Annotated in this window: 51 protein-coding genes and 1 tRNA gene; 17 read left to right on the forward strand and 35 right to left on the reverse strand. The window is 66.7% G+C overall.

Translation table 11 applies throughout. The features are described from left to right. Positions 1-319 precede the first annotated feature (319 nt). The 25 genes from GGR89_RS20715 to GGR89_RS20835 form a co-directional block, all read right to left on the reverse strand. Positions 320-631, reverse strand: a complete 312-nt coding sequence (locus GGR89_RS20715; protein ID WP_167713073.1) for a hypothetical protein — start codon at positions 629-631, stop codon at positions 320-322. Position 632: 1 nt separating this feature from the next. Beyond that, positions 633-983 carry a hypothetical protein gene (locus tag GGR89_RS20720; protein ID WP_167713075.1) on the reverse strand — a complete coding sequence of 117 codons (351 nt, stop codon included), beginning with the start codon at positions 981-983 and terminating at the stop codon, positions 633-635. After that, positions 980-1,240 (reverse strand): hypothetical protein, encoded by a 261-nt coding sequence (locus GGR89_RS20725; protein WP_167713077.1) that lies wholly within the window; start codon positions 1,238-1,240, stop codon positions 980-982. The genes GGR89_RS20720 and GGR89_RS20725 overlap by 4 nt, the downstream gene beginning before the upstream one ends. Beyond that, the gene (locus GGR89_RS20730; protein WP_167713079.1) at positions 1,237-1,950 is read right to left on the reverse strand and encodes a lysozyme; all 714 of its coding nucleotides are present in this window, start codon (positions 1,948-1,950) and stop codon (positions 1,237-1,239) included. The genes GGR89_RS20725 and GGR89_RS20730 overlap by 4 nt, the downstream gene beginning before the upstream one ends. A 13-nt stretch (positions 1,951-1,963) precedes the next feature. Continuing rightward, positions 1,964-5,257 (reverse strand): fibronectin type III domain-containing protein, encoded by a 3,294-nt coding sequence (locus GGR89_RS20735; protein WP_167713081.1) that lies wholly within the window; start codon positions 5,255-5,257, stop codon positions 1,964-1,966. Continuing rightward, positions 5,257-5,565, reverse strand: coding sequence for a hypothetical protein (locus GGR89_RS20740; protein WP_167713084.1), 309 nt, complete (start codon positions 5,563-5,565; stop codon positions 5,257-5,259). The genes GGR89_RS20735 and GGR89_RS20740 overlap by 1 nt, the downstream gene beginning before the upstream one ends. A 1-nt stretch (position 5,566) precedes the next feature. After that, complete coding sequence (locus tag GGR89_RS20745) at positions 5,567-5,998, reverse strand: hypothetical protein (protein ID WP_167713086.1); 432 nt, start codon at positions 5,996-5,998, stop codon at positions 5,567-5,569. Continuing rightward, complete coding sequence (locus GGR89_RS20750) at positions 5,995-8,262, reverse strand: hypothetical protein (RefSeq protein WP_167713088.1); 2,268 nt, start codon at positions 8,260-8,262, stop codon at positions 5,995-5,997. The genes GGR89_RS20745 and GGR89_RS20750 overlap by 4 nt, the downstream gene beginning before the upstream one ends. 90 nt (positions 8,263-8,352) lie before the next feature. Then, positions 8,353-10,806 carry a hypothetical protein gene (locus GGR89_RS20755; protein WP_167713090.1) on the reverse strand — a complete coding sequence of 818 codons (2,454 nt, stop codon included), beginning with the start codon at positions 10,804-10,806 and terminating at the stop codon, positions 8,353-8,355. Then, entirely contained in the window at positions 10,803-13,688 is a 2,886-nt protein-coding gene (locus tag GGR89_RS20760) for a putative barnase/colicin E5 family endoribonuclease (protein ID WP_167713092.1), read from the reverse strand. The genes GGR89_RS20755 and GGR89_RS20760 overlap by 4 nt, the downstream gene beginning before the upstream one ends. Beyond that, positions 13,685-15,703 carry a hypothetical protein gene (locus tag GGR89_RS20765; RefSeq protein WP_167713094.1) on the reverse strand — a complete coding sequence of 673 codons (2,019 nt, stop codon included), beginning with the start codon at positions 15,701-15,703 and terminating at the stop codon, positions 13,685-13,687. The genes GGR89_RS20760 and GGR89_RS20765 overlap by 4 nt, the downstream gene beginning before the upstream one ends. A gap of 3 nt (positions 15,704-15,706) precedes the next feature. Then, on the reverse strand, positions 15,707-16,252 hold the full coding sequence (locus GGR89_RS20770; protein ID WP_167713095.1) for a hypothetical protein: 546 nt from the start codon (positions 16,250-16,252) through the stop codon (positions 15,707-15,709). Between the two features lies 1 nt (position 16,253). Next, positions 16,254-16,673 carry a GNAT family N-acetyltransferase gene (locus GGR89_RS20775; protein ID WP_167713097.1) on the reverse strand — a complete coding sequence of 140 codons (420 nt, stop codon included), beginning with the start codon at positions 16,671-16,673 and terminating at the stop codon, positions 16,254-16,256. 8 nt (positions 16,674-16,681) lie between these two features. Continuing rightward, positions 16,682-18,943, reverse strand: coding sequence for a phage tail protein (locus GGR89_RS20780; protein WP_167713100.1), 2,262 nt, complete (start codon positions 18,941-18,943; stop codon positions 16,682-16,684). Continuing rightward, positions 18,916-19,548, reverse strand: coding sequence for a phage connector family protein (locus GGR89_RS20785; RefSeq protein WP_167713102.1), 633 nt, complete (start codon positions 19,546-19,548; stop codon positions 18,916-18,918). The genes GGR89_RS20780 and GGR89_RS20785 overlap by 28 nt, the downstream gene beginning before the upstream one ends. 116 nt (positions 19,549-19,664) lie before the next feature. After that, complete coding sequence (locus GGR89_RS20790) at positions 19,665-20,111, reverse strand: hypothetical protein (protein WP_167713104.1); 447 nt, start codon at positions 20,109-20,111, stop codon at positions 19,665-19,667. 3 nt (positions 20,112-20,114) lie between these two features. Beyond that, positions 20,115-21,053, reverse strand: coding sequence for a phage capsid protein (locus GGR89_RS20795; protein ID WP_167713106.1), 939 nt, complete (start codon positions 21,051-21,053; stop codon positions 20,115-20,117). A 243-nt stretch (positions 21,054-21,296) separates the two neighbouring features. Then, positions 21,297-22,124 carry a hypothetical protein gene (locus GGR89_RS20800; RefSeq protein WP_167713108.1) on the reverse strand — a complete coding sequence of 276 codons (828 nt, stop codon included), beginning with the start codon at positions 22,122-22,124 and terminating at the stop codon, positions 21,297-21,299. Next, positions 22,117-22,455 (reverse strand): Bbp19 family protein, encoded by a 339-nt coding sequence (locus tag GGR89_RS20805; RefSeq protein WP_167713110.1) that lies wholly within the window; start codon positions 22,453-22,455, stop codon positions 22,117-22,119. The genes GGR89_RS20800 and GGR89_RS20805 overlap by 8 nt, the downstream gene beginning before the upstream one ends. Continuing rightward, positions 22,439-24,109, reverse strand: a complete 1,671-nt coding sequence (locus GGR89_RS20810) for a portal protein (protein WP_167713112.1) — start codon at positions 24,107-24,109, stop codon at positions 22,439-22,441. Before GGR89_RS20810 ends, GGR89_RS20805 begins: the two co-directional genes overlap by 17 nt. 19 nt (positions 24,110-24,128) lie before the next feature. Next, a complete protein-coding gene (locus GGR89_RS20815) occupies positions 24,129-24,875 on the reverse strand; it encodes a hypothetical protein (protein ID WP_167713114.1) in 747 nt (248 codons plus the stop codon). A gap of 27 nt (positions 24,876-24,902) precedes the next feature. Next, the gene (locus GGR89_RS20820; RefSeq protein ID WP_167713116.1) at positions 24,903-25,181 is read right to left on the reverse strand and encodes a hypothetical protein; all 279 of its coding nucleotides are present in this window, start codon (positions 25,179-25,181) and stop codon (positions 24,903-24,905) included. A 1-nt stretch (position 25,182) separates the two neighbouring features. Further along, a complete protein-coding gene (locus tag GGR89_RS20825; RefSeq protein ID WP_167713118.1) occupies positions 25,183-26,838 on the reverse strand; it encodes a hypothetical protein in 1,656 nt (551 codons plus the stop codon). Then, positions 26,835-27,125 (reverse strand): hypothetical protein, encoded by a 291-nt coding sequence (locus GGR89_RS20830; protein ID WP_167713119.1) that lies wholly within the window; start codon positions 27,123-27,125, stop codon positions 26,835-26,837. Before GGR89_RS20830 ends, GGR89_RS20825 begins: the two co-directional genes overlap by 4 nt. Before the next feature lie 439 nt (positions 27,126-27,564). After that, entirely contained in the window at positions 27,565-28,164 is a 600-nt protein-coding gene (locus GGR89_RS20835) for a hypothetical protein (protein ID WP_167713121.1), read from the reverse strand. Positions 28,165-28,912: 748 nt separating this feature from the next. Here GGR89_RS20835 and GGR89_RS20840 point away from each other — a divergent pair. After that, positions 28,913-29,137: a hypothetical protein gene (locus tag GGR89_RS20840; RefSeq protein ID WP_167713123.1), complete on the forward strand. Its 225-nt coding sequence runs from the start codon at positions 28,913-28,915 to the stop codon at positions 29,135-29,137. 87 nt (positions 29,138-29,224) lie between these two features. Beyond that, a complete protein-coding gene (locus tag GGR89_RS20845) occupies positions 29,225-29,902 on the forward strand; it encodes a hypothetical protein (protein ID WP_167713125.1) in 678 nt (225 codons plus the stop codon). Here the strand turns inward: GGR89_RS20845 and GGR89_RS20850 are convergent. The 7 genes from GGR89_RS20850 to GGR89_RS20880 all read right to left on the reverse strand — a co-directional run bounded on the left by GGR89_RS20850 (position 29,897) and on the right by GGR89_RS20880 (position 34,619). Further along, a complete protein-coding gene (locus tag GGR89_RS20850; RefSeq protein WP_167713127.1) occupies positions 29,897-31,723 on the reverse strand; it encodes a hypothetical protein in 1,827 nt (608 codons plus the stop codon). The genes GGR89_RS20845 and GGR89_RS20850 overlap by 6 nt on opposite strands. A gap of 142 nt (positions 31,724-31,865) precedes the next feature. Beyond that, entirely contained in the window at positions 31,866-32,228 is a 363-nt protein-coding gene (locus tag GGR89_RS20855; RefSeq protein WP_167713129.1) for a hypothetical protein, read from the reverse strand. Between the two features lies 1 nt (position 32,229). Beyond that, complete coding sequence (locus GGR89_RS20860; RefSeq protein WP_167713131.1) at positions 32,230-32,520, reverse strand: hypothetical protein; 291 nt, start codon at positions 32,518-32,520, stop codon at positions 32,230-32,232. Continuing rightward, on the reverse strand, positions 32,513-33,946 hold the full coding sequence (locus GGR89_RS20865) for a DUF7146 domain-containing protein (protein ID WP_167713133.1): 1,434 nt from the start codon (positions 33,944-33,946) through the stop codon (positions 32,513-32,515). Before GGR89_RS20865 ends, GGR89_RS20860 begins: the two co-directional genes overlap by 8 nt. Next, the gene (locus GGR89_RS20870) at positions 33,939-34,100 is read right to left on the reverse strand and encodes a hypothetical protein (protein ID WP_167713135.1); all 162 of its coding nucleotides are present in this window, start codon (positions 34,098-34,100) and stop codon (positions 33,939-33,941) included. The genes GGR89_RS20865 and GGR89_RS20870 overlap by 8 nt, the downstream gene beginning before the upstream one ends. Beyond that, positions 34,100-34,348, reverse strand: a complete 249-nt coding sequence (locus GGR89_RS20875; RefSeq protein WP_167713136.1) for a hypothetical protein — start codon at positions 34,346-34,348, stop codon at positions 34,100-34,102. The genes GGR89_RS20870 and GGR89_RS20875 overlap by 1 nt, the downstream gene beginning before the upstream one ends. Position 34,349: 1 nt before the next feature. Beyond that, positions 34,350-34,619: a helix-turn-helix domain-containing protein gene (locus GGR89_RS20880; RefSeq protein ID WP_167713138.1), complete on the reverse strand. Its 270-nt coding sequence runs from the start codon at positions 34,617-34,619 to the stop codon at positions 34,350-34,352. Here GGR89_RS20880 and GGR89_RS20885 point away from each other — a divergent pair. The 13 genes from GGR89_RS20885 (at position 34,614) to GGR89_RS20940 (ending at position 39,652) form a co-directional block, all read left to right on the forward strand. Then, positions 34,614-35,087 (forward strand): helix-turn-helix domain-containing protein, encoded by a 474-nt coding sequence (locus tag GGR89_RS20885; RefSeq protein WP_167713141.1) that lies wholly within the window; start codon positions 34,614-34,616, stop codon positions 35,085-35,087. The two genes, GGR89_RS20880 and GGR89_RS20885, sit on opposite strands and share 6 nt — an antisense overlap. Positions 35,088-35,178: 91 nt before the next feature. Beyond that, complete coding sequence (locus GGR89_RS20890; RefSeq protein WP_167713143.1) at positions 35,179-35,544, forward strand: hypothetical protein; 366 nt, start codon at positions 35,179-35,181, stop codon at positions 35,542-35,544. After that, a complete protein-coding gene (locus GGR89_RS22740) occupies positions 35,541-35,669 on the forward strand; it encodes a hypothetical protein (RefSeq protein WP_280741005.1) in 129 nt (42 codons plus the stop codon). The genes GGR89_RS20890 and GGR89_RS22740 overlap by 4 nt, the downstream gene beginning before the upstream one ends. Beyond that, on the forward strand, positions 35,666-35,980 hold the full coding sequence (locus GGR89_RS20895) for a hypothetical protein (RefSeq protein WP_167713145.1): 315 nt from the start codon (positions 35,666-35,668) through the stop codon (positions 35,978-35,980). Before GGR89_RS22740 ends, GGR89_RS20895 begins: the two co-directional genes overlap by 4 nt. Then, a complete protein-coding gene (locus tag GGR89_RS20900; RefSeq protein WP_167713147.1) occupies positions 35,977-36,207 on the forward strand; it encodes a hypothetical protein in 231 nt (76 codons plus the stop codon). Before GGR89_RS20895 ends, GGR89_RS20900 begins: the two co-directional genes overlap by 4 nt. Then, positions 36,204-36,497 carry a hypothetical protein gene (locus GGR89_RS20905; protein ID WP_167713149.1) on the forward strand — a complete coding sequence of 98 codons (294 nt, stop codon included), beginning with the start codon at positions 36,204-36,206 and terminating at the stop codon, positions 36,495-36,497. The genes GGR89_RS20900 and GGR89_RS20905 overlap by 4 nt, the downstream gene beginning before the upstream one ends. Then, positions 36,494-36,649 carry a hypothetical protein gene (locus GGR89_RS20910; RefSeq protein WP_167713150.1) on the forward strand — a complete coding sequence of 52 codons (156 nt, stop codon included), beginning with the start codon at positions 36,494-36,496 and terminating at the stop codon, positions 36,647-36,649. The genes GGR89_RS20905 and GGR89_RS20910 overlap by 4 nt, the downstream gene beginning before the upstream one ends. Then, positions 36,646-37,545: a hypothetical protein gene (locus tag GGR89_RS20915; protein WP_167713152.1), complete on the forward strand. Its 900-nt coding sequence runs from the start codon at positions 36,646-36,648 to the stop codon at positions 37,543-37,545. The genes GGR89_RS20910 and GGR89_RS20915 overlap by 4 nt, the downstream gene beginning before the upstream one ends. Positions 37,546-37,655: 110 nt before the next feature. Continuing rightward, positions 37,656-37,997 (forward strand): hypothetical protein, encoded by a 342-nt coding sequence (locus GGR89_RS20920; RefSeq protein WP_167713155.1) that lies wholly within the window; start codon positions 37,656-37,658, stop codon positions 37,995-37,997. Beyond that, positions 37,994-38,617 carry a hypothetical protein gene (locus GGR89_RS20925; RefSeq protein WP_167713157.1) on the forward strand — a complete coding sequence of 208 codons (624 nt, stop codon included), beginning with the start codon at positions 37,994-37,996 and terminating at the stop codon, positions 38,615-38,617. Before GGR89_RS20920 ends, GGR89_RS20925 begins: the two co-directional genes overlap by 4 nt. Next, positions 38,614-39,078, forward strand: coding sequence for a hypothetical protein (locus GGR89_RS20930; protein WP_167713159.1), 465 nt, complete (start codon positions 38,614-38,616; stop codon positions 39,076-39,078). The genes GGR89_RS20925 and GGR89_RS20930 overlap by 4 nt, the downstream gene beginning before the upstream one ends. Beyond that, the gene (locus GGR89_RS20935; RefSeq protein WP_167713163.1) at positions 39,065-39,244 is read left to right on the forward strand and encodes a hypothetical protein; all 180 of its coding nucleotides are present in this window, start codon (positions 39,065-39,067) and stop codon (positions 39,242-39,244) included. Before GGR89_RS20930 ends, GGR89_RS20935 begins: the two co-directional genes overlap by 14 nt. Before the next feature lie 171 nt (positions 39,245-39,415). Next, the gene (locus GGR89_RS20940) at positions 39,416-39,652 is read left to right on the forward strand and encodes a hypothetical protein (protein ID WP_167713165.1); all 237 of its coding nucleotides are present in this window, start codon (positions 39,416-39,418) and stop codon (positions 39,650-39,652) included. On the opposite strand, the gene GGR89_RS20945 is transcribed toward GGR89_RS20940, so the two are convergent. Further along, a complete protein-coding gene (locus GGR89_RS20945; protein ID WP_167713166.1) occupies positions 39,636-39,908 on the reverse strand; it encodes a hypothetical protein in 273 nt (90 codons plus the stop codon). The two genes, GGR89_RS20940 and GGR89_RS20945, sit on opposite strands and share 17 nt — an antisense overlap. A gap of 72 nt (positions 39,909-39,980) precedes the next feature. Here GGR89_RS20945 and GGR89_RS20950 point away from each other — a divergent pair, with 72 nt between their 5' ends. After that, entirely contained in the window at positions 39,981-41,354 is a 1,374-nt protein-coding gene (locus GGR89_RS20950; RefSeq protein WP_167713168.1) for a site-specific integrase, read from the forward strand. Here the strand turns inward: GGR89_RS20950 and GGR89_RS20955 are convergent. Next, positions 41,351-41,554, reverse strand: coding sequence for a hypothetical protein (locus GGR89_RS20955; protein WP_167713170.1), 204 nt, complete (start codon positions 41,552-41,554; stop codon positions 41,351-41,353). The two genes, GGR89_RS20950 and GGR89_RS20955, sit on opposite strands and share 4 nt — an antisense overlap. A gap of 60 nt (positions 41,555-41,614) precedes the next feature. On the opposite strand from GGR89_RS20955, the gene GGR89_RS20960 reads away from it, so the two are divergent. Then, a complete protein-coding gene (locus tag GGR89_RS20960; protein ID WP_167713172.1) occupies positions 41,615-42,094 on the forward strand; it encodes a hypothetical protein in 480 nt (159 codons plus the stop codon). A gap of 92 nt (positions 42,095-42,186) precedes the next feature. Here GGR89_RS20960 and GGR89_RS20965 read toward each other — a convergent pair. After that, positions 42,187-42,263, reverse strand: a tRNA-Met gene (locus GGR89_RS20965). Positions 42,264-42,280: the final 17 nt, after the last annotated feature.

The following is a 42,280-nucleotide window of genomic DNA, read 5'->3' on the forward strand; positions in this document are numbered from 1 at the left end:
CGTGCGAACCTCAGGCGAGAACTTGTTCGTCGTCTTGCTCGTCATAGGCCCTTCCTCTCAGGAGTTGGGGCCTCCGACAAACCCGGCGCGGTTCACCATCTGAGATGACGCGACTCGGGGATAAGCCATGGCGAACAGGCACAGAAAAACCGCCTCAGGGGTTCCTGAAGCGGTTTGGCATGTGTGGGATTGGTTGCGGGGGCAGGATTTGAACCTGCGGCCTTCAGGTTATGAGGCTATCGCCTTCTAATGTTTTCAAAGACTTAGCTTGCTCAAATATTCCGACTTTGCCATTTAGCCCTAGGAAAGTCGGAACGCGCTATTTGGGTTTGGCCATCTCCGCGCTCCAGTCGACGGTATAGCGGACGGTGGACGCGCAGCGCTGCCACAAGTCGCGGCCGGCCATGGCGTAGGAGAAGGTCACGCCCTCGCGCGCCAGCACCACACCCATGGGCACCAGCTCGGTTCCGGCCGGCAAGGTCACCGATGCGCCGTCAGCCTGGGCAACCGTGGCCGGCACCGCCAGGCGATAGCTTTCCAGCTTCGGCAGCGCGCCGAGGCTGGCATAGACTTGCGGGCATTTCGCCAGCTCGGCCGGATCGGGCAGCGCCACCACCGGCCGAGCGCCCATGCTACAACTCGTTAGCAACAGCATCCCAAGGGCTGCGCCCATCGCGTAGTGCCGCATCACCTTTCTCCTTTAGTTCCTGTTGCTGCTGCCGCGCAGCCGCGTCGCGCGCGTCGCGCGCTGCGCCGGCCGATCGCTCGGCCCGAATTTGCCGCTGCCCCATCTCCGCCTGCGCCGCAGTTCGATCGCGCTGGACGGCCTGCCGATCATTGAACCAGTCGAAGGCACGCCAGCCGCCCCAGAACAGGCCCAGGAGAACGATGGCGAGCCCGAGAGCCATCAACCATGCCACTGGCCTGCGAAGACGCTCCACGACGCCCCAGCGGGCCGCCAGCGCGATCAGCGGGGCGATCATGCTTCGGGCTCCGCCGGCGGCGTCGACCGCGCCAGCTGATCCGCCAGGCGGCGGGCCTGCTGCGCGTCGACCACCTTCTGCACAATCAGCAGCAGGCCGGTCGCGGTACTGGCGAGCAGCTCGCCGGCGCCCTCCGGCATCTTGCCGCGGATCACCACCGGGATGACGATCACAGCCAGCACGACCAGCGCACCGGCCGCGATCGTGAACAGCCAGAAGCGATCGGGCGCGCAGTGCAGTCTGTCGAGGATCTTCATGCTACCTCCTGCGCCAGCACCGCCGCCACGTCGGCCGAGATATCGACGCGGCGGGCGCTGGACCATTTCGGGGTGTAGGAAGGCTTGGCGACATCGTAGATCGTCGTCTTGCCGTCGTTCGACCAGGCGCCATCCCAGAACAGCGCCGCCTCGGCCTTGCGCCGCTTGGCCAGGTCGCCGCCGTTGAGGTAGTGGCTTTCGAGGAAGGCCCGCGCCTCGGCATGCCGCCCCTGATTGACCAGCTTGGGCCAGTCGCTCGTCTTGATCGCGCCGGTGTTCCAGTGCCAGCTCAGCGCCGCGGCGAGCTGCGCTTCGTTCAGCGGCACAGTGAACGCCTTCAGCACGTCGGGCAGATAGCCCCGGCGCAGCAGCCACACCGATACTTCCAGGCAACGCCGGATCGGCTGCGGATTGTCCTTGTAGCGGCCGACGCGGTGCCCGCTGGCATCGGTGACACCCATCGCCCAGGTGCCGACGCCCTTGCTGTCCTTGTACCACTCCGGCACGATCGCCTCATGCTCGGCGACTTCCAGCACGATGCGCACGGTCAGCGTGGTGCAGGCCAGAGCCGGCGGCGCGGGCGCGGCCGGCGCCGGGCGGGCGATGCCCAGCTCGTCCGCCAGCTTGTCGAGCACCACCACGTCGGCGGGCTGAAACTCCCCGTCCGCTTTCAGCGGGCGGAGGCGGTTGAAAAAGGCCGAGCGTTCCATGCCATGCCCTCCGTTACGATGCGCGCTCAAAAGCGCCGACGGCACCGCTGCCGTCGGGGCGCCGGGCCACGCCGAGAAGGTCGAACTTCTTCGCCTGGATCGCTGCACGATTGACGATCACCGAGCCCGCAACCGGGCGGAAGTCGCCGAGCGTCTCCGAGACGTTGGCCGAGCTGGTCACATCGGTGGTGTCGTTTACGAACTGCGATGCGAAGGTGATGGAACCGCCCAGGGCATAGGGCGCCGAGGTCGGCGCCACGCGCATGCCCGAATAGCTGTTGATCGCCGGAGCAGTGCCGGATTCAGAGCCGTTCAGGCTGACGTTGTAGGCCGAGGCCACATCATAAACGACCCAATAGTTCTGGCAGCGGCTGGGATCGGGCCCGTTCGAGCCGTGCCCCGTGCTGTCCCACACAGTATTCCAAGAGGTCCAGAGGTTGAACCCCTGATACCAGTTGGTGTGGAGCATAGCGTTGCTGTCATTATAGGCTCGGTTGTAGCGCTGCCCGATGCCGGAGTTGTACGTGATGACCACGTTCGAACTTGGCACCGCCAGTCCATCTGCCGCAATCTGCGCGACCTTGCAGCCGCCATAGTTGGACGACTTGATCAGGTTCCCGCGCATCGAGTAGCCGAGCGTCGGATAGCCGTAATTCCCGCCGGCATTGTAGGCGAGCGTGAACACCAGCACACCGGCCGGCGAGGTGATCGGCCCATAAATCCGGTTATCGAGGTGCATCGTGAACATCACCGGCACGGTGGGCGCCGAGAAATCGCGAATTGCGGTGAGGCAGAACAGCGTGTTGCCAATGAAGTTCGGAACGGCGACCTGGCCGAGGGGGCCCTGCAGATTGTTGCCTGCCACAAGTGCGTGGCCATACTGCTGCTGCTTCGGATCGCCGATGTTGGCTGCGACCGAATAGGTGTTGTTGAGCAACCACACCCAGCCGTTGCGCCACTGGATGCCGAAGGTGGCATCGAACGGCGTGTAGGTCATGCCGCTGATCACCAGCTCGCCCGTCGCCTGCTTCACAAGGCCGGCGGTGCTGTCCGCCGCGCGATCGAAGAAGATATTGGCGGCGCCCGTCGCGGTTGCGGTGGCATAGATGCCATCGCCGAACCACATGCGCGGGTGTCCGGCCTTCACCGGGCCATTGCCGAAGATGACGGTGCCCGGGGTCGCAGATGGGTCGGCCTGGACATAGAACCACACGCTCCCGCGGGTTCTGGAGCCCATCGCGGTTCCGAAGCCAGCATGGGTGCCGGGCTTCAGAAAGGCTCGCCCGCCACCCGAGTCGCTGTGCGTGGTCAGCCCGCCGCCGGCAGTGCCGTGGTAGCTCGCCAGCGCCGTCTCCGCCGCGGCGATATTGGCATAGCAGTTGGAGAGCGTGCCCTTGGCCGCATCGGCCGCTGCGAAGGTCGAGAAGACGCCCGTCGTGCCCGTCGCCGTTCCCGACGGATCGACGAAGCAATACCCGATCTTATAGAGGTTCGATGGATCGTTGTAGAAATGCCAGCGCGCCTGAATGTTACGGCTGTTCACGATCAGGTTGTCGGCGCCGATGTAATTCCAGACGCATGTGCCATCGGTGATATCCGCCGACAGGGTCGTGCCGGTCGGGCCACCGGACGCGGCCGAGGTGCCGGGCGTCTTCAGCTGGTAATAGCCCGAGCCGTTGCGGACGATCGTGCCCGCCATCGGATAGTTCTGATTGCCGCGCCAGTCCGCGCCCTCGCCATCGTAGCGGGTGCTGAACGGGAGACCCAACCATGGGTATGCCACAAACTCGAAAAAGCTATCGCCTTGCGGAAGCGGTGCCGTGTTTGCAGTCGGCGCGAACACCTCAACGGCGCACCCGCCGGGGCTGGACGTGGTATACTGCGTCGATAGCTCGGTCGAGACGATATCGGGCAAGGTGACGCTGTTCGTGCGGGACATATCCCACGCAGTTGCGCGAATGCCGACGATCGGCCGCCCGCCCCCGATATGGATGCCCCATCCATGATCCGCGGCCACTTCGACGCGCATCGTTCCCGTCGAGCGCTGGTGCGGCGGCGTGATGACGTTCAAGATGACAGAGGGATAGGGCAGCTGTGAATTGTTCGTGACGGACACGCCCGCGCCGGTAGTCGCGAGCGACGATGTGCTGCCGACGACATACGCACCCGCGCCGATGCTGATGCCCGTGATGGTCGAACCCGCAAAGAGCGGCATATCGAGCACCACATAGACGGTCACATCGCTGCCCGAGACCTTCTCGACATAGCCGGTGTTCTGGCTGAGCGGAATCAGCGTCCACAGCACGCCACCGTCGGATACGGTCTGGCCGTCGACGGAGTGCGTCGGCGCGGTCGCACCCTTGGTGCCCCCCAGCTCGGTGTAATAGGCGCGGCGGAAGCCGCCAGCCATGCCCCAGCAATAGGATCGGGCGGGCACGGTCGAGCCCAGCGCCGTCCAGGGCTGCGGCCATGGGCACTTGAGGGGCAGCGTGCCCTTCACCGTGCGGGTGCGCGTGACGGGGGTGATGACCCCGCCGACATCGTCGAAGCCCGGGTCTTGAACGGTCAGCGTCACCTTGCTGGCGTCGAATGCCGGATCGTTGATCGGGTGTCGGCGGCCCATGCCCTTGAACGTGATCCCGACGACGAAGCCGGTAACGTCGGGCGCGGCGCCGCTGTCGGTGGTGAGCGTGCTGTTCATCGACGCGAGGGCGAGGATGCCGCCGGCGACCGGCGCGGCCGATGGGGTGACGCTCTGCGGGGACGAACGCGCGCCCTCGTCAACGCCGTTCACGGCCGAGACCTGCACGGAGTAGGGCGTGCCGTTGGCCAGGCCGGTGATCACATAGGGGGAGGCGCCCGTTGGGCTCGCGATCAGCACGCCATCAAGGTAGATATTGTGCGAGCTGATCGGCGATCCGCCGTTGCTGCCATCGACCCAGGCAACCGAGATCTGGCCATCCCCGCCGGTGGGCGTGACAGCCGGGACCGAGGGGGCAACGGGCGCGCCGGTGCAGTTGAGCGCATAGGCCGCCTGCCGGAAGGTTGCGCCGCTGCCGACCATCTCCTGCACGATCGCGGTCTGCGTCGCGCCCGCGGCCAGCCCGGCGGTCAGTGCTAGGCCATCCCCGTTGTTGAGCTGGATATTGGCGTTCGTGCCGCTCAGGAGCGAGAAGGTCGAGCTGCTGCCGAGCAGGTGCTGCAGGTTCACCTGCCGCCCCGTCGCGCCGGCGGGCACGGTGACGTTGCGGACGCGGACACCGGCGCCGCCGCCGCCGCCATTCCCGGCAAGGGAGATCGCATCCATCAGCCGGCCGCCTTGATGGCGACCTTCTCGCCGTCGGCCGTCACCTTGAACGTACGAGTCTGGCCTGCGCCGATCAGCCAGCCATCGCCCGAAGTAGCGATCGGCGCCGCGCCGAACTTCACCCAGATCGCATCCAGCGCGGTGATGCACCACACATAGCCGCGCTTGCCCGTTTTGCTCGCGACGACGTTACCGGCGGTGCTGTCCAACGTCTCCGCCTGCGCGTCGACGCTGTCGAAGATCGGCAGGTCCGCGCCGTTCAGGGTAAGCGCCGTCACCAGGCCAAGGTTGATCTGTACGGTAGCCATCTCAGCTTCCCTTCTTTGCTTGTTCGTTGAGCCCGGCGACACTCACGCCCAGCTGCGCCTCGGCACGCACCTGCTGCTGCGCACGGCGCTTGACTTCGATGCGCCCAAGGAAGGCGTGGGCAGACCGGGCGACGCTGGCGCGCTCGTTTTCGGTCTCAGCGGCCAGCAGCGCCTCGATATGGCTCAGCGCCAGATCGAAGTCGTCGAGATGGGCGGCGATGGCGCGCCACCGCTCCAGATCGGCCTGCATCGCGGCGCGCTCCTCCCGCGCGGCGCGCAGCAGATCCAGCATCATTCCGTCGCGATGCTCCTCGAGCTGCGCGTCGACCGTGCGATCCGTGTCGCGACCCTGCCCGCGCCGGATGATCAGGGTTCCGACGACACCCGCCGTGGCGCTGATCGCTGCCGTGGCGAAATCGGCGACCGTGCTCATGCTGGGTTGCCCGTCAGCAGGTTGGAGCCGAAGGCGGTGCGGGCATCGCCACCGTTGAAGCGAACCTTGTTCGCAGCCGTCATCGACACAAAGGAGCCGAAGCCGATCCCGGTGCCGTCGACCGAGTTGTACCCGCACGCAGCATCCATGGTGACCCCATAGGTCCACGTTCCGGTATCGCCGTTCTGGAGGGGGGCGATGATGCTGCGCGTCACGTTCTGCAGATCGACCGCTGCATTGCCTCCAGCTGCCGTGCGTACTACGGATGCTTCAATCGAGAGCGTGTCCGAGCCGATGGCCTGAATACCGATGGTGCAGTTCTTAATCTTCACCGAGCGGGATACGTGCAACATATGCGCAGCCGTCGCGAAGATACCTGTGATGGTTTTGGACGCATCTCCGAGTATCTGCCCGCTGTCTATACTTACCGCACCCTTTACATCCTCGATATATACGACCGCGCCGGGCTGAGAGAGCGCCGCATATACATCGCTGATATTGATCTGCCCGCCCGTATTTATCTGCTGTACGCGAATGCAGTTCGTGCGGCAGGCATCCAATACCGGCTGCTGGATCATCACGTCCTGATGCGCATCCTGCGCGGTCAGTGCGGTCGAGGTGCCCTTCGCGGCACCATCGATGAGGATCCCGTATTCGAGCTGCGACATCTCGAACTTCTCGACCCACGTGTCGCCCATGAGGCCATAGAGATAGAGGCCTACTCGGGTGTCCCCGACGCCGCCGGCCGTCTCGCACTGGATCAGGCGGATGGAGGCATTTGCGCCGATGAAGCCCCAGGAAGTCGAGTATCCACCCACGGCAAAGGCGGTATAAAAATCGGGATGGCCGTTCGACGCACCCACATAAGGGCGGACGCCGCGGCATTTCTCCATCACACAGGCGCAAGTGCCGCTGACACGATAGTGGATCGGGCTACCGAAATCGAAGCACTCCACCATGCGGCCTTCATACCAGCCCTTCACCTCCCAGCCGGGAACAGCATCTTCGCGGCGGTTGGTGACGGCCGGTTGAACGACGCCATCGCGATAGGTGTTGATCCGTTCGACGACCAGGCGCCGCGCAGTATCGGCCGCGACGTTGCCGTTCGTCAGGCCCGAACCAACCTGCACGACCGGCTGCGTCGCCGCCGCAGCCCCGGTCAGGACGATGCGCGTCCCGAAAGTGCCCTCGGCGCTACCCCAGCCGCCCGATATCTTCCGAAAGCGATGGTTCCAGATGACCGTGCGCGTGACGACATAGTCGTGCATCGCTAGCCGAACTTCTTTGAAGATGGAGGGCGCGGTCTCAAGCGCATCGGCGTCTGTGCCGAACCAATCAACCCAGCCCCACGGAGTAAGATCTGCATTGATATCGAGTTCGGGGTATTTGAACCCGTAGAAGATCTGCTCGCACGGCGCGTCTATGCCGCCCGCAAAACCGATCGCACCGCCACTATCGCGATAGATCTTCGCGCCAGGCAGGAAGGTAACGCGCTTGTTGAAGAGCACCGATCCGCCGAGGTGGTAGCTGCCGGCCGGGAACACGATCGGAATGTTGGCGGCCGCCGCCGCCGCAAAATAGGGCGACATATCCGCAACCGACGTCCCCGCGCGGATTTTGTCGCGCTCGACCTGCGGCACGATGAAATCCATGATCGAAGCCTGATCGACCAGAACGTCGCCCACGCTTCGCACGATCGCGCCGGTCTTCGCGCGCTTCCAACCGACGAAGCTGGTACCGCTTTGGCTGGCTAGGTCGGTACGCAGACCCGTGTCCGCGCCGGTCCCGGAGGCGTACAGCAATTCGCCGTTGGGCCCCACCACGGGATATTTGCCGGCATAGGTGCTATTGGCCGGTGGCTGCCAGGTGCGGGCGATGGTGGCGATCGCCACGTTCACGCGGGACACCACTTCCTGCAACGCCAGGATCGCGCGATCCCAGGCGCGCTCCATCAGCGCGGATTGCGGAAGCGAGTTGGGCGGCGCCAACAGCGTCTGCGTCAGCGGCGTCGAGCGCCTGCGCTGGATGCTCTTGCCCGCCGGATAGGTGGTCAGCGTGGTGATGGCAGTCGGCGCGGACATGCCGTCGCCCGACCGGGTATAGTCGGCGCCTTCCACCAGCTGCACAATGTCGCCGGTCACCGCGTCGATCAGCTCGACGATCAGTTCCGAGGCCGCAGCATACTGGAAGGCAACTGGGAAGCTGGTGGTGCTCCCGTCGCAAAGGCTGATCTGTGGGCCGTTATAGGCCGTCGATACCGTCATCCCGTGTCCCGTCGCCGCATCGCCGGCTAGGGCCGGCTGAAATGCGGAAACGGGCGGGGATGAGATCGCCCGGTTCCTGGGCGCCTTCTATCACTGCTGCGGCGTGTCGCCAAGCGCGTTCGAAAGGTCCGGCGCGCGATCGGGCGCGGTCTCGCCGGGCCGCCACCAATAGGCCTGCCCCTGCTCAGATGCGCGCTTCTCCATCCGATCGAACGCCTTGCGATAGTCGGGATCGGCCATTTCCTGCATCTGGTCGATCAGCAATCGTTCGAACGCCGCGCGCATGTACCAGAGCGACCCGCCCGGCGTTTCGCCGCGTACCGCCTTGGTCAGGCGGCGGCCGTAATTGACCTTCTGCTTCGGGTCCATGCTGTCCCACATCGCGTCCAGCGAGAGGGAATTCACCGTGTCAAGCGTTGCCCACGCCGGGCCCTTCAGCGTGTCGCTGAAACTGGATCCGAAGCGGCTTTCGCTGGACTTGAGGAAGTCGCCATAGATACCGGCGCCGCCGCCCTGCGCCGCCGCGGCGCCGAGGAACGCCCAATCCTCCATCGGCCGCGGGTCTTTGCCCTTGGCGAGCTCCTTCATCTGGAGCGCCAGCGCGCCCGCCACAGTGGTGGTGATCATCAGGCCCAGCGCGTAGCCGGCGCGGCCCTGCCACGTCGTCATCGCCATCATCCGCCGCGCGTGCAGCATCGTCACCGTCGCGGTAAACCCCTTGAACTGGAATGCCGTGCGGCCCAGTTCGCCCAGCCAGGTGCCCGGCCGAAAATTGGCGTTCACCATCGCGCCCAGCTCCAGCCCGCCCACCGGGACAGCGATGTCGGTTTCGGCCTGGATCATGCCCAGCACGCGGTCGCTCAGCGCGCGATCGGCGATGTCCATCGGATAGAGCCAGGTCGCACCGCGTTCCTCGCGCAGCGGTGTGGCGCGGATCGCATCCCACTCGGCCGCTCCGATGCCATAGCGCTGGAGCATGCGGGCATAGCGCGGATCGAGCCGCGAGAATTCATGCTCGGCGAAATGCGCGAGCGAGCCGACGAAATCCATGCCGAAGCCCCAGCGGCCAGCCTGGGTGAAAGCGTTGAGGCCAGAGAGGCGCAGCACGCCTTCTGCCACCCGACGCGAAACCTCGCCCGTCATTTCCTCGAGAAGATACCGCCCCTGGGTGGAGGCCGCATGGGCATAATCCTCGGCAATCAGGCCGGTACGGATCGCGTGCGCGCGATCGGTCGCGTCGAGCGGATTGATGTATTTCACATAGCCGGTGATCGTGCTGGTGGTGGGCAGCCCGTTGAAGCTGCGCGTGAGCTGCTGCGTGGCCACGTCGCTGGTGGCGGACAGCGTGGCGCTGCCCAGCTTGGTTGCAACCTGCCAGCTGCGGATCGCCGAGAAGAAAAGTGCCAGCTTGCGGCTATACGGCTCGCGCAGCTTGCCCGTCGCTTCGTCGAACAGGTTCTGCAGCTTCTTCGCCGCCTTGTCCGCCGAGGCCTTGGCCTTGCGGTCGCCCAGCTCGGCCGCCGACTTGCGGACGGTATCCTGCAGCCATTTAAGCCCGGCCGGCGGGTTCGGCCCCAGCGTCTCCATCAGCGCCACGTCGCGGCTCCGGCGATCGATTTCCCCCATCAGCGCGTCATAGATGCTGCCGACGCCGAACCGATCATGATAAGCGCGCCAATCCTTGCCCGATCGGAACTGGAGCACCCGATGTTCGCCCAGCCGGTTGGCCAGGCTGCGCTGGCCCATGCCGCCCGGGTTTACCCGCGAAAGCCCATCGGTCTCGATCGCGCGGTGCATGTCGCGCAGCAGCTCGTCCAGCGCTTCGTCGGTGAAGGGCTGGCCGGTGCTGCGATCGATCATCCGGTCGCGATCGAGCAGCGGCACCAGGAAGTCGCGCCAGGCCGGATAGCCGGCATCGCCCACCTTGGCGCTGTCGTGATTATGCGCGAGGCCGCGATTTTCCAGCTTGCCAATGTCCGCCCCGGCCGCGTTGGCGCGGCGGCGGAGCATGTCCAGCGTTTCGGTCGCCGCCTGGGCCAGCTCGGTCGCATTGGCATCGTCCACCTTGTCGCCGTGCATCGCGTCGACCATGGCTTCCAGGTCGCTCTTGTTGCGCACCCGCCCAGCTAAATCGGCACGGTGACGCAGCAGCACCTGATCCAGCGCCGCGTGCGCCCGGCCGCGGATCGCCTTCCAGCGATATTCGAACGGCAGCCAGGGTGCGCGATCGTCGTGGATCAGGATGCTTTCCGCGGCCCGAGCCGGGATCGGCTTGGCCGGATCGTGCCCCACGAAACGCGCCATGTTGGCCGCCATTTCTTTCTGCGCGGCTACACCCAGCAAGGTGCGCCGCTTCTTCAGCGTGGCTTCGGCGGCGAGCTGCTCGACCGTCTTGGCGGTGGCCTCGGCCTTGGCGGCAGCCTCCCCCATCTGGCCGCGATAATAGCTGAGCAGCTCGTCGAACTTGGCCATGATCATGCGGCCACGCTGCTCGGTCAGCTCGCCCCGCTCGACCATGCCGGGAATGCAAACGTCCAAGCTCACAGGCACCCCCTGATATTGTCGATTTCAGCCGCGTCCGCGTCCAGATCTGCCAACAGCTGGCGCAGCGTCACCGGCTGCCCCTCAAGATCAAGATACATTTCCTGGGCGACACCAGCAAATTCGCTGTTCGTCGATCGATGCTCGGCGATCCAGGCGCGCACCTCGGCCGTGCCGACCTCGTAACCCGCAATCGACGCCTCGCTATCGCGCACGCGCTTGAGATAGTCTTTTTCGCCGAACGCGGCACGGTAGCCTTCCGCGAACTGCTGCCGCAGCAAGCGATCCGTGCCGGTGTCCGCCGGGTAGCGCTCGCGCGCGATATCGGACAGGCGCTGCTCCAGCTCGGTCAACGCTTCTTCGCGCAGCACGAAGTGCAGCTCGGCCGGGTCGAGAGAAGCAAGCCCCGCGCCTTCCTCGGCGGCGCTTTGGCGGGCCAACTCGGCGCGCAGATCATGCTCGATGCTCTGCACCTGGGCTTCCGCCTCCCGGCCGGCGGGATCGTCGAACGCCTTGGCCGACAGCTCGCGCTCCACCGGCACCCCGGCTGAGCGTTCCGGCGGGCGGATCTGCTCCAGATCGAGGTTGTCGGAGCGCTGCACGAGTTGGGCTTCGGCATCAGCGCGGTCGCGCGACCAGCCCACCAGCTCGCCCGTGTCGCGGTTTCGGATCGCCCATACCGGCTCGGGTGTTAACCCCTGCGCCGCCGCTGCAGCCCATTGCTGTTCCAGCGCCGCCATCTTGTCGTCGGCAGGCGCAGCGCGTATATCCCGTTGGGCCCCGGCGCGCGGAGAGACGGCCGCGCTCCCACCTGATCCCCGCTCAGAGTTCGGGTCAGGCCGGGGCTTTTCATACGCGGTCAACAGCCACGTCTGATCGTCGCCGTGCCATGTGAGCGCGATGCTCGCCTCATGATCGGCGCTTTCCAGCACCAGCCGTTCGGCCCGGCGCTGCTTCACCGTCATGTCGCGCAGCAATTCGGGCAGCCGATCGAGGATATCGCCCATCTCGGGGTGCTTGGCGAGGATATGCGACAGGCCATAGCCGCCCTTGTATGCGCGGGCGGGATCGCCGGGCACACCCCAGCGCACGTCGATATCGCCGGTCTCCGAATGCCAGAGCAGCCCAGGCGCTTCCTGCATCTGCCCAGCTTCCATCGCTCGCCGCGCCTCGACCAGCGACGCTCCCCGATCGCGCACCGGCGCGGCGGCGGGTTCCCAATCCATGCCGCGCACCGGCACGTCCGCATCTTCACTCGCGAGACGTGTGCCGAAGTCCACTTCCATCTGCGGCGCCGCTTCGCGCTCGCGCGCCCAGCTCGCCGCCTCGGCATTGGCTGCGTCGGCCGCGCGTTGCGCCGCCTGCCATTCCTCATCGCTGGCGAACTGCTCGCGCGGCACGGTCGCGCCATCGCCCTTGTCCCCCATCCGCGCATGCGCCCATTCGATCACGTCGGCCGCGCTCTTGCCGCGCAGGAACGGATTGGCGTCGATCGCCGCCTTGGACAGTAGCTGCTCGATCGGCGTGTTGGGCGCGGCGCGCAGGATCTTGCCCGCCCCGCCCTGCCCGGCAAAATGCATTAGGTACAGATTGCCGGCCGTCTCGGGCGCGCCCAGGCGACGCAGCGCGGCGGAATTGTCCGCAACCATGTCGTTCATAAGCTGCTCTTGCAGCTGCGGGTCGCGGCGCTTGGCCAGGATCGCTTCGTCGCTCAGGCCCTGCCGGCCGAAGCGCTGCTCGTAGTAGCGCAGCCAGGTGGGCGCGACGAACTGGTACCGCCCCAGCGCGGAGGAGTTTGGATTTGCCGCCAGATCATTGCCGCCGCTCTCGGCAACAGCAATCTTCGCCTTCAACTGTTCGCGTGGAACAGCCGATGTTTCACGAGGAACCACCAGCGGATCAAGCGGGGCAGGCGTCGGTGCCGAGCCGAGCGAGGTGCCCGAAAGCGCCCGCGCACGCGCGCTCGGCGCGCTGCTGTCGAGGATCGACGATATCGCCGCCTGCAGCCGCTCGGCATGCACCTCCGCCCCGCTGCCGGCGCCGAATGGGCTGGTGGCCGCAATATCAGCCTGCCGTTCGTCGACATGCGCGGCAGCCACTTCATCGGGCGTCATCCGGTCGCGGCCGATCACGCGTTTGGCCAGCGCCCCCAGAGGCTCCAGGATCAGCCCTTGCATGCCGGCACCAGCCACTCCGGCCATGCCGATATTCGCCGCCGCCTCACCCGCCGTCAGTGCCTCGCCGCGCTTGGCGCGCTCCGCCGCGATCAGCGGCTGCTCCACCGCCTCGGTCGCCGCATTGACCAGAGCCTCCGAAAGGATGCGCCGCGCCACCGTGGCACCGCCACCGCCGCCCAGCGGCAGGGTGGCGAGGTTCCAGGGATCGGCGGCACCCGCCGCGAACCCCCCGATGGTCGAACCCCAGCCACGATCGCGCGACACCGTCACGCGATCGGCTGCGCGGCGCTTCGCCTCGCGCTCGTCCACCTGCTTCCCGAAGGCGTCCGGATCTCCGGGCACACCGGCCAGGAAGTCCGGCTTGCGGCGGCGAACCTCGGCCAGATCGGCGAAGACGTTTACGTCGTTCACCCCGGCCGTGTTGTGCCCCACCCAATAATAGCGGTTGGCTGACTTGCCCGTTTCGGCCTGGAGCGCCTCGATGATGGGTGAATAGGAGTCCATCACCTTTTGGTCGCGATAGCCCGCCCAGTCGTCGCGGGCGAGCTGCCACCCCGCCGCAGCGGCTTCCCACCAGCCGGGCTGCGGCATGTCCGCCGGCCCCTTGGCGGCCGGAAGCGCATTGGGATCGCTGCTGTAGAAGCTGGTCCGATCGGGGCCGGGTGCGGGTGCCGGGGCTGGCGTAGGGCCGCCGCGAAGGTCGCTCATTTCCAGGGCACCTGGGCCGCGTCGACCACGAAGGTGCCGCCGCCCTTCACATTCAGGAAGTTACCGGCGCGGGTGCGGAACGCATACCGCGTGCCGCCGACATAGACCGGCAGCAGCCCGCGCAGCTCGGTCGCGGTCACGTCACGGCCGTCCGGCCATTGCGGCTGGGCATTGCCCGCCGCCTTCGACCATTCCGGCCCGCTGGCGCGAGCGAACCGGCGGAATACGCCTTCCGCCGTCCAGCCGCTGGGAATGATCACCCGCTGGCTGTTGAACAGCGCAGTGCCGCCCTTATGTTCGCCGCCCTGCGTGAAGCCGCCGAGCGTGGCTTCCACCGCCCCGCGCCAGGCATCCTCGCTCCAGCCGGTCGCGCCGGCCTGCGCCATTCGGTACGCGTAGAAGTGCTTGGCAGCGTCGAACGTATCGGATGCATAGTCCGCCGGCATCCCCGCCAGCGCGGCGCCGGTATATTGGTCGAACACCTTCTTGGCCTTCTCGGCCGCGAACACCTGCTGATGCGCCTTCAGCGCATCGGGCCCATTCAGGATGCCGCGCACCAGATCGGCGCCGCCGGGCGCATTCAGGAAGGTGGCAGCGATGCGGAAGCTGCCGTCATCGCGGCCGGAAATCTGCCGAGCCGCGCCGAGGATCGCTGCCGGATCACGGAACCCGGCAATGGTCTGGAGCGCCTGCAGACGCTGGGCGGGGTTGCCCTCGGCCAGGTCGCGCAGCGGCTTCACCTCATCGGGCAGCAGCGGCTCGACCGCGACGCGCCCATAGGTTTTGGCCGCCGCCAAGGCTTCGGCGCTGCGGCGCTGGAGGCTGGCAGGATCGCTCAGGTTCAGCGGTGTCACCGTCTTGCCCGTGGCGAACTGGAGCTGGAGCATCGCACCACCAGATTGGTTGAGCCGCTCGGACTGTTGCTGCCGCAGCGCCTGGGCACCCTTCAGTTCGGAGGCCTCGGCCGGGGTGAGGCCGCCATTGCCCTGCTTCGCCACCAGCGCATTGATCCGGGTATCGAGCTGCGGCAGGTTCGCGCCGCGATAGCCGATTGCCGCCGCCATCTCGGTCCCCTTGGCGCGCGCCTCGGCCGCCGCGCTGGTATCCCCGATCGCCTCATAGCGCGTGGCCAGCCCCATCCAGTCGCCAGGGGTGCCGGCGCCGGTATCGAGATTGGCACGCAGCGTGGCGAGCTGCTCGCGCTGGAGCTTCAATTCGTGTTCGGCGGCGGCGCGCTGTTCTGTCTCAACCTGCCGTTGGCGGATATCGGCCCCGCGGCGCAGCTGGTCGACAAGCTCGGGGCTCCCCAGCATCGACTGGATCTCGGGGCTGTCGAGCAGCTTGATCGCCCCTTGCGGGTTTTCCATTGCCTGTCGCGAGACGAGCGCCTGCGTTACCTTCTGGTCGCCATAGCGCTTGAGCTTCTCGGTGTCGTCGGCGCCGAGGCCGAGGCCGTCGGCCAAGGTGCGCAGACGATCGCGCTCGGCGATGAACTGGTTCGGGTCGCGCGCCGCGAGCAAGCCGGCTCCATCCACCGCCACGCCGAAATCGTCGCGTTGCTTTTCGATCTGGCGTCCCGTTTGCCAGCGTTGTTCACCAGTGAGCAGCGATCCGCCATATTCGGCGAGCGATACCATCGCGCCATCCTGCGCGGCACGGTTGCTCACCCCCGACATCAGCTTGTCGCGGGTATCTTCCCACAGCTTCTGCACTGCCTCGGCATGCCCAGCCGCGCCGGGTGCCGCGGACGTGCGCAGTTCGTCGATTTTCGCGGAAAGGTCGACACGCGCCTGGGCGAACCGCGCCGCGAAATCGGCTGACTGCGATTGCCGCTCCTGCTGATACTGGATCTCGGCAACGCGGTTGCGGGTGTCCTGCTCGTTCTGCGCCACGCCAACGGCAACGTTACCCACCTGCTGCAGGCCGGCCGCGATAAACCGGCCGGGGTTGGCGACATCAGGCGTCGGCATCGAGCGCTGCACGTCGCGCGGCGCATAGCTGGGAGGTAGCGCCATGACTTAGAACCCCGTTCCCGTTGGACGCGTTCCGCCGCTGGGCATCGGCACCGGCATCGTCGTGCCCGGCGCGCGCGGCATGCGGCCGGCGGCGCCCGCCGCAGCAACCCGGCCGGATTGCGTGAACGAGGCATAGCCGCCCAGCGCCTGAGCCCCAGCGCCGATCAGCCCACCCCACAGCGCAGCCTTGGCCTCCGATCGCTTTCCGGCCGCTTCGGCCCGCAGCGCATCTGCCTGTCGCCCCGCCGCGTGGCGGGCGTTGAGCACGTCCCATTCGGCATCGATCGCGTTTTGCGTGATCACGTCCAGCGCCGATCCGGTGCCGATCGCGGTGCCGTTCATCCCCAGTGCCGCCATCGCCTCGCCCTGGGTTGCCCGCGCCTTGCGGCGCAGATCCTCGGTCTGGCGCGCGCCATCCATTTCGGCGAGCTGCGCATTGGCTTCATCCACGCCCGCCTGCGCGCGCAGCGTGTCGCTCTGGTTCACCGCGCCATAGATGCCACCGGCCAGCTGCAGGCCGATCGCCAGCGGTGCCGCATAATGCGCCATGTCAGCGCTCCCCCTTCAATCGGCTGTACAGGTCAAAATCCATTCCGGGCTCGAGCTCGCGCATCGTGCCCTCGCGCCGGAAGCCCAGGCGGCGCAGCCAGCCATGGCCGCCGGCATGGCCGGTGCGGACGTGCGCAGTGATGCGGCGATAGTCGGCCTCATCGATCACCGCCCGCACCATGCGCGTCACCCGCACCATCTCGCGCGGGGTGAGCGCCGCGATCCGTGACCAGACCAATGCGCTGTCGTTCGGCAGCTCGACGAACCCGCCGGTGAAGACCAGGCGCCCGTCATCGTCGCGGATCGAGAAGGCGGGACCGGCGTCGCTCAGCCGGCACGCCTGCGAAAAGCTCACATCCGCCGGGCCGGCCTGCTCTGGTTGCGGCACCAGCTCGGCCAAGTCGAAGGGCTGCATATCCATCGCCCGCATCACTGCAGCTCGTAATCGGCGACGAGCGCCAGCAGCAGCGACGGCAGCGGTTGCGTGCGGCGGATTGTGATCAGGCCCTCTCGATCGAAGTCGCCGCCGGTGTCGATCGGAAGGAAGCCGGTGAACAAGGGCGTCGCCTGATCGAAGGGCACCGTAACGCGGCGTGTATTCACCGTGCGCGCCCGAAGGCTCTGCACTTCCACTTCCAGGCCGCCGCTTTCGAACAGCTGCAGCGTCGTCTTGAGAATTTTCTTGATCTGGCCCTGCGCGGTGCCGCCGGCCGTGGTGAACTCGGGCGGCAGCAGCGACAGCTCGGCCGGGTAAGCCAGCCCGATATGGATCGCGCTGGCGGGGAAGTCGATCGCCCATTCGCCGCCCGGGCCGATGACGATATCGCGATGCGCCCGGCCGTCCGCCAGCACCGAACAGGTTTGTCCCGCCAGATGCGCAAGGCCACTGCCGTTGCTGATCGGCGGGCCGCCCATCACGCCCAGATAGGATAAGCCGGCATCGACCAGATAGGAGAGCTGGACCGCCTCGCCGGTATCGCGCAGCGGCATCATCCGGAGCATCCACCAGCCGCCCGCCGGGGTTTCCGCTGCGATCCACATGCGGTCGCGCGTGCCCTCGGGCGCGACGATCGATGCGATGCTGCGCGCCTTCATCGCCCCGCCGAGCTCGCGCCGGGCCCAACCGAACACCTGTTGGCTGGGCGAATAGGTCATCGCCGCAAGCGCACCGTCGCCCTGCACAGCCCAGATCTGGCGTTCCGGCTCCTGCAGCCAGGCCAGCTCGACGAAGCCGGCCTGCCCCAGATGCTCGGCCAGGCGCGTCATGTCCGGCGCTTCGTAGCGATCGGTGGTGACGGCATAGCCCAGTTCATGCACCTTCCGCCCGGCGCGCTGGATGAACAGCACGCGGCCATCCGCCATCACCGGCCGCGTCGCCGCGGAGCCATAGGTGGATTGCGTGTCGATTTCGATCACCGGCGGCCCGGGCGTGCCGCTCTGGACGAGCAGCTGCTCGGCGATATGCTCGGCCTTGGCGGTTCCGATTAACAGCTTGCGATCGGCTGCCAGCCAGCGGATGCGGTTCGGGTTGGGCAGTCGCGTCGAGAAGGCGAGGTCGCGCTGGAAATCGCCGGCATCGTCGCGCCGGGCGAAATCGGCGGTGCCGGCCCCATAGCCGCCCACCGCCGTGCCATCCAGTTCGTCGCCCTTGGCGAACACCAGCCGTTCATTCCAGATCGTGACCGCCTCCGGCCAGCCGCGCCGGTTGCTATACTTGCCGAAGGCCCAGCGCCAGGTGGGGATCGCAAAGTCCGTCGGCAGGCGGCGCAGCACCGTCGCCGTCGCGCTGGCGCCGTCACCGGCTACCGCAGTGATGCGCAGCATGCCGAAGCGATCGTGCTTGTACCGCCACTGCACCCCGCCGGCTGCGTTGCTGTTGATGTCCGTGCCGCTAGCCATGCCGTCATAGGCAAGGCCTTCGGTGTGTATCGGCTGCACCGTGCCGGTGCGCCCGCTGGTCGCTGCGGTATAGACCTTGCCGTCCGAGCTGCGATCCTCGCCGGCAGCGACGGTAATACCCGGCTCCCACGCTGGCACGCTGGCATAATCGCCTGCTTCCAGTTCGAACAGCCCGCCCACATCGCCGGGCTGGAAGAAGCCGGTAATCGGCGCGCCCGTATCGCCGGCCGTGAGCGTTACGCTGCCCGTGTCGCCGCTGGCGGATACCACCTGCAGTTCATCGGCATTGCCGGTCTCGAAGGGGCCATTCTGCAAGTCGAGCGTCACCAGCGAGAACGTCGTAGCCGTCAGCCGGCGCAATTCCATCGGGGGTGTGGAAGGGTGGACGAGATACAGCACATCCAGCGACTGGTGGAAATCGAGGCCCTCGACCTGCGCATAGTTCCACGGCGTGGCGATTTCGTAGGGCACACCAGGCGCGGTCTCGATCCTGCCGTCGCCGGTATAGAAGCGAAACCGGCCGGCACTTGCCTCGATCGCGTAGCTCTGTAGCACGTCATATTCGAACGGCAGGCAGCGGAACGGCCCGGCCGCCTGGGCGACGAACACCGTGCCCGGCATCGCTGCCGCTGGCCCCTGCAGCAGCGGCATCCACCCCAGCATCTTGACGCATCCGGCCGCATAGGCGGCGGCATCGGTGCGACCTAGGAGGCGCGGGCTCAGCTCACCGGCGTTGAAGCTGCCGCGCTGGACGCGGGCGCGGCTCATACGATCGGCGGCCCATATTGCCATTCGCGGCCGCCCGCCTCGCGCGCGCCGAGCCAGCTGGAAAGCCGTGCGGTCAGCCGCGCCCGGTTGCCGCTGGCCATGCCGTCCTGCCGCTTGCCGGATCGGATTGCATTTTCCAGGCGCGCCGCGAGCTTCTGCGACATCGCATCGCTGCCGGTAATGACGGTGAAGATCTCGAAGGCCAACGCGGCGGACATGCTGTGGGTGAAGCCCGGCGACCACCGGCTGGGATCTTCGACGCGGACGATCCACCGCGTCTTGAGCGGCGGCGGCGCATCGCTAAGCAGGTACTGGCCCTGCTCGATCACGCCGAAGCCGCCCCAATCTTCGTCGGGGCGGGCGGGCAGGAAGCGTAGGCCATCGGCCGGGCGCTCGAAGGCGCGGGCATAGCGATCGGTGTCGACGCCCACCACCTGCGCCGTGGTGCGGTTCTCCACCGCAAAATTCCAGGGGTGCGACGCCAGCAATTCGTCGCGGCAGAAGTCGATCGTATCGCGCGCGGCCTCAGCCAGCGGCGCGGGATCGTCCAGGCTGGAAATCCGCTGGGCCGTGCCAAGCCAGATCGCCGCGCGGTTCACGATGCGGATCAGGCTGGGCTGTGCGGCCAAGGGATGCTCCTTTGGGTTCGTAAAGGCATGCCGCCGCCCGGCTCATCCCCAATCCGCCCCGGCTCACAACGAGAAGGATCGGACCGGGCGGCGGCGCCCCACGATGGGCGCTGGTGTCAGCGCCCCGTGTAGTGCAGCTCCATCACGAGGATGCCGCTGCTCGGCAGAGCGGCGGTGCCCACGGTGAAGAAGATTTCGGTATCGCTATCGACCGGATCGGCCGTCAGCGCCGCGGTGGGCGCCGCCGTCGTCGGCGTCTCCACCGCGGTGAAGACCGCCGCCGCGCGATAGGCTGCCGGCGCGCCGGCATAGCCGATCGCGATGGTGGCCGTGCCCAGCGAGACGCTGGAGGTGATCCGCACACCCGCGAAGCGATGCCCCTTGGGGAGAACGCCGATGACGTTGGTATCGCCCGACGCCTTGGCGACGGTCGACTGGCTCAGATCGAACGTGGCGAGCGTCTCGCGGCGGCGCGAAAGCACCTTGCGGCCGTCCGCCTTGAGCGCGGGAACGACACTGCCGTCCCGAACGCCCACCAGTTCCTTGGAATAGCCCTTGGCCATGGATCAGCCCTCCTTGCACTGCATGACGAAGCACTTGTCTTCGTTCAGGCGGGTGAACCCGACGCAGGTATAGCCCGCGATCTGGGTCGAGTGGTTCTTGTCGGCGCGGAGGTCGATATGGCTTTCGAACTCCAGCCACGAACCGCGATGGATGCCCGAAGGCACGAACACCGGCACGCTGCGGATGTTGGGCGAGGCCGACGCGAGCGTCAGCGCCGAGCCGCGCGGATAGGCCTTGGCCGAACCGTAGCGCATGGGCACGAAGGTGAAGCCCAGGAAGGTCGCCACCTTGCCGCTCTGCAGCGGCATCACGTCCTGCGGGTTGAAATCCTTGCTGCGGATCTCGGGGATCTTCAGCAGGTCCGCCACCTGCCGCGGCGTCACCGGGATGATCGGCGTTTCTTCTTCGTCGGCGAACGACTCGCTGATCATCATCTGCATGTCGATCAGCTTGTTCAGCGTCATGCCGGTCTGGGTGCCGGTGGTGCCATAGTCGGACGCCATGACGTTGGCCGACTTGAACGGCACGGCGATCGTGCCCTTCTCGCCGGTATAGGCGGTGCCGAAATAGCCTTCCAGGAAGGCATCGTCCTGGGTGCGGCGGATGCCGCGCGCGGTGCCGACGACGAGCGGCGACTTGATATCGACGCTGGTGGACATCGCATCGTCGGGATCGAGCAGCGGGATGACGGCGCGGCGGCGCGGCTTGTGCATCCAGCGCCGCTCGACGCTGGTATCGGTGTTCACCGTGTCCGCGTTGCGGCCCTCGATCTCGTGGGCCTCCATGTCGGAGAAGCGATCGGTGATCTCGACCGAGGCGCCGGAATGGCTTCCCTTCGATCCGGCGAACATCTGGGCACGGCCGGGCGTTTCGTTGAGCTGGAACTCGACGTTTGCCTGATATTCGGCAGTGCGGGTGGTATCGGCCCAATTCTCGGGCATGGCGGGTCTCCCGATGGAAAAAGCAAAAGCTGTTGCGATTTCGATCGGGGTGTCCGCTGGACGCGGGGCCGCTCTGGGCTGGTATCGCCGGCCTTGCGGCGCCCCTGCTTTCGGGGAGTGCACCGGGGCCGCAGAAGCGGGGTGTCCGGGTGAGACGGGGCAGACTGCTAAGACACCCCGTCTCGACGCGAGGAATGTTACGGGAGCGCCCCTCCCGTCAAGGTCCGAACTGGAAACACGGCATTATCGCGCCGCCTGGGCATTGGCCGCGTCGAGCAGCTTCCGCCGCGCGCGCATCGTGTCGGGGTCGCCGGCCCTGATCTTGTCGCGGTTGGCCTGATCAAATTCCTTGATCTGGTCCTTGGCATTGCTCGCATCGCCACCGCCAAGCCCGGCACCCTTCCCGTCCGGATCCACCCGCACGGGCTCGCCGAATTTCTCGGCCAAGCCGAAGGCGAGCTTCATCAGGTTGCCCGTGCCCAGGCGGACATCCAGCTCGGTCACTACCGCTTCGTCCAGGCCAAGCGATTTGAACAGCCCCTGCGCCGAGGCGAGCTTGGCGTCATAGTCGGGGGTCGCTCCCTTGAACGCCTTCAGTTCGGCTTCGCTTGCGCTGTTCCGCTCGGCGATATCCTTCGCGACGAACTCGTTGTTCCAATCCGCCAGCGCCTTTGCCCAGCGCGGCGGCAGGCCGATTTCGTGTGCCTTGGCTCGGAACGCATCGGCGAACTTCGCCGCCGGCCCGGCCGGATCGACGCCCTCCGGCAAGCCGATCGCATATTCGCTTGGGTCAGCCGGGCGCAGCGTCTCGCCGAACTTCGACCAGGCCGCATCGTCGTCGCCGCTGGGCAGCACCACGCGCGAGCTGGCCACCTTGCGCGCCTCGACATGGCCGCGCGCCAGTTCTTCCAGCGAGGCATAGCGCGAGAGCGTTGCGTCCCCCTTCAGTTCGTCGGGCAGACTCGCCATCCATTCGGGCGCCGCCGCGCCGGCAGGCGCGCCACCGGCACCGCCCGCGCCGCCGTCACCCCCGGCACCGCCTTCGCCGGCGCCCTCCACAAGATCAGTCATCTTCATGCTCCCGTAGCTGGCGTGTGAGCGCCGCCAGCTTTGCGCCGTCCAGCTCCAGGCCGGACATCAGGTACAGCGCCAGCTCGCGCGCGCCTTCGCGGCGCGCATGCTCGCGCGGATCGGTGTGAAAACTGCTGTCATGCACGCGACCGCGCTTCGCGATCTCGGCGAAGAACGCAGCCGCATCCGGCGTCAGCGTGCCATCTTCTTCCCGGAACAGCCGGCGATACCGCGAATGGCGCGAGGTCAGAGCCGCCAGGCGCTCGCGGATTGAGCGGCGGAAGGCTGCCGCGCGCTGGCCCAGCGACAGGCCGTCAGGCTGGGAGGACATTGCTTGCCCCCGCGCGCGAAAGCTTGTCGGCCACGTCCGCCACCACCGGCGCGGCTTCTAGGAGTTGCGCCGCCTGCGCCTGTCCGGCCACCGCCTGATCCTTGGCCTCGCGCTCGGCTTCGTCGGTTTCCCACGCGGCCGGTGCCGAGTGCACCCAGGCGAGGCCGGAGACGATCTTGCGGAAATCGTAGATCGTCAGGAAATCATCGATCAGTTGCGGCTTGGCCTGGATCAGCGGCGTCACGCCCTGCAGCAGCTGATAGAAGCCGCCGGCTTCCTCGGCGCGACGTGCGCGCGCCAGCGGGTTTTCGTACTGCGACTGATAGCTGCCGCCGGCCTCGCGGACCTCGCCCGGCATGTCGTCGAGCAGGCCGATTTCGCCCATCAGGTCAAGTTCCCGGTCCGTGCCTGGGCCGAACCATTCGGTTTCCTGCCGCCCCAGCGGCGAGAGCAGCAGCCCCTTTTCCTGGGCGCGTTCCATGATCGCCGCGGCCGAGACGTGGCTTTTCAGCCCGCCGTCATTCTGCTGCACCAGGAACAGATCGTTGAAAAAGGCCTGTTGGATCCGCTGGCGGGTGTCCATCAGCATTTCGCGGGCGCCGCTGATGTCGATGCCTTCGAACATCGCTCGCACCTTCGGGTTTCCGTCCGCGTCGAGGCCGCCATAGGTGACGCCGCCCGCGAAATACTGGATCAACCCGTCCAGATCGTCATCGGCGGCGAGCAGCGCCGGGCGCCCCATGAATTCGCACGCGGTCACGATGTCGCGCACCATCTGCTGGCATTGCTTTACATCGGGCAGCACCGACATGCCGGGGCCGCGGCCGTAGGTTTCGAACGGCGCCTTCTCGTACCGCGAATAGACGCGCGGCATCGATCGATAGCCGCCGCGATCAAAGATCGCCTTTTCCGCGATATCGACATGGCAATGGGCCCAGGGCTTGCCCAGCCAGTCCATCCGGCCTTCCTCATAGCGGACGTTGGGTTCGATCACTTCCAGATAGTCGTTCTTGCGCTCGGGATCGGGCGTCGGCCCTTTCAGCGCCTTCGCGGCCGAGGGCGGGATTTCGTTCGGCCAGCGCTGCGCCGCCTGTCGCGCCGTGAGGGTGAAGCGGCGGTGCATCGTGTCGACGCGGCCCCAGGCATCCTCCGCCACCCACAGCGAGCCGATATGATCGCTGCGATAGAACAGGCCGAGCGGGCGACCCATCTTGTCGCGCCGCACCTCGATCCACGTCGCCTGATTGCCGAAGGCGAGCAGCGACGCCCAGCTTTCATGCGCCTGCGTATCGAAGCCGGAAAAGGGCATAGTGCGCAGCTGGAACAGCTGGGCCGTCTTGCGCTGGTACCATTCGCGCACGTGGCGCAGCTTGCCCAGTTCTTCGTCGCGCGGGGCGAGCACCTGCCACCGCGTGCCCTTGGGCATGGAATAGCCTTCGCACACCGCGATACCGCGATCCATCGCGAGCATCGCGGTGCTGTCGAAGATTTTGCTCGACCGCTTCTGACCTTGCGGACGCATGCCGCTCAGTTCGAGGAAATCGGCCTGCCGGGGAAGCAGGTGCTGGGCGACATCCTGCCACATGGCATCGAAGTTCATCCGATCGGCCTCCATGGCCGATTGGCGCTTCAGGATCGCGGTTGCGTCGTCCATGCCCTGCCTCCCCTTTCGTTCAGTTCACAGCGAAGGCGAGGTGCCCGGCGGGCAGCCGTGCTTCGTGGCCACCGCCGATCACCAGCGGCTGCATCAGCCGCGTCATCGCCCAGTGGCCGTTCGAATGGAGCCAGACGGCTTCGATCCGCGCCGAGGGCGCCATCAGGGGGAAGTCGATCGCTTCGTTGACGATCAGGCGTCCGCCTTCGCCGCTGATGGCGGCAGGCCGGATCGGCACCGACATCCCGGCGAGGAAGCTTTCGCCCTCGCTGAAATACAGCTCCGCACCGTCGATCAGCACATCGCCATCCACGCCGCCGAGCGCCGCGCAGGCCTCTCCGAACAGGCGAACGGCATTTTCCCGTTCGACCGCGACATTGCGATCAGTCAGCGCGAGAGCGGCAGCCTGGACTTCCGCGTCCCGGGCGATGCGATCCCGCTCGGCGTCCAGTGCGGCCTGGACATCATCGAACACGGGCGCAGCAGGTCCACCGGCGGGTGCGCCTTCGACGCCGCCCTGATCCTGCGCACCCTGATCATTACCACCCTGCTCGCCGGTGCCCTGATCATCAGCGCCCTGCCCCTCGGCCAGTGCGGCGAGACGGACATCGATCGCAGCAACCAGCGTGCTGCGCGTCTTCCCCTCGCCTTCCGCTTCCTCGAGCGCACGGAGCTGCTCGAGCTGTTCCTTGTTCAGCGCGGCAAGCTTGGGCTTGATATCATCCACCTTCAGGCCCTGCAGCGCGTTTACGTCGGTCGTTTCCATCGTCGGTTCCTTCCAATCGTCGGAGGATCAGCCCCCCGGTCCCAACAGCGTCTTCGCGGCGGGTGTCGCGGCGGCGGCATCGCCGGCATAGGTGTTGCCCGCGCCGCCCGTGCGGCGGCGGCGAAGATCTTCGCGCCGCGCCAGCTCGGCAGCCGCATCACGCGTGGGGACGGCAGCGGCCGCCTGCTGAACCTGTGGCGTGGCTGCCTGTGGCTTTGGCGCCAAGAGCTTGCCGACGACGCTCCCGGCGGCGGCAACCCCGCCACCGATCAGAAGCGGCACCAAAGCTGGAGCTGCGAAAGCCATCCTATCCTCCCGAGAAATAGCCGTTGCCGAAATTGGCGCCGCCTTGGCCGGCCGCGCGGGCCGCCGCACGGCCCTTGCGCTGTTGCTTGCCGAGGATCTCCGCCACGGCCGCGCCGTCCGCCATCGCGGCGTATTGCAGCGCGTCCTGCACGTGGCTGAACATGTTCTTCCGTGGCTCGCTGTCGAACCGGCCTGTACCGTCTCCACCCACGGCAACGCGCTGGTAGTGATAGCCTGAGACGAACCCCCGGCGCAGAACCTTGCATTCCTTCGCCATGACGAAACCGGGGTGCTGGCCATCGATCAGCGCCAGCATCGGGCGGCGGACCGCTTCCAGGCGCACGTGCAGCTGGTTGGTCCGCGCCGGCTTGATTGGCCGGTGGATCTGCGCGGAGACGATCTGGAGCCAGCTTTTCTCGTTGCCGCTCTTGTCGGTGCCGTCCTTCGCCGAAGGATCGCAGACGAACTCGATATCCTTTTCGCGCTCGAATTCGCGAAAGCCCGAGCTGGCGCTTGTGCCGGTCGCGATCCGATGAAGCGTGGAAACCGACTTCCGCGACAGCTGGATCGACGGGAACCGCTCGGCGATGAACCGCGCCACCGCCTGCCCGAAGCGCGTGGGCCCCACGCCGGACAGCGCTTCGTCGCCTTCCGGGAACACGCACAACTCGGCTAGCACCCGCAGCTGGCCCAGGCTGTCGCGCTGGACGAACACCGCGGCGGGGGTAAGCCCCGCGTCCATGCCAACGATCAGCGTGCGCGAAGGATCGAATTCGACCGTATCGGCGATATGCCGGTGGAAGTTGAATTCCGGATAGACCGGCTGGCCGTGCTGCAGCGGCACCGGCTTGTTGTCGATCATGCGATCGATGTAGTTCCGCTTCGATTTGTTCAGCGCGATCTGCAGCGCATAGTATCCGGCGGGCAGGTTTTTGAGGTTTTCGGCGCCGGGCTCGCGTGCGCCGGGCTGCAGGAACGTCTCGACCAGCGGGCGACCGTTCAGCGCCTCAATCAGCGCGGGGTCATCGCCCAGGCTGAAATCTTCATCGATCAGCGTCTTGTACGCGTGATTGTCGATGTCCGGCATGTTGAGATCGACGATGATCTGGGGATCGACCACCAGGCGCGGATCAAGGTCGCTGAAACGGCCGACGCGGCCGGAGAGGTAGGGCAGCAGCTCGCCGGGCAGCGTGTCATATTCGTTCGCCCAGGCCGCGTTGATTTCCCAGCCGCGCGTGATCGCCTCGACCGACTTGTCGCCGATCGCGCGGAACTCGGCTTCAACATCGCAGATATCCGTGGGCGCACCACTGATCGGATCGGTAGCGAGGATGACGCGGAAGGTATGCCGCCGCGGCGCGTCCCACACGAACTTCCCGCGTTCCTCGGGGACGACCTTGAACCACGACGACAAAACGTTGGCGTCCAGGTTCGGATAGGTGTCGCGGATCACGCCGATGCGCGCCTTGCGCATCTTGAGCCCATCGCGCTTCCGCACGCGCGGTTTCTGTTTCACGGCGATCGCCAGCAGCTTCTGGCAGCAGGTGATCGTCTTGCCCGAACCGACTGGGCCGATGATGCCGGCCACGAATGCGCGGCTTTCGAAGAACCGGGCCGCAACCGGGCCCACCATGTCGAGGACACGGCCGTCCATCATGCGCCCGGCTCCGCAGCTTCGCCGGCAGCGCTTCGCAACTTCGCAGCGTGCGCGCGCAGCTGCTCGGCCACCGCGTCGAGCGCATCCGCCGTTTCCAGCAGCGTCGCATCGGACAGGCCACGCTCGGCCGACGCGTATTTCCGCACCGTGCGCGTGTCGAGCTTGAGGTGGGCCGCCAGGCGGGCCTTGCCCATCAACTCGCCGGCCACTTCGAACAACCGAACGCGGATCAGCCGCGTACGGAAATCACTGGGCCGCTTTTCCGGCCCACGCGGCGGTTGATCCACAGGGTTCACCGAACACCCCCGTTGACGATCGCCTGCGCGGCGCTAGGCTGCCCAGCTCGCGCCCGGCTCACATTCCAGGCATTCGCGCTACCACCCCGCTGCCCGATGGCCGCGGCGACGCGCATCCCCCCGACCCCGGCGCGAGCGGGTCCGATTTCGCGCATGGCCTCAGCCTTTCCCTCACCCCGACCCCGGTGCCCGGCGGTCTTATGTCGCGGCAGGAGCCGAACCGCCCCAGGCGTCCAGAAGGACAGCGCCAAATCGCTGAAAATCACGTGCGACGTGGGGGGAGGAACAAGGCGCGCGGCGATGGGGGGAAGCCCCCCCTCGGCCTTCGGCCGACCACCCCCCACCGGCTCGCGGTGAAGCTGCGATACCTGACGCGCCGAGTGGAAAAGCGATGCCTTTCCAGCCACATAGGCCATGCGTTCCGACTGCATCATTCCGACACCTCCGGATCGACATCGAAAAAGTCAGCATTATCAGCCTCTTCGCCGTCGCCCTCAGGCACCTCGGCGAACTCGGCTCGGAGCTGCTCGACCTGCTCGGCCGAATGCGTGAGGCCGGCGATGGCCAGGTGCAAATCGCCCTTCACCGTCATGTCGATCGCGACCGGCTTCTTGCCGTGGAAGTAGGGCATCAGATCCAGGGCAACGCGCGCCTGCCGGTCCCACGCTTGGGCCATGGTGCAGCCCAGCTCGGCGGCGAGCAGCTCGACCGGCCGGGCGATCATCCGCATCAGCTTGACCGCCGGATCGGGCCCGAACTGGCCCAGGTAGCGCGCCAGGTCGGCGGTGCTGCGGTTCACCGCGCCGGGCTTCCGCCCCCGCGCGCCCTGCGCCCGCCACTCGGCCACCGCCTCCGCCATCGACCCGCCGCGCGCCCGCTGGATCGCCAGCACCTCCGCCGCGTCGGGCTCCAGGCAGTCTTCGGACGTGAGAAGGTCGAGCTGCTCGGCCTGGGCGACCGGCGCGACGGCGCGGCGCGCGTCCTCGACCGCTCCCGCCACCACCGCTGCCGTACCTCGCGCTTCGCTCACCCCAAATGCCCCTAAATTGGCAGTTGCGGCGGATCAGGTACCGCACGGGAAGCGCGCGGGTCCAAGGCGGAACGTTGACCGTGACACCGTGACACGTCGTCTCGGGCGGTGTCACGCCCGCGTGTAACGCCTAAGCTACTGTAATTATGGCTCTATATATTAGATGCTACACCGATACACAAAACCCAACGTCTATACGCGTATGCACACACGCGCGCACACGCGTATAGCGCGCGTGCAACGCGCGTGTCGCGGTGTCACACCGGCTGATTAATCTAACGATATCAGTGATTTGCAGCGCTACACCGCCCGGTACACAGACTGCTACACCCCCCGACCCGGTGTGTAGCAGCCACGGAAGCGCCGCTAATTTCTTGCCTGCCATCGATCGGGTCAGGGCGCAAGAGGCGCAAGACGGCCGCAACACACCAACGCAACCGCCGGGTTCGAGGTATGATGCCGCGGGCCAGCCTCCCGCGCTGGGCGCGCGAAGGCTGGCCCGCGAGTGCTATGCGCGCCGCCGATCGGGTCGGGGCGATGGTCGGGCGGAGGATGGCGCGGCCGTGCCGGCCGCGAGCATGATGCCGCGTGCCGCACCGCATCGCACGCTGACCGCGCGCAATGCTGGCACGCGAGTGCCAGCACGGCACATGTGACCTGATAAGTATATACCCCTAGACCCTTGAGAAGGTGTTGCTTTGGCATAACTATCCCCCTCGGGGCGGGGCGAACCGCGCGGGGGAGTACAATGGCGGATCGCGAGACGGTGTATTGGCAGGACGTGCCTAGCGAATACTATGCCGAGCCAGATCGGAGCGCCTTCCACATCATCGATTATGTAGGCAGCCGGCGCGTGCATCGCGTCGTCCCCCGCGCTGTGTTTTTAGCCCAGCTCGACCAAGCAATCAGGTTGGTCACCGCAAGCACACAGAGCGCATCCGTGATCGAGCTTCGCAAGCACAATCGCCCGTGATTAATGATTGCACTTTGCTTACCTCGGGAATTACCCTTCAACATAAGGTTTGCACCCGGTTTCGACGGTAGATAAGGCTGCGCTGTTATGTCCACACCCTTCGACCCTGCCGTTGAAGCTCGGTTTCATGAGCTAATCGGAATTCTAATAACGCAATGGTCGCGTATCCACGAAACTGTTGTTCAACAAACAACTTCCATCCAGATGTGGATATACCTTCAACAAAAGCGAGATTGGTATAAAAAGAAGGGCGGCGATTCTTGGACTGGCAGCGTTGGAGATGCCTTGGTTTTCCCTGAGAAACGGTGGCGGCTCTATCTGAAGTATTTTATCCATCTCTCTCGTGCCGCCCGCGGCAACGATCAGGATCATGAAATTCAACTTCAAAGGGCTACGAGCAAACTCCACAAGCTATACAAGATCAGGAACGATCTAGCCCACGGCCAGCTTAGCATAAACATTATGGACAACCCGCCGACGGCAACGTTTCGGACAAGCGAGTGGGTCCACGAGTGGCTCGATGGCGAAATAGAAAGATCAAGGCCGAAAAAGTGGCTCGCTCTTCCGTTAGAGGACCGCACCTATCAAGCGCTCCAAGACGCTAAGCGAAAGGTTAAGAAGCCGGAACCGATGGAGCGAACTTACACGCTCGATGAGCTATCCGCTGCATTGCGAGAGATGCAAGATGTGTTCGCCAAATTGCATCGCCTCAACCATCATGATCCTAGCATCGTTCCTGTGGCTCCGAAGGTTCCAGTGTCATAGCGCCGTCTCCATCTTTTGCACTGCGATCGCCGGTGCATCCTCTTCCCCAGGCAGCGCCACGGCGATCGGGATCAGCGTGCAGCGGCTTTGGTGGCCGGCGAAACGGATCGCCGCACGCTCGCGCCCGCTCTTGATCGCACCCGGGAGCCGCGCCAGCGCCTGGGTCCACACGCCATCGCGGAACTTTGTATCCTGCAGCAGCCGCGCGAGGCCCACATGGTTGGTGGCCACGGCCAGCCAGTCCTTCCCGTCTTCCTGCACCACCTTGAGCCCGATGCGGCCGATCGCCGCCTGGGCCTTGGCCCGCCTCTCCTTCGCCTCGGTCGCGGCCGGATCCAGCGCGGTGCTGATCAACGGCGCCGTGGCGTCCATCAGCCATTCGGAAACCAGCCGCTGCGGCCCCACGCCCACCAGATTGACCGGCATCGATCGCAGGTGCGACAGGCACAGCATCGGTTCGGCCTCGGCCGAGCTGGTTTCGTCCATCGCCTCGCGGCCGAGCAGGCCGCCCCACAGCGCCAGTTCCTCCGCATCCGGCTCGCCATCGTGCAGCAGCAGCTCGGCCGCCGCGCGCAGCGTGCCGAACTGGTCGGCCGCGCGGTTCTTCTGCTTGCCGATGTCGATCAGCGCGTCTCGATAGGCGTCGAGCAGCATCGACCAGCGGTGCCAGTTGTCCGCGAACCGCTTGAGCAGCCACGCGCCGATCGCGCGCAGCTCGCCCACATGGCGATCGAAGTTCGGCGATCGTGCGCCCGGCGGCAGCGCGCCCAACTCCAGATAGGCGAAGCGGCTGCGATCGGCCGGCTCCATCGGCGGCACGAGGATCGACGAGAACAGGAAGCAACTTTCGGCGCGGAACTCGGTCGCCTTATGGTCCTGCCCGCCCTTGAGCATATTGCCCTGACTGGTCGCGGCCAGGCGCGCCAGCTCGATCAGCGCATAGATCTTCGAATTATCCTTGTCCGCCTCGCTCTCGTCCAGGTTCACCGGCAGCGATTGCTGGCCCAGCGTCTGGCGGACGCCCGCTTCCGATGCCTTGGGGCTCTGCAGGATCGCGCCGTTGAACAGGTATCCGATCAGCTCGAGCAATGTCGACTTGCCGGCCTCGGCGCCGCCGGTCACCCACACCAGCGGCCGGTATTTCAACGCGCCGCCCACCATCGCCGCGCCGAACCAGCCGAGCAGCAACACGGGATCGATCATCGGCCGTGCCCAGTTCCACGTGCGCAGGATCTCCAGCAGCAGCCGCGACGGCGAGGCGTCGGACGGGATTTCCACACCCCGATCGCGCAGCCAGGCCGTCAGCCGCGGCGCCATCACCTCGGCCTTGGCCCTGGGCGCGCCGTCGGGACGGGGTATGGGCGTCTGCATCGGATAGACCATCCCGCCATATTCGCCCGGCCGAACCCATCGGCCGTTGATCAGCAGGTGATTGCCGCAATGGAGGATCAGCGATCCGTCATCGGCGCGCCAGGCGCCACGGCCGCGCACGCGCTCGCGCGGGTTCCACACCCCCTTCTGCGCGCAGGTGTCCATCAGCAGGGCCGAGACGATTTCGGTGTTCCAGCCCACCGTTACCCATTCCTTGATGACGTTGCCATCCTTGTCCTTCACCGGCTTGCCGGCTTCGTCGACCTGGGCAATTTCCTTCCGGCGCGGCCATGCGCGTTCGAGGTAATTGCTGTCCGGCGCGAACATGGCGACGATATGCTTGTTCGCCACTTTGTCCGGCGCCAGCGCGCGCAGCTCGCCCAGCGCGGTCAGGAAATAGAAGGTGCCGTTTTCGGTGCCCACCGGCACCACCGGGCAATCGTCCGGCATCTCGCTTTCGGGCCGCGCATGCCGAGGCCCGGCAAAGCCGGCGCCTCCTGCATGATCGTCAATTTCCGGTTCTTCGATCCGACTGAGCGCCTCGCGGATCGGTTGAAGGTGGCCCGTCATGCCTGCCCCGCCCCTGTTATGTTTATGACCGCATCTCGGCGAAGCGCCTGCGCTTTAAGCCGTGCGGGGTTTCCCAGCCGTCACGCATGCCCGGCCGCAGCTGCAGCGCGCGGCGAACGGCAAGGCCGGTCTCGGTCAGCGCCCCAGAATGATCGGCGACGTTGCAATGAATGGCGACGCGCAGGAGGCCGGAGGTCGATCGCGATCGGCGCCAGTCGGTGAAATCGTACCCGGCGCGCAGATGCGCCACGATGCTGCAGGGGATGCGGTGCACGCCCATGGCATCGCGATATTCCCAGATCGCATAGCGAACCATGCCGGTAGGCCTGCGATGCGCGCCGATCGGCGACAGCTCGCACCAATTTTCCCCTGCAGCTACCTTCATTTCAGCCCAGCCGAACCGTGGCGCCCGTCTGCGCGGCGATGCGCGCTTCGTATCGCCGCGCCTCTTCTTCCATGGCGGTAGTGATCGCCTCGGCATACTCGAACGCGGTGCAAATCCCCTTGGCCACCAGCAGGTGCGCAAGCGCACTCGTTTCGACCATCGCCGAATTGATGCCGACGCGCAGATGCTTTGGCGAGCCGCATTTACTTCCCGCCGACTGCTCGAACGCAACGCCAGACTGCATCGCGTGGCAAGCTGCTTCGTATCGCTGCCGCTGTTCTTCGTTAAACATTGCCAAGTCCCTTCTGCGCCACGTCGTTGATGTCCTTCGCCCCGCCCGGCGGGTTGACGAACCCCACCCGGCGGCCCGCCTCGCGGTGCTTCGCTACCGCGCCGCGCAGCAGCGTTTCCGCGTCGCTGCCCGGCGGATCGTTGTCGCGCAGCCAGATCAGGCGCCCGCCCTCCGGCTGGCCGAGAATGTCGGGAAGCTGCAGCTGGCCGAAGAACGGCAGCGCCACGGTGGAAATCACCCGGATCGAAGGGTCCGCGCACGCGGCGGTAAGCCCGTTCTCGATGCCCTCGCTCGCGAAAACGTCCTCGCCCGGCTTCAGGCCGTGCAGCGGCTGGCGGTTCGTGCCCTTCCACAGCGGGATATGCCCGCCGGCCGGGCTGGCCAGCACCTTCTTCGGATCGTTGGGCTCGCCCTTCTCGTCATAGCCGAGCTGGTCCGGTCCCGCCTTGCCCCAGCGGCCGCGCGCATCCTGCGCCAGCCAGATCCGGTGCGTGGCGATATGCGCGCCGGCCAGCGACGTGACCATGGCGACCAGCGCCGGGCCCACATAGGGTTCGGGGCCGCCCGGCACCCGCACGCCATATTGCACGGCCGGATGATAGCGCAGCGCGCCAGGCGTGCGCCCGCCGCTCGCCTGGGCCAGCACCGCCAGATCGATGCCGCGATTGCGCAGATATTCGTCGACCGGATCGCCGCGCTCCAGCCGCCGCGCCGATTGCCACCGTGCGACCGCGCTGGCGATGATCGCCTGCCGCTGCCGCGCCGCGTCCTTCTGCCGGCGCTCGGCATTGGCCTGGGCTTCCAGGCGCATGGCGTCGATCCGCGCGCGGTCCACCTCGGGCCCCTCGCCGTCGGCGATGCGCAGGAAGCTCTTGGCCCACTGCACCGCCCGTTTCCGATCGCCGCCGAACAGCGCCTGCTCGATCAGGCACAGCATGTCGCCGCGCGCCTGATCGCCGCCGGCAAAGTCCTTCCACATGCCGCGCTTGGGGCCGCCGCCGACATGGATCGACAGCGACGATCCCGGCTCGCCGCCCAAGCTGCCCAGCACCATTTCATGGCCGGCCTTGCGCGCATTAGGGAACAGCTCGCGCACCACCGCCTCGGCGCGGTCGCGCAGCATGTTTTCGATTTCGCCGACTTCGATCAAATCCCGTCTCCGCCGATCCTCGGCCTTGGCCTGGGCGGCCAGCATCGCGGCCACCATCTTCGCGTTCGCGGCGGGCAGGCCGGCGCGCGTCGTCACTTCCTCGGTCGAGGGGCCTGCATGGAACAGCGACACGGTATCGCGCACCACCGCCAGCGGTGCGCCCAGCTCGCGCACGATCGCCTCGATCGAGCGGCCCCCATCCCACAGGTTCAGGATGCTGCGCTCGCGGGCGCTCAGCCCGTCGCCCGCGGTGCGGTCGAAGGCGGCACTAGCCATCGGCCAGCATCCGGCACGTGTCGCACAGCGCCACCCAGCCATGGCCGGTGACGAAGCGCACCGCGTGGCAAAGGTTGCGGTCGCACCAATAGCAACCGCCCTTCGGCGATCGGCGTGCAAATGGGTCCGTCACCACCAGGGGCCGGGGCTGCATCACTTTTCATGCTCCACGGCTTCCAGCACCGCGTCGATCCGCTGCGCCAGCTCGCCGGGTGTCGGCAGGCGATCGTCGATCGGCGGGGCCGCGCCGCAGCGTGCCGCGATCTCGCGCAGCCGCTGCTTCACCGCCTCCGGCTGCTTCCGCGCGCCGTAGGGCCCGCGCGGCTTGTACTTGCGTCGGGCCGCGCCTTTACGCGCCGCCTCCGATCGCTTGCTGCTGTCCACCCATTTGCCCTTGGTCATGTCAGGCTGCCTTTCCCAACACCGCGGCGCGCGCTTGCCGCGCCACCTCCGCCACCTCGCCCAGGCGCTGGCGCCAGCGGGGCAGCGGATAGAAATCGTTCGGCTGCACCTCCCCGCCGGTCAGCAGGAAATAGCGTTCGAGCACGTCGGGGGCCGGGCGGCGCACGCCCGTCTCGTAGCGGTGCACCGCCGATCGGTCGGCAAGCTCCAGCTCTTCGGCCATCCGCTCCAGCGTCCAGCCCTTGCCTTCTCTCCATTCGCGTGGATGCATCCGGCCTGTCCCATCTTGACGTTGCCAAAATGGCTATACTCCACGTTGCCATTATGGCAATATGCCAATATGGAAACAGCCCGGATCGGCTATTACCGGCTGGTGGCAAACGACGATGAGCCCCCGCACCGGATAGAAGAACTGATGGAGGCCGCCGGCCTCAATCAGGCCGAGCTTGCGCGCCGCGCGAACGTGACCGCTTCGAGCCTCAACAAGGTGATCAAGGGCACGCGCGGCCTGGATCTGGACTGGATGATCCGCCTCGCGCGTGCACTCTCCACCGAGGAAGCGCCGGTCTCCCCGGCCGACCTTCTCCCGCGCAGCGTCAATCCATGGCTGCTCGACGAGGAAGAGCGCGCGCTGATCGATGCCCGCCGCCATGCCGACCAGGCCCAGCGCGAGACGTTCAAGCGCGTCGCCGAAGCCGTTCTTCCCTTCCGCGAGCGCAAGCAGGAAGACGCCGCGTAGCGGACGCATTGCCAAAACGGCAACATATCGCTTGACGACGTTGCCAATTTGGCAATAGAAGGACCGCCGTTCACCGGAACGGAGGTCCACCATGGCTACCCCGATTGCCAGCCAGGACAGGTTCACCTGCGGCCTTGGCTATATCATGCAGCGGCTGGGGCAATCCCACCGCAGCGCCCGCTGGCAGATCGCCTATGTCAACCAGCTGATCGAGAGCGAAGGCTTTCCGCGCCCGCTCCCCTACTTCACCCGCACCGCCACCGGCGGCGGCCGCATGTTCCGCGAGGCGCGGAACGCCAGCCGCTGGCCCACCGGCACCGTCGACCAGTGGTTCGACGGCCACGCCCCCGCCATGCCCGACGCGGCCGCCGAGCGCGAAGCCGTCGAGGAAATGGACGAAGCCGCCAGCCGGATCGGCCAGCGCTTCCGCGTGATCGACGGAGGCATCGCGGCATGAGCTGGCAGCACGCCCCCATCGTGGTGGCGTTGCTCGCCGCCGCACCGACGATCGCTGACAGCTATCGCCGCATCTTCACCGAACTGCGCCGGCGCGACTGGCGCACGGGAGCACCCCGCACATGAGCACCGTGTCTTTTCACGTGCCCGCCTGGGCCAATGGCCCCGCGCTGCGCGATATCGTCTCCGCCCGCCGCGATCAGATCGAGAACCGCGGCTTCACCCGCGAACATGATCTGGCGTTGCACCCGGCCCAGCTGCCCGAGCTGGCGGCCCAGTACATCGCCGAGGCGATGGACGTGCTGCACGGTACGCCGGGCCTGCTGCCGCCCGATCCGCGCGACCATCTCGTCCAGGCCGCCGCGGTGCTCTGGGCCGCGATCGACCGCATCGACGTGGGCGGCCTCACCGAACGCCATCAGGAGCGCGAGGCATGATCACCGCCATCTATCGCCCGCGCACCCGGGACATCCGCGTCATGCGCGACGACGGCTCGCACTTCGATCTGTCGCCCGCCGAGGCAATGCGGCTCAGCAAGGCGCTGCTTGAAGCGATCGACGTGCCCACGCTGGTCGCCTCGCTCACCGCCGAGGCCGAACCGATGACTTCCGGCAACTACAAGCTGGAGATCACGCACCCCGTCGTGCGGGACACCCAGCCATGAGCCGCCTTCCCCGCCCGCTTCGCCACAAGGTGGTGAACCAGCTCGATCGCCTGCTCACCCTGCGCGAGCTGGTCGACAAGGGCGCCCCGCTCACCCGCGTCGAGCGCGAGGAGCTGGAGGCGCTGGAAGACGCGATGAAGGAGCGCGCCCGCTGGATCCCCGAGCAGCTGGACAAGGCCTGCGCCAAGGTCCGCGCGCTCAGCCAGAAGAAATGGCGCGTCACCCAGCAACTGGAGGCTGCCCGCAAGCGCGTCGCCCGCCTCAAGGCCGAACAGGAGCTGCGGCCATGAACCTGGCCATCCTCGTCATTGCATATCTGATCGCCGGGTGCTGCTGCGCCCTGACGCGGCTGGACGATATCGAAGCCGATATGGTCGGCTGCGATCCGCTCTGGCCCGTGCTCAAATGGGTCGCGACATGGCCCGCATGGGTGCGCAAATGACCGAGCGCCGCCTCACCGACGATTTCGCGATGCGCTCGCCGCTCGCGGAGCGCCAGCCCCACCGCGTGCCGCTGGCCGAGATTGTCGCCGAGGTCACGCGCGAGGTGCATCGCCGACGCGAGGCCTATCCGATCATGGTGCAGCGCGGCTCGCTCGACCAGACCGAGGCCCGTCGCCACCAAGCGGTACTGGCGGCGATCCAGGCGGACCTTGCCAGCAGCTTCGATCTTTCGGGAACGCAGCCGCTGGCCAGCGACGACGATCCCGCGCCGATCAGCTGGGGCGCCAAGGTGCGCGAGCTGCGCCGCGAATTGGCGATCCGCCGCGCCGCATATCCCAAATGGGTGGCGAGCGCGACGAACCCTCTCACCGAGGCCGATGCACGCATTCGCCTCGAGGCGTTCGATGCCGCACACTATCTCTACTGGCACCAGCTCCTTGGCTTCGGCGGCCCGGTCAAGTTCGCCGATCGGATCGACGCGGCGCTTGCGGGCGATCGGACGGCGCTGGCCCGCATCCACTTCCTCGCCGAACGCGGCGCCGATCGCGCGCGCGGCCCGGCATGGCGCGATCATGGCGACGAGGCGGACGGCGCTGTCGATCCCGGCGCCGCCTGGGCCGCCGCGGCCGAGCTGGCCAAGGGCGTGGCCCAGGGCACCCACCCGCTGGAGGTATTCGCGGCCGCCCCGCTCGCCCGCATCGCCCGCACGCTGCGCCAGCAACGGGAAGGCTTCCTCGCCCGCAACGTGCCGCCGCTGCTCGCCGCCCAGGTCGAAGCGGACAGCCTGTTGTACGACGTGGAGTGCTGGCTTGGCCTGCTCGCCATCCGCCACGGCGCGATCACCAGAGACGACTTCATCGGCGCGCCTGCCCCGCATTGGGCCGTGGCCGCCTGAAATCCCCCCGGTCGCCTCGGCCGCCCACCCTCGGGTCAAAACATAAGGGCGGCGACCACCCCCCGCGCGGTGCCTTCGAGGCGGGCACCGCGCACCCACCGGAGCCCGTCATGGATGACATGCTTTTCCAGCTGGAGCGCGAAGGCTCGACGATCCGCGTTCTGAATTTCAGCGACCAGCCCAATTGCTCGGTCGGCGTCGTCGTGTCGAACAGCCCCACGATGTTCGGCACCGGCATGGCGCTCACCCCGCGCGAAGCCCTGCAGCTCGCCGAAGCCCTGATCCGCGGCGTGGTGCAGCCCGTGCCCAGCCGCCCCGGCCAGGCGCCGGATGCCGCCCAGTGCCGCGAGCGCGCCCTGTCGTCGCAGTTCAACGAGCTGGTCGACCAGATCGTCGCGCTGGAAGACGAGAACCACCGCCTGCGCACGGCAATGATGGAGCCGCTGTCATGAGCAGCGCCGAGAGCCAGCCAACAGTCGATCGCGGCATCACAGTCGGCAAGTCGTGGCCACGTCCGGCGACGCCATCGCCGCTCGTACCCCGCTGGGAGGGTGAATTTGTCTCGCATGGCGACTGGGTGAATTTCGCAGCGAAGCGCCTGACCGTCGCAACCGACAGCAATGGCCGCGACCTAAGCGCGATTTGCGTGGACGCGATCGGCCGGCGCTGCGCGAATGGCCGCGACTTCGATCGAGCGGAGAAGGAAGGCACCTTCCCGGTCCGGTACTTCTGGGATTGCGAGTTGCCCTCGCAAGATCCGGTTCGGTTTTTGCCGATGGAGAGCTGGGACAAGCGCGACGAGCCCGTTCTTCTGCTGATCGACTATGCGGGTGACGGGCAACATGCGCTCGACGACGCGACGATCGCCATCACCATCGGCCATAACAACGATCACAATGTTGGACCGGAAGAAGCCCAAGGCTGGCGTTTCGCCGGCTGGTGCTGGTCGCACGATCACTATGTCGAGGGCGCCGGCAAGCCGATCGGCTGGCACCCCCTATCAGCCTTCCATGCGCTCGCACGGGCGATGGAAGAGGCGCGCGATCAGCAGGCAGGCGTGGTGCGCATATGACCGCGCCGCTGGAATGGCGCTGCTTCCACTGCGGCGACGTGTTCACCGATCCCCATGCCGCCGCCCAGCACTTCGGCATCGACGAGGGGAAGAACACGGCCTGCAAGATCAAGGGATCGGAACACGGCCTGATCAAGGCGCTGCGCGATGCCGAGGCCGAGGCGGACGAGGCGATCCAGCGGATGCACAGCGAAAGCACCGATGCCGCGAAGGCGTACCATCGCCAGCGCACCAGGCATGTCCAGGCGCTGATCGCCGCCGAGGAAGTCGGGTACGCTCGCGGCATGCGCGATGCCCGCGCCGAGCTGGCGCAGCCATTGCTCAAGGCGCTGGAGAAGATCGCCGAGAAAGACACGGACGGGCTCCACATGCTCACGCCGCAGGCGATGCAGGCCATCGCCCGCAATGCCGTTCATGCGCACACGTCGAATTTCGGGGAGCAGATCAATGTCCAAGCTTGAGCGCGTATCACCGCCGCAGAGCGGCAGCCTGCCACATGATCACTACATCGCCGTCCTGCACAGCATCGCCATTTCGCTCAAGCGGATCGGTGACACCCTGGAGCGACAGGAGAAGGCCAACCGGCGCCGGCCCCGCTCGGCAATCATGAAGGGCGAGGGCAAGTGAGCGAGGCGTGGGATAAGCCTGTGCATGACGCCTTAGACCGAATGAAGCGGGCTCGGGATCGTGGCACCGGATGCCACCTGACCGCCGAGATGATCGCCGCCCTCGCACTCTCGTTTCTCGGGGAGGTGTGGGAGCAGGAAGCGCCCCTCTCCACCCATCAGGAGCAAAGCCATGGCTGATCCCCAAGCTCAGGACATTGCTTCCCGGCTGCAGCCGGCGGCACGCACCGCGATCCGCTTTGCCATCCGACGCGACGGCAAGCTCTACGTCAACACACTCGCGCCGGTGCCCGCCAACCTTATCGCCCATCAGGTATGGGGCCGCGGCGACGAACTGAACGAACTGGGCGAAGCCGTCTACGAAGCAGTGAAGGAGGCAGCCGATGTGCTCGCTAGCGCGGCGCGCTAAGCCGCTCCTGCACCTCCCGCGCAAGGATCGGCAGATAGATCGCCGCCAGCAGCAGGGCCAGCGCGGAAAGGCGGTTCGCCGTCCAGTATCCGTGTCCCCGCGGGAACAGGTCCCAATAGTAGCCGCTCAGCACCGCGCCCAGCACCAGCACCGTATCGATCCCCGCCAGCATCCAGCGCGCCAGCGGTTCGTTTCGGCCTGCAATCCAGTGGAAAAGCGCCAGGATCACCGCCACGAAAACTGTCTCAAATATCACCGCCCGCTCCACATTGCTTGAACACAAGCCCGCGCCTATGCTCGCGCGCCTGCCCGCCATGGAGCTCACACCATGAAGATCGGCAAGGAACGCATCAAGGGCTTCGTCATGAAGCCCCTTGCCTCCGGAACCATGTACTATGGCTGGGAACCCAGCCCGGCCGAACGCAAGGCCGGCTGGAAAAGCATGAAGATCGAGGCCGAGGATCTGGGCCGCGCGATCGAGGCCGCGCGCAAGCGCAATGAGGAAGTCGTCAACTGGCGCGAGGGCGGCGCCAAGCCGGCGGCGGTAAAGCGCTACAATGCCCCCCAGACCTGGGGCGCCGTGCTCGATCGCTACGAGCGCGAGAAGCTCCCCGCCCTCGCCGCCAACAGCCGCCGCGTCGATCAGACCCAGCTCAACCTGTTGCGCGAATGGGCGGGCAAGCACCCGCTCGCCTGGATCACCCGCGCGCGCGTCCGCAAGCTCCGCAACGAGGTATGCCCCCAGGCCGATGCCGTGCCCGGGCTGATCCGCGAAGGCGTCCGCGACATTCCCGGCCACAACCCGGCGTTCAAGCTGCTCAGCAAGGGCCGCGAGGTGTGGAGCTGGTGGAACGATCACCCCGAGAACGGCCGCTCCGTCGCCAATCCGTTTGAGCGCTTCGGCCTGCCCAAGCCGCCGGCCCGCGACCAGCTATGGGACTATGACGCCGAGGTCGCGTTCGTCGCCTCGGCCGGCACGCTGGGCTGGCACTCGATCGGCTTCGCGTTGGAGCTGGCCAATGTCTGGGGCCAGCGCGAGGCGGACATCCTCAATGTCAGGGCAGCCAACTGGCGCGAGGTGACGCTCGCCGAGCTGGACATGCAGCGCGATCTGCATGCCGCGCTGGCCAGCCCCACCGGGCCGGATGCCGGCAAGGCGATGGGCTTCGGCATCGTCCAGCGCAAGACACGCGCCCGCAACGCCGTGCCGATCGCGGGCGAGATGCGCGAGCGCGTCGAGCTGCTGATCGCGGCAGCGCGCAAGCGCGTGCTCGCCTGCAAGGCCGCCGGCCAGGTCGTGCCAATCGGCGCGACGAACCTGATCGTCCGCGACTTCACCGGCGACAAATGGCGCGGCCGCGACATGACCGGCGAGCCCTGGAGCCAGCGCGATTTCATCGAGAAATTCGGCATCATCCGCGCCCATGCGGCCGCCCAGGCACGCGAGCAGGGCAACGAGGATCTGGCCGAGCGGCTGGAGGGCCTGGAGTTCCGCGACGCCCGCCGCACCTGCGTGACACGACTGGCGAACCTGGGCATGTCCGTGCCGACGATCGCGGCCGTCACCGGCCACAGCATCAAGACGGTCGAGCGGATCATCGAAACCTATCTCGTCCGCACCGCGGCGCAGGCCGGCCGAGGCATGGTGGCCTTGCTCGGCGCTGCGCGAGACCGGAAAGAGCGGAAGGAAAGTCAGGCCTAGCTGCCGTGGTTCTCCAGCGGCGGCGGCGCGGTGTAGTCCAGATGGTCGAGCCGCTCCATGATGATGTCGGTAGCCTGATCCAGCGCCCGCAAGCGCATGTCGCCGCCCCGGTTGAGATTGAGCAGCAGCGACTTCGGCAGCGTCTGCAGGGCGCGCTTGACCAGGAAGCGCAATTCGGGATGGTCGACTCGGCGGCGCATAGGTAGAACAATACCGGAACACCCTCGGCTGTCGAGGGTGCGTCACAACAGGAGGTGCGATTGTTTTTCCCAACCATCGGCGGTGAGTGGATCCCGATAAAGGACGTGAAGTCGATCCTCGTTAGCAACGATCCCAGCAAGAACGCTCGGGTAGAAACCGCCGACGAGGTCTACGAGGTGGACGGCCACGCGGCAAAGTTGATGCGTTCTCTCCCCGTCTCTGCGTTCCCCGCAGCGGCGGGAACCTACGTGCTGACAATGGTATCGGAGGGTGACGAGAAGCCGACCGAGGTGTTTCCGGCGATGGTGATCGCATGGGGCTTGGACGCAGAGGGCATTTCGCATCCGATTACGGCGAGCGGAGTGGACGACGGCAACAACGGCTATCACGCCATCCGTATGCCAGACGACACGGTGGTGCAGCCATTGGGGAACGAATGGCCCACGTTCCGCGAGTATCTCGCCAAGATGGAAGTGAAGCTTGTGCAAGCTCCACCGGAGCTGATGGCCAAGTCCGGACAGGCAGCGTTCTTCGCGTAAAAAGTCGGAATTCCGATTTCGGAAAAGTCGGAATGCGCTTGACGCCAGAAACAACAAAAGCCGCTAACCCATTGGGCTAGCGGCTTTTTTGTTGGTTGCGGGGGCAGGATTTGAACCTGCGGCCTTCAGGTTATGAGCCTGACGAGCTACCGGGCTGCTCCACCCCGCGCCAATGCTGGTTGCCTC

Source organism: Sphingomonas trueperi (assembly GCF_011927635.1).
Taxonomy (GTDB): Bacteria; Pseudomonadota; Alphaproteobacteria; order Sphingomonadales; family Sphingomonadaceae; genus Sphingomonas; species Sphingomonas trueperi.

Bases quoted from the DNA above. Each gene is read 5' to 3' on its own strand.
- GGR89_RS20740 (WP_167713084.1), bottom strand. From the start codon at position 5,565: ATGGCTACCGTACAGATCAACCTTGGCCTGGTGACGGCGCTTACCCTG.
- GGR89_RS20825 (WP_167713118.1), bottom strand. From the start codon at position 26,838: ATGATGGACGGCCGTGTCCTCGACATGGTGGGCCCGGTTGCGGCCCGG.
- GGR89_RS20795 (WP_167713106.1), bottom strand. From the start codon at position 21,053: ATGCCCGAGAATTGGGCCGATACCACCCGCACTGCCGAATATCAGGCA.
- GGR89_RS20885 (WP_167713141.1), top strand. From the start codon at position 34,614: ATGCATCCGGCCTGTCCCATCTTGACGTTGCCAAAATGGCTATACTCC.
- GGR89_RS20940 (WP_167713165.1), top strand. From the start codon at position 39,416: ATGGCTGATCCCCAAGCTCAGGACATTGCTTCCCGGCTGCAGCCGGCG.
- GGR89_RS20765 (WP_167713094.1), bottom strand. From the start codon at position 15,703: ATGGCGCTACCTCCCAGCTATGCGCCGCGCGACGTGCAGCGCTCGATG.
- GGR89_RS20805 (WP_167713110.1), bottom strand. From the start codon at position 22,455: ATGTCCTCCCAGCCTGACGGCCTGTCGCTGGGCCAGCGCGCGGCAGCC.
- GGR89_RS20905 (WP_167713149.1), top strand. From the start codon at position 36,204: ATGAGCCGCCTTCCCCGCCCGCTTCGCCACAAGGTGGTGAACCAGCTC.
- GGR89_RS20730 (WP_167713079.1), bottom strand. From the start codon at position 1,950: ATGGAACGCTCGGCCTTTTTCAACCGCCTCCGCCCGCTGAAAGCGGAC.
- GGR89_RS20750 (WP_167713088.1), bottom strand. From the start codon at position 8,262: ATGACGGTATCGACGGCCTATAACGGCCCACAGATCAGCCTTTGCGAC.
- GGR89_RS20865 (WP_167713133.1), bottom strand. From the start codon at position 33,946: ATGGCTAGTGCCGCCTTCGACCGCACCGCGGGCGACGGGCTGAGCGCC.
- GGR89_RS20815 (WP_167713114.1), bottom strand. From the start codon at position 24,875: ATGGAAACGACCGACGTAAACGCGCTGCAGGGCCTGAAGGTGGATGAT.
- GGR89_RS20895 (WP_167713145.1), top strand. From the start codon at position 35,666: ATGAGCACCGTGTCTTTTCACGTGCCCGCCTGGGCCAATGGCCCCGCG.
- GGR89_RS20920 (WP_167713155.1), top strand. From the start codon at position 37,656: ATGGATGACATGCTTTTCCAGCTGGAGCGCGAAGGCTCGACGATCCGC.
- GGR89_RS20880 (WP_167713138.1), bottom strand. From the start codon at position 34,619: ATGCATCCACGCGAATGGAGAGAAGGCAAGGGCTGGACGCTGGAGCGG.
- GGR89_RS20845 (WP_167713125.1), top strand. From the start codon at position 29,225: ATGTCCACACCCTTCGACCCTGCCGTTGAAGCTCGGTTTCATGAGCTA.
- GGR89_RS20900 (WP_167713147.1), top strand. From the start codon at position 35,977: ATGATCACCGCCATCTATCGCCCGCGCACCCGGGACATCCGCGTCATG.
- GGR89_RS20915 (WP_167713152.1), top strand. From the start codon at position 36,646: ATGACCGAGCGCCGCCTCACCGACGATTTCGCGATGCGCTCGCCGCTC.
- GGR89_RS20725 (WP_167713077.1), bottom strand. From the start codon at position 1,240: ATGAAGATCCTCGACAGACTGCACTGCGCGCCCGATCGCTTCTGGCTG.
- GGR89_RS20925 (WP_167713157.1), top strand. From the start codon at position 37,994: ATGAGCAGCGCCGAGAGCCAGCCAACAGTCGATCGCGGCATCACAGTC.
- GGR89_RS20855 (WP_167713129.1), bottom strand. From the start codon at position 32,228: ATGAAGGTAGCTGCAGGGGAAAATTGGTGCGAGCTGTCGCCGATCGGC.
- GGR89_RS20770 (WP_167713095.1), bottom strand. From the start codon at position 16,252: ATGGCGCATTATGCGGCACCGCTGGCGATCGGCCTGCAGCTGGCCGGT.
- GGR89_RS22740 (WP_280741005.1), top strand. From the start codon at position 35,541: ATGAGCTGGCAGCACGCCCCCATCGTGGTGGCGTTGCTCGCCGCCGCA.
- GGR89_RS20775 (WP_167713097.1), bottom strand. From the start codon at position 16,673: ATGGATATGCAGCCCTTCGACTTGGCCGAGCTGGTGCCGCAACCAGAG.
- GGR89_RS20720 (WP_167713075.1), bottom strand. From the start codon at position 983: ATGATCGCCCCGCTGATCGCGCTGGCGGCCCGCTGGGGCGTCGTGGAG.
- GGR89_RS20870 (WP_167713135.1), bottom strand. From the start codon at position 34,100: ATGCAGCCCCGGCCCCTGGTGGTGACGGACCCATTTGCACGCCGATCG.
- GGR89_RS20800 (WP_167713108.1), bottom strand. From the start codon at position 22,124: ATGACTGATCTTGTGGAGGGCGCCGGCGAAGGCGGTGCCGGGGGTGAC.
- GGR89_RS20790 (WP_167713104.1), bottom strand. From the start codon at position 20,111: ATGGCCAAGGGCTATTCCAAGGAACTGGTGGGCGTTCGGGACGGCAGT.
- GGR89_RS20935 (WP_167713163.1), top strand. From the start codon at position 39,065: ATGTCCAAGCTTGAGCGCGTATCACCGCCGCAGAGCGGCAGCCTGCCA.
- GGR89_RS20955 (WP_167713170.1), bottom strand. From the start codon at position 41,554: ATGCGCCGCCGAGTCGACCATCCCGAATTGCGCTTCCTGGTCAAGCGC.
- GGR89_RS20840 (WP_167713123.1), top strand. From the start codon at position 28,913: ATGGCGGATCGCGAGACGGTGTATTGGCAGGACGTGCCTAGCGAATAC.
- GGR89_RS20875 (WP_167713136.1), bottom strand. From the start codon at position 34,348: ATGACCAAGGGCAAATGGGTGGACAGCAGCAAGCGATCGGAGGCGGCG.
- GGR89_RS20780 (WP_167713100.1), bottom strand. From the start codon at position 18,943: ATGGCAATATGGGCCGCCGATCGTATGAGCCGCGCCCGCGTCCAGCGC.
- GGR89_RS20910 (WP_167713150.1), top strand. From the start codon at position 36,494: ATGAACCTGGCCATCCTCGTCATTGCATATCTGATCGCCGGGTGCTGC.
- GGR89_RS20890 (WP_167713143.1), top strand. From the start codon at position 35,179: ATGGCTACCCCGATTGCCAGCCAGGACAGGTTCACCTGCGGCCTTGGC.
- GGR89_RS20930 (WP_167713159.1), top strand. From the start codon at position 38,614: ATGACCGCGCCGCTGGAATGGCGCTGCTTCCACTGCGGCGACGTGTTC.
- GGR89_RS20810 (WP_167713112.1), bottom strand. From the start codon at position 24,109: ATGGACGACGCAACCGCGATCCTGAAGCGCCAATCGGCCATGGAGGCC.
- GGR89_RS20735 (WP_167713081.1), bottom strand. From the start codon at position 5,257: ATGGATGCGATCTCCCTTGCCGGGAATGGCGGCGGCGGCGGCGCCGGT.
- GGR89_RS20950 (WP_167713168.1), top strand. From the start codon at position 39,981: ATGAAGATCGGCAAGGAACGCATCAAGGGCTTCGTCATGAAGCCCCTT.
- GGR89_RS20860 (WP_167713131.1), bottom strand. From the start codon at position 32,520: ATGTTTAACGAAGAACAGCGGCAGCGATACGAAGCAGCTTGCCACGCG.
- GGR89_RS20850 (WP_167713127.1), bottom strand. From the start codon at position 31,723: ATGCCGGACGATTGCCCGGTGGTGCCGGTGGGCACCGAAAACGGCACC.
- GGR89_RS20715 (WP_167713073.1), bottom strand. From the start codon at position 631: ATGGGCGCTCGGCCGGTGGTGGCGCTGCCCGATCCGGCCGAGCTGGCG.
- GGR89_RS20760 (WP_167713092.1), bottom strand. From the start codon at position 13,688: ATGAGCGACCTTCGCGGCGGCCCTACGCCAGCCCCGGCACCCGCACCC.
- GGR89_RS20745 (WP_167713086.1), bottom strand. From the start codon at position 5,998: ATGAGCACGGTCGCCGATTTCGCCACGGCAGCGATCAGCGCCACGGCG.
- GGR89_RS20820 (WP_167713116.1), bottom strand. From the start codon at position 25,181: ATGGCTTTCGCAGCTCCAGCTTTGGTGCCGCTTCTGATCGGTGGCGGG.